This is a genomic window from Streptomyces axinellae, assembly GCF_039532135.1.
Taxonomy (GTDB): domain Bacteria; phylum Actinomycetota; class Actinomycetes; order Streptomycetales; family Streptomycetaceae; genus Streptomyces; species Streptomyces axinellae.
The window spans coordinates 170438-227631 of the sequence record NZ_BAAARJ010000008.1; the positions used below are offsets into that span (position 1 = coordinate 170438).

Below are 57194 nucleotides of genomic sequence, written 5' to 3' on the forward strand. Positions count from 1 at the left end.
TTCGCGGACGCGCTCACGGGCGGTCCCCTTCGCCCGAGAACCGCGGCAGGACGTGCTCGGAGAACAGCTCCAGGCTCCGCATGGCGTGCTTGTGCGGCAATCCCGGGTGGGTGGTCCACAGCATCAGGTGCTCCAGGCCCACCTCGTCCCGCAACTCCTCGATCTTGCCCGCCACATGGTCGGGCGTGCCGACCAGCAGATTGCGGTCGTCGAGGAAGTCGAAGCTCAGCTCGTGCCGGGGGCCCAGCTCCTCGCCGTCCTCCATCAGATTGGCCAGCCCCCGCCAGTGCGTCACCCACTGGTAGGTCTGGAGCAGCGCGTGCTCGAACTCGGCGCGGGCCTGCTCCATGGTGTCGGCCACGTACACATCCCGTACCAATGCGAGTCCCTCGCCGGGGGCGAACGGGCGGCCGGCGGCTTCGGAGGCGGTGCGGCGGTACAGATCGAAGCGCTTCTTCAGCGCGGAGACGGGCGGCAGCCAGAAGATTCCCTGCATGCCCTGCCGGGCCGAGGACTCGATGGAGCGCGGCGAGTCGACGACCTGCCACAGCGGCGGGTGCGGGCGCTGGTACGGCGTCGGTACGACGGCCAGCTTGTCGATGACGCCGTCGCGGGTGAACTCCTCGGTCGCGGGGGAGAGCGGGTGATCCCACCGCACATCCGGCGCCGGGAAGTCGTGGAAGCGGCCGTGGTGGGAGAAGAACTCCCCGGACCACGCCTTGCGCATCACCTCCATCGTCTCCTCGAACAGGGCCCGGTTCTGCTCCTGGTCGCGGGGGTCGGCCAGCGGGTTGAGGTTCATCGCCTCGCGCCCGTACAGCCCGCGCCCGACGCCGACCTCCACGCGGCCACCGGAGAGCTGGTCCAGCAGCGCCAGGTCCTCCGCCAGGCGCAGCGGATGCCAGAACGTCACGATGTTCGCGGCCTGCCCGATGCGCAGCCGCTCCGTGCGGGCGGCGATGTCGGTGCCCATCAGCACCGGGTTCGGGGTGAGTTCCTGCCCCTCGTGGCCGAAGTGGTGCTCGGTGTACCAGGCCGACCAGAAACCCGCCTGCTCCGCCGCCACGGCGTACTCGCGGGCCTCTCGCATCAGCCGGTGGTAGTCGCCGAGCCGCCCCGGTGCCCCGAGCGCGTGGAAGATCGAGAAACGCATGAACCTGCCCCTCATCCCTCAACGAGTTACGTCTCTTGCATGCAAGAGGGAACATAGGGAGGGCGTTGTCAACGCGTCAAGAGGTGCGACGAAGGGGGCGGGAAATTTCCCGTATCCGCAGGTAGGGGCAGATGAGAACGAGATCCCTCGCGGTGAATCCGGTCTGTTGGTGCGCGAACTCTTGACATGCAAGCTCGGCGTTCATAGCTTCCTGCCACACAACAGACTCTCCGTTGCCCCGGGAGGGAAGAGGATGAGCACCGACCTCAAGAGCCGCATCGGGACGGCATGGGCGGCAGCCTGGAACCACGGCGACACGGAAGCGCTGGACCAGCTGCTCGCCCCCGGCTACGTCCGCCACGGCCGTACCGCACAGACCCGCGAGGACCTCAAAGCCGGAATCGCCGCCTGCCGCGCGGCACTGCCCGACCTGCGCACCGTCGTCGACGACTGCCTCGTCGCCGACGACAGGGCGGCCACCCGATGGCACAGCTCGGGGACCCACACCGGTCCGCTCCTGGAAGTGCCGGCGACCGGCCGCCAGGTCACCGTCTCCGGCGCGACCTTCTCCCGCGTGGAGAACGGGCTGATCACCGAGGAGTGGGTCACCTGGGACCCGCGTCAGATGCTCCAGGCGCTCGGGATCATCACCCTGGACAGCGGCTTCGAGGACGGCTCCCGGCTGGAGGCGACCACGGCATGAGCACCCACACCGCAACCCCCGCGGAAGAGACCCACACCGGCGCGGCTCCCGCGGCTCCCGAGGTCCCGGAGGACCAGGTCAAGGGGCTGCACCGCAAGTTCGTCACCGGCGTCACCATCGTCACCACCATGGACGGTGACCGGCCCCGGGGGCTGGCCGTCAACGCGTTCTCCAGCATCTCGCTGTCCCCGCCACTGGTGATGGTGTGCGTCCAGCGCACCTCCTCCACCTACGAACCCCTCTTCCGCTCCCGCCACATGGGCATCAGCATTCTCGCCTCCGACCAGCTGCCCGTGGCCTCGGTCTTCGCGACCAAGAGCAGCGACAAGTTCGCCGAGCTGCGCTGGACACCGGCCGCGCACGGCTCACCCCTGATCGACCACAGCGCCGCCACCCTGGAGGCCCGCATCGAGGAGCGGTTGCAGACCACGACCCACACCATCTTCGTGGGACGCGTCGTCCAGGCGGCCCACTCGGACCGGCCGCCGCTCATCTACAGCGCCGGCGGCTTCTACGACGGAGGCCGCCTCGATCAGGCGGCTTCCTGACCGGGCGGCCTCCTGACCAGGCGATTTCCTGGCTGGGTCCTCCTGACGGGGGCCTGACCGGCGGAAGGGGGCCGGCACCTCACGGGGCAGCCGGCCCCCGCGGCCGGTTCCGCAGCCGCCCGCTGCGGCTCCCGAGAGTGCGCTCCGGCTCAGCCCGCCGTGGTGCCGAGCCTGAGCAGCACCTTTCCGCAGCCGCTCGCCGGGTCCGCCGCGACCGCCAGGGCGCGGGCGCCCTCCGTCAGATCGAAGCGGTGGCTGATGAGGGGCGAGACATCGAGACCGTCGCGCAGGGCGCACAGCGCGTCGTCGATCTCCTCCGCGAAGCGGTACGAGCCGCTCCAGGTGATCTCCCGTGTCACCAGGTCGCCGAGTGCCGCGGGGGCCGGTGTGCCCGGCAGATTGCCCACCTGGACCAGGTGGCCGCCGCGGGCGGTGGCGGCCAGTACCGGGCCGAGGGCCCCGGGTGCGCCGGATGCCTCGAAGACCACTTCGACGTCCTCGGGCAGCACCTGGCCGCCCGACAGGTCCCGGGTCTGCGTGGCCCCCATGGCGCGGGCCGTCTCCAGCGCGGCGGGGGCCACATCGGCGGCGATCACCTCGGCGGCGCCGACATGCCGGAGCGCGGCGACCAGCAGTGAGCCGATCGGGCCCGCGCCGTTGACCAGAACGGTGCGGCCCCGGACACCGGGAGCGCGGCCGACGGCGTGCAGGGCGACGGCCAACGGCTCGGCGAGCGCACCGTGTTCGGTGGTGACCCCCGCCGGCAGCGGACGCAGCTGTGCGACGGGCACGGTGCGGTACTCGCAGAAGCCGCCGTCGGTGTGCGGGTCGAAGGCGGCCGAACCGAAGTAGCGCACGCGCGGCAGCAGGTTCGTCCGCCCGGCCAGCCGTTCGGGCAAGGCGGTGTCGCCCACGGGCTGCGCGGGGTGCACGGTGGCCGGGGTGCCCGCCGCGATCCCGGTGACGCCCCGGCCGAGCGCCGCTACCCGCCCGGCGACCTCGTGGCCGAGTACCAGCGGGTGGGCCAGAGTGGCCGTCCCGGAGGCGCCGTGCTTCCAGTAGGAGATGTCGGAGCCGCAGATCCCGCCCCATTCCAGCGCGAGCAGCACCTCCCCCGGTCCGGGCTCGGGCTCGGGCCGCTCGTCGATGCGGACGTCACGGGGCCCGTGGACCACCAGGGCTTTCATACGGCGTCCTCCAGGCGGACCAGGTCGCGTCCGCGCGTCTCGGGGGCCAGCAGGGCGGAGATCAGGGTGATGAGCGAGTAGACGACGAGCATCGCGGCTACCGGCCACCAACTGCCCGTCGCGGCGGTCAGCCCGGCGGCCAGCACCGGGCCGATCGCGGTGGCCAGAACGCCGCCGATCTCCTTGGCCACGGCCAGCTGGGTGAAGCGGGTACGGGAGCCGAAGAGTTCGGCCATGGTGACGCTCTCCAGTGAGAACAGCCCCAGCACACCGATGTTCAGCGCCAATATCATTCCGAGCGTCAGCGCGAGAGTGCTGCCGTGGGCGATCATCAGCATCAGCGGGAACGCCAGCACGATCATCAAGCTCGTCAGCACGAGATAGACGGGCCTGCGGCCCCACCGGTCACCGGCCATCCCGACCAGCGGGACGGTGGCGAAGCCGACGAGGGAGCCGTAGAGGATGGCGTCGGTGGGCACCGAGCGCTCGATCGCCAGGGTCCCGGCCACGTAGCCGACCAGGAAGGTCTGTACGAGCCCTGAGTTGCCGGCCTGGCCGAAACGCAGACCGAGCGTCAGGAAGAAGGCCCGCCCCTTGCGCTGCCGCAGCCCCGCCTCCAGGGTGGCGGCGGGCTTCTCGGCGCTGCCCGGCCGCCCGTCGTCGCCCGGCCGCTCCCCTCCGCCCGGCTGCTGACCGGCATCCGAACGTGCGGCCACCGGCTGCCCGTTGGCGGCGGCGCGCAGCTCGTCGCCGCTGAGCGCCACGCCGTCCACGACGTCCGGGCGTTCCTCGAAGACCGGGCTCTCCTTGAGGCTGCGGCGCAGCCAGATCGCGAACAGCAGGGGCAGGAAGCTCAGCAGGAACGGCAGGCGCCAGCCCCAGGACAGGAGCTGATCCTCACTCAGGACGCCGAGCAGGAGGGCCCACAGCCCGGAGGCGGCCAGGGTGCCGGAGTTGGTGCCGAGCGAGGCCAGCGAGGCGACCAGCCCCCGGCGGCGCACCGGGGCGTACTCGGCGAGCATGACGGTGGCGCCCGCGATCTCGGCGCCGGCGCCGAACCCCTGCACCAGGCGCAGCGCCACCAGCAGCGTGGGGGCCAGCATGCCGATCTGCGCGTAGGTGGGCAGGACGCCGATCAGCGTCGTGGAGGCACCCATCATGAGGATGGTGATGACCAGCACCTTTTTGCGGCCCATGCGGTCGCCCATGCGGCCGAAGTAGACGGCGCCCACCAGGCGGGCGACATAGCCGACGCCGTAGGTGGCCATGGCGGCGAGGAGGCCGAGGGCGGGGCTCGCGCCGGGGAAGAAGAGCTTGTTGAAAACGATGGCCGCGGCCAGGGAGTAGAGCTGGAAGTCCATGAACTCCAAGGCGGTGCCCAGCCATCCGGAGACGGCGGCTCTGGTCAGGTCGCGGGTCGTGCGCTGCGCGGTACCGGAGCCGGACGGCTCGGTGGCGGCGCTGTGCGTCGTCATCGTGAACTCCGTTGTTCATACGGGGGACTCGGGGGCCCGGGGACAGGTGGGGCGGGTGCGGATGTACAGGCGTGCGGGAGGGACGGGCGTGCGGCGGGGTCCTCGCCGGACCGGGACTCGGCTCGGTGGACCCGGACGGGCGGGGCCGGGTGGGTCGGGGCCGGGTGTCAGACCTCGATCCGGCCGGCTCGCAGTGCGGGCAGCCGCGCGGCCACCGCGCCGGTCAGCGCGGTGTCCTCGGCGAGGTCGGAGGCGCCCAGGGCGGTGAGCAGGGCGCGAACGGTGCCTTCGGGCTCGGTGTGGGAGCGCCAGCAGGCGGCGAGGGTCTCGGCCGCGGGGTCGGCGGCCTGCCGGTCCGGGTGGGTGGTGTGGATCCAGCCGGCGAGCGCGAGTTCGAGCAGTGGGGTGGCGGCGCCGGCCGCGCGCAGGGAGCGCAGGGCGGGCAGCCAGCGTTCGGGGAGCTTCAACGAGCCGTCGGCGGCGATCTGCCGCAGCCGGTGGCCCATCGCCGGGTTCCGGAAACGGGCCTCGAGTTCGGCCGCGTAGGCCGTCGGATCGGGCCCGCCCGGCGGCAGGGTGGGGGCGATCTCGGCGCACAGGTCCCGTACCAGCGGCGCGCCCCAGTCCGTGGCCAGGGCGTCCGCGACGGTGCCGCACCCGGCCGCCAGGCCGAGGTGGGCGAGGGCCGAGTGGGAGCCGTTGAGCAGCCGCAGCTTGGTGAGCTGATAGGGCGTCACATCGGGGACGAACAGCGCGCCGTCCAGCTCCCAGGGCGGCCGGGGCGCGGCGAAGGCGTCCTCCAGGACCCACTGGCGGTACGGCTCGCCGGTCACGGCCGCGCCGTCCCGCACGCCGAGCGCCGCCGCCGCGCGGTCGAGGTCGTGGCCGGTGGTGGCGGGCACGATGCGGTCCACGACCGTGGCGGGGAAGGCGACCGCGCCGGCCATCCGGTCGAGCACGGTCTGCCGGTCGGGCAGGCCGCTCGCGGCGATGAACTCGCGGACGACCGCGCCCAGTACGGCTCCGTTGTCCGCCATGTTGTCGCAGGAGACGACGGTGAGGGGCGCGGCGTCGGTCCGCATCCGCGTGGCCAGCCCGGCGGCCAGCCGTCCGATGACGGTCGTCGGCCGCGTGCCGCCGCCCCCGGCCCGGGTGCGCTCCAGGTCCTGGGCGACGGCGGGCGCGGCCCGGTCCAGGACGGGGCCCTCCCGTGCGTACCCCGGGGCGCGGTGGTAGCCCTTCTCGGTGACGGTGAGGGTGACGACCGTGACCTCGGGATCGGCGAGCAGCGCGTCCAGGCGCGCGGCGTCCTCGGACAGCACCAGCGCCCCGGTCAGCGCGGCGATGACGCGGGTGGCGGCGCCGCCTGGGCGGCGCTCGGTGAGCGAGTAGAGGTGGTCCTGCTCGCGCAGCGCCCGTGCGGTGCCGGGCGAGCGGGGCGCGACCGCGGTGATGCCCCAGGGCTCACCGGAGCGGGCGGCTGCCTGCTCGGTCCAGACGGCCTGGTGGGCCCGGTGGAAGGCGCCGAGCCCGAAGTGGACGACGCGGGTGCGCAGCGCCTCCGGGTCGAGCGCGGGCCGGCACTCGGGCGGGAGGCCGGGCAGCGCCGCGCGGCCGAGGCGGCCGAGGCGGCGGGGGCCGCCGGGGTCACCGGCGCCGACGGGAGGGATGTGGCCGGCGGCGCTCACCAGTCGTGGACCGATCCGTCGAGGCGCCGTGCCACGGGCAGGTAGCGCGGCTCGTACGGGAAGCGGGCGGCGGCCCGCTCGTCGTACTCCACCCCGAGGCCCGGTTCCTCGGCCGGATGCAGCATGCCGTCGGTGAAGGTGACCCCGCCCCGGAAGACCTCGGCGGCCTCTTCGGGGTGGCCCATGTACTCCTGGATGCCGAAGTTGGGGACGGCCAGGTCCAGGTGGACGTTCGCGCTGAGGCTGACCGGCGAGAGGTCGGTCGCGCCGTGTGAGCCGGTGCGCACCTGGTAGAGCGCCGCCAGGTCGAAGATGCGGCGCAGGTGGGTGATGCCGCCGGCGTGGGCGACGGTGGTGCGGACGTAGTCGATGAGCTGCTCGGTGATCAGGTGCTGTACATCCCAGATGGAGGTGAGCACCTCGCCGACCGCGACGGGCGTGGTGGTGTGCTGCCGGATGAGGCGGAAGCCCTCCTGGTTCTCGGCCGGGGTCGGGTCCTCCATCCACAGCAGCCCGACGTCCTCGACGCGCTTGCCGAAGCGGGCGGCTTCCATGGGCGTGAGCCGGTGGTGGACATCGTGCAGGAGATGGAAGCCGAAGCCGAAGCGTTCACGCACCGCTTCCAGGTAGGTGGGCGCGAAGCGGAGGTACGCCTCGGTGTCCCAGGGCTGCTCGTCCGGGAGGGCGGAGGCCGCCGGCTCGTACAGCTTGCCCTTGCGCACGCCGTAGGTGCCGCCGACGTCGGGGACGGCGGCCTGGGCGCGGACGGCCTTGTAGCCGAGGCCGAGGAAGCGCTCGACGTCGTCGAGGAGGGCGGCGGTGTCGCTGCCGCTGGCGTGCGAGTAGACGAGGACGCCATTGCGGGAGCGGCCTCCGAGCAGCTGGTAGACGGGCAGCCCGGCGGTCTTGCCCTTGATGTCCCACAGTGCGGTGTCCACCGCGGAGACGGCTGTCATGGTGACCGGGCCGCGCCGCCAGTAGGCGCCCTTGTACAGGTACTGCCAGATGTCCTCGATCCGGGCCGGGTCCTTGCCGATCAGCAGCGGGGCCACGTGGTCGCGCAGATAGGCGGCGACCGCCAGCTCCCGTCCGTTGAGGGTGGCATCGCCGAGGCCCGTGACCCCGTCGCTGGTGGTGATGCGGAGGGTCACGAATGTGCGTCCTGGGGAAGCGACGAACACCTCGGCGCTCTCGATCCGGCTCACGGTGCCCCTTCTCCATCGATGTGTCGGGCAGGACTTGTATGGAAGCACTTGTCGCGTAGGCGGGCAAGGGGTACGGGCAGCTCACCTGTGGATTCTCCGCAACAGCGCGGACCTGGGCAGCCGCCCGCCCCGATACGATGGGCCGCATGGCTGACTCGAACCGGCGGGCGACCAGTCGGCGCGCCATCTACGAACGGCTGCGCCAGAAGGTCCTGACCCTCGACCTCGCCCCGGGCGCCGCCATCTCCGAGAACGAGCTGGCGGCCTCGCTCGGCGTGAGCCGCACCCCGGTCCGGGAAAGCCTGATCATGCTGGCGCAGGACGGGCTGGTGCAGATCTTCCCCAAGATCGGCTCCTTCGTCTCCCGGGTGGACCCGGCCCAGGTAGCGGACGCCCAGTTCCTGCGCGAGGCGGTCGAACTGGCCGCGCTGGAGGACCTGCCCGCCGAACTCGATGCCCAACTGGTCGAGGAACTGCGCGAGAACCTGACGCGGCAGCGCGCCCCCGGACTGGAGCTGGAGGACTTCTTCGCCCTGGACGAGGCCTTCCACCAGGGGCTGCTGCGCCTCAGCGGGCACTTCAACGCCTGGACCACCGTCGCCGCCGCGAAGGGGCACCTGGACCGGGCCCGTCGGCTGGGGCTCTACGAACACGCCTCCTCGGCCGCGTTCGCCGCCCAGCACGCGGAGATCTTCGAGGCGGCCGTCAGCGGTGACACGGACCGCGCACGCACCGCCATGCGCACCCATCTGCGTGCGGTCTTCAGCGACATCGAACGCATCCGGGCCCACTCTCCCCACCTGTTCGCCGCCGATTCCGGCAGCGTCCCGGTGCGCCGCAGCGTCGCGGTCTGGGAGTAGCCCACCCCGGCCCGTGGGTACGCGAGGCCGTGAGCTTGTGAGCCGACCGTCCCGGGGAATGCGGCGCCCCCCGAGGCCGGGCGGCAACCGGGCGGCGGGGGGCGGGAAGTGACGACCAGCCAGGCGGGCAGTCCGGCTATCCGGCGTGCACCTTCTGGTAGAGGTCGCCCATGTAGTAGTCGGCCGGGTCGGGGTTGTTGTCCAACTGCTTGTTGCGGACGAAGAAATCCCCGAGCTTCTTCAGCCAGCGGCCCGCCTCGCCGCTCTTGGTCCTCGCCGCCAGATCGTCGGTGGAGAGCGTCTCGACATGCGAGGCGTCGGCCTTCGCCTGGGCCTTGGTGACGTGCAGCATCTTGGCCGAGAGGGCGATCGACTCCTCGGGGTGCTTCTGGCGCCAGTCGTTGGCCTGCTGAAGCACCTTGACCACCTTCTTGTTCTTCTCCTCGGGCACCTTGTTGCCGGCGACGAAGGCCGTGGGGAAGGAGTCCTTGGTGTCCTTGGTGCTGGCCACCTCCTCCGTCTTCGGGACCTTCTTCTTGATGGTGTCGATGGCGGGGTAGAAGATGCCGGCGCCGTCGATCTTCCCAGAGGTGAAGGAGGAGACCACGGTGGAGGGGTCCATGGCGATCTTCTGGATGTCCTTCGTCGTCATCCCGGCCTTCGCCAGCGCCATGTTGAGGATCATGTCCCCCGACGTCCCCTCCGGCACGCCGACCCGCTTGCCCTTGAGGTCCTTCATCGTCTTGATGCCGGGCCGGCCGATCACCCGGTCGGCATAGGTCAGCGTGTTGAGCGAGACGATCTTCGCCTTGCCGGAGGCGGGCAGCCACATGGCGCCGGGGCCGATGTAGCCGTAGTCCAGGTCACCGGAGCCGAGTGCCTGGATCTGCACGGGGCCGTTGTTGAACACCTTGGTCTTCGCGGTGAGGCCCTGCTTCTTCCACAGCCCCTGGTGCCGGGCGATGGCCAGCAGACTGGCGCCGTTGTAGTCGCCTATGTAGCCGAAGTTGACCGTGTTGTCGTCACCGGAGGCGCCGGTGGAGCACGCGTTGGTGGCGAAGGTGAGAGCGGCGACGGAGAAGAGCGCGGTCACAGTGCGGCGGAGGGTGCGTCCGGGCATGGCTCAGGTGTCCTATCAGGGGAGAGGGGGGCGCCCCGAAGGGGCGCGGGACTGTGTCATATGCGGCTTCGCCGCATGGGCGCGACCAGCCACGCTGGAGCCGCACCAGCAGACGCTCCCGCATCAGCGAAGCGCATCCGTATCAGCGAAGCGCACTCGCGGCGGGCTCCTGGTGGTAGACGGAGGTCCACACCGTGTTGCGGATCTGCCGGAACTCGGCCGAGAGGCGGATCTCCTCGGTACGGGGGTAGGGCAGGTCCACATCGATGACCCGGTGGATACGGCCGGGCCTGGCGGCCATGACCACCACCCTGCTGGCCAGATACACGGCCTCGTCCACATCGTGGGTGATGAACAGCACGGTGCGCATCTCCCGGCTCCAGGTCGCCAGCAGCTGATCTTGCAGCTGCACCCGGGTGAGTGCGTCGAGAGCGCCGAACGGCTCGTCCATGAGCAGGACTTGCGGGTCCACCGCGTAGGCGCGGGCGATGGCGCAGCGCTGCTTCATACCGCCCGAGAGCGTCTTGGGCAGGGCGTCCGCGAAGTCCTCCAGCCCGACCAGGTCGATGGCCGCTTCCGCGCGGCGGCGGCGCTCCCCGGCGGGGACGGCGGCGAGCTTGAGACCGAACTCCACGTTCTGCCGCACCGTCAGCCAGGGGAAGAGGGCGTACTGCTGGAATATCACCCCCCGGTCCGGCCCCGGCCCCGTCACCGGCTCCCCGTCCACCAGTACCCGGCCCGAGCTGGGTTCCTGGAGGCCGGCGGCCATGCTCATCAAGGTGGACTTGCCGCAGCCCGAGGGGCCCACGACGGTGACGAACTCCTGGTCGGCGATCTCCAGGGACACCCCGTCCAAGGCGGTGAACTCCGTGCCCTTGAGCGGGAAGGTCTTCCCCACGCCCCGAAAGCTGATCTTGCTGTTCATCGTCGCTCCTGCCAGCTGGTGAGCCGTCGTTCGGCGAGCAGCAGCAGCCGGTCCATGAGCAGCCCGAGCACGCCGATGGTGATCAGGGACACGAAGATCGTGTCCATCTCGAACCAGGTGGACGCCTTCTGCATCCGGTAGCCCAAACCCTCCTGGGCGCCGATGAGTTCGGCCGCGACGACGGTGGCCCACGAGGCGCCCAGCCCGATGCGCATACCGACGAGGATGAACGGCGTGGAGGCCGGGACGACCACCTTGGCGAAGATGACCCGGTCAGAGGCGCCCAGGACCCGGGCCGCGTTGATGAGGGTGCGGTCCACATCGACCACGCCCTGGAAGGAGGCCACCACACAGGCCATGAAGGAGGCCAGGCAGATCACCGCGATCTTCGGGACCTCGCCGATCCCCAGCAGCACGACCGTGAGCGGAATCAGCGCGAGCGGCGGGATCGTACGGAAGAACTGGATGTAGGGCTCGACCACGGCCCGCACCGTCGGATACCAGCCCATGAGGAATCCCACGGGCACGGCCAGGACCACCCCCAGCGCGTAGCCGAGGAAGACCCGGCGCAAGCTGGCGAGCGTATCGGTCATCAGCGTGCCGTCGGCGATCATGTCGCCGGCCTTGTGGGCCACCGCCGCCGGGGTCGGCAGGTTCTCCACGAGGCCCAGCGCGGCCACGAACTCCCAGGCGGCCAGACCGGCCACCAGCGCGGCGATGTTGAGGGCGAGCGGCCGTCGCCGGGAGCGGCGCGCGCCGCGCCGTGGGGCCTGCGCCGCGGCGGTCTTCTCGGGCGGGACGATCACGGCCATGAGTGCCTCACTGGGTTCACGCGTGCTCCTCGGTGACGGTCTGGGGGTAGCGGGAGAGCAGGGGGGTTTCGTGGAGGACGAGGGCGATGCCGCCCAGCGCGCTCCCGGCCTCGCCGAGAGTGGCGCGCCGCACGCGCACCCGGTCCCGGGCCATCGGCATCACATGGGTGTGCAGGGCCCGCTCCACGGGTTCGGTCAACGCGGCCCCGGCCTCGACGAGTTCGCCGCCGATGACGATGACGCCGGGGCCGACCGCGTTGCAGACGGCGGCCAGCACGGTGCCGATGTCGGTACCGGCCCGCTCCAGCACCGCGTGTGCCCTCCGGTCGCCGGAGGCGGCGGCCGAGAGGAACGCCGAGATGTCCTCGGCCCGGCCACCGGCCGAGCGGTAGCGGTGCACCACGGCGTCGAGCGAGGCGACGGTCTCCAGACAACCGGTGCCGCCGCACTCGCACCGTGCGCCATAGGGATCGACGGTGATGTGCCCGAACTCGCCCGACATGCCGTACATGCCGCGGTGCAGCGAGCCGCCGACGACCAGACCGCCGCCCACCCCGTGGGACAGCCGCAGGTACAGCACGTCCCCCGCGTCGGCGGCGGCACCCCACACGGCCTCGGCCAGCGCGGCGAGCCGGGTGTTGTTGTCGAGCAGCACCGGGACCCCGAACCGTTCGCGCAGCAGTCCGGGCAGCACGTGCGCGCCGAGCGCGGGGGGCTCCTCGCTGCCGGTGCCGCTGGTGCTGCCGATGTCGGCGATCGGACCGACCACCCCGACCCCGATCGCGCTGAGCGAGCCGAGCCGCAGCCGGCCGCGCCGCGCCGCGCGGCCGTCGGGGGCGGGGGCGTGCCCGTGTGTGCCGGACGGGCCTGATGTGCCGGGTCCGCCCGGCGGGTGACCGCCGCCGAGTGAGCCCAGCAGGCGCTCGGCGATGTCGGCCCGCTCGGGCCAGGACAGGTCCGGAGGGTGGGCCTCGCTCGCCGAACCGAGCATCTCGTGGGCGACGTTGACGGCGGAGACGTGCACGGCGCGGCGTGCGAAGTCGATGCCGATCGCCTCACCGGCATCCGGGTTGAGGCTGAGCTTCTCGACCGGCCGGCCGCGGCGGCGCACCTCGGCGGGCGGGGTGGAGGCGACCACGGTGTCGCTTTCCACGAGGCCCGCCACGATGTCGTAGAGCGTGGTGCGCGACAGCCCGCTGTGCGTGCCCAGTTCCGCACGGCTGAGCGGACCGTGCCTGCGGAGCAGTTCCAGGACGGACTGCTCGTGGCTCTTGCGCAGCCGCGTCAGCGGACCGTCGGGCGCCTGGGTGGGGCCGTCGTGTGCCTGCATGCCGGACAGCATGGAGAGCGCCGGTGTTTTTCGTCAATGAGTCGGAACAAAAAGATTTCCGGGCTGAGGCGGGGCGGTCCCAGGGCTGTCGCCGCGCCGTTCCGGGGCCGCCGGGCCCGCGGCTGACGGGGGAGCGACGGTCACCGGCAGATTTATGTTCGCACTATTGACATAAATCTGGAAGGGATCGGACCATGCCACGCATGGCACTGCCCGGTCGCTCCCGCTGACCCCATGCCGCCCGAACCGAAAGGGTCACCGTGCGCCCCAACATGCTCTTCCTCATGACCGACCAGCACCGCGTGGACACCCTCGGTGCCTACGGCAACCCCCACGTCCGCACCCCCCACCTCGACCGGCTCGCAGCAGAGGGCACCCGCTTCGACAGCTTCTACACCCCCACCGCCATCTGCACCCCGGCCCGCGCCAGCCTGCTCACCGGCGCCGCCCCGTTCCGCCACAAGCTGCTGGCCAACTACGAGCGCAACGTGGGCTATCTGGAGGACCTCGCCGACGACCAGTTCACCTTCGCCGGGCAACTGGGCGCCGAGGGCTACCGGCTGGGGCTCATGGGCAAATGGCACGGGGGCGTGCGGCGCACCGCGGCCGACTACGGCTTCGAGGGCCCCGACCTGGCCGGCTGGCACAACCCGGTGGACCACCCCGACTACCTCGCCTACCTGGAGGAGCACGGCCTCCCGCCATACCGCATCTCCGACCCCGTACGCGGCACCACCCCCAACGGCAGCCCCGGCAACCTCCTCGCCGCCCGCCTGCACCAGCCCGTCGAGGCCACCTTCGAGCACTACCTGGCCACCCGCACCATCGAAATGATGCGCCGCTGGGCGCGGGAGGGAGTGGGCGGGGCCGCCGCCGGGCCGGGGGCCGCGGACGGGGCCGGGACGCATGCCGGGACGCGGGCGGAGGAGGCGGAGGAGGCGGAGGAGGGGGAGGACAGGCCGTTCTTCCTGGCCACCCACTTCTTCGGGCCGCACCTGCCCTACATCCTCCCGGACGCCTACTACGACATGTACGACCCGGCGCTGGTCGAACTGCCCGCCTCGGTGAGCGAGACCTTCGCCGCCAAACCCCCGGTGCAGAGCAACTACAGCAAGCTGTGGGCCTTCGACACGATGCCGCTGGAGGAGAGCCGGAAGCTGATCGCCGTCTACTGGGGCTATGTGACCCTCATCGACCAGCAGATCGGCCGCATCCTCGACGCGATGCGCGAACTGGGCCTTGAGGAGCACACCGCGGTCTTCTTCACCGCCGACCACGGCGAGTTCACCGGAGCCCACCGTCTGCACGACAAGGGCCCGGCGATGTACGAGGACATCTACCGCATCCCCGGCCTGCTGAAGGTGCCCGGGGCGCCGCGCGGCCAGGTGCGGGACGAGTTCGTCTCGCTCACCGACTGCGCCGCCACCATCCTCGACCTCGCGGGCAGCGACACCAAACCGGCCCTCGACAGCCGCAGCCTGCTGCCGCTGGCCGCCGGCGAGCGGCCGGCATGGGAGGAGCACCACCTCGCGGAATTCCACGGCCACCACTTCCCGTATCCCCAGCGCATGCTGCGCACCCGCCGCTACAAGCTGGTGGTCAACCCCGAGTCCCGCAACGAGCTGTACGACCTGCGCACCGACCCCGACGAACTCCACAACCGCTACGACCACCCCGAACTGCGCGACGTACGAGCCGAGTTGACTCGCAAGCTCTACGACCTGCTGCGCGAGCGGGGTGACAACTTCTTCCACTGGATGACACCCATGTACGACGTGGAGACCGACTACGACACCACGCTCTCCGCGTTCGAGAGCGAGCCTGCCGCCGCCCCCGCGCGGGAGCCGGCGGCGCGGGAGCACTCATGAGCCCGGCCGACACCGGGGCCGGAGCCGGAGCGGGGCCAGGGGGCGGAGCGCGGGTCCGCTCCTGCTGCGCCCCCGCCCGCCGGCCGTCCGCGCCGGAAGCCGGACCGGCGCGCCCTCCGGCGGAAGTCCCCGCGCCGGCCCCGGCGGCGGTTCCGGCCCAGGCAGCCCCCGAGGCGGCGGCCGACGCGTACCGGACACGCGTCGAACTGCCCGGCGGCACCTTCCGGATGGGCAGCGAGGACGCCGACGTGAACCCCGGTGACGGCGAAGGACCCGTGCGGGAGGTCGCCGTCGCCCCGTTCGCCATGGACGCGCACGCCGTCACCAACGCGCGCTTCGCCGCCTTCACCGAGGCGACCGGCCACCGCACCGATGCCGAACGGTTCGGCTGGAGCTATGTCTTCGCCAAGTTCCTTCCCGGGCCGCTGCGCAAGGTCTCGCCGCGCCCGGACGCCACCCCGTGGTGGTGCGGAGTGGAGGGCGCCCGGTGGAACGCGCCGGAGGGCCCCGGCAGCGGCCTCGACGGCCGCTGGGACCACCCGGTCGTCCACATCAGCTGGGAGGACGCACGGGCCTTCTGCGCATGGGACGGCGGGCGCCTGCCGACCGAGCCGGAGTGGGAGTATGCGGCGCGCGGCGGCCTCGACCAGGCCCGCTACCCGTGGGGCGACGAACTCACTCCCGGCGGAGCGCACCGCTGCAACATCTGGCAGGGCGCCTTCCCGGCCAAGAACACCGCCGAGGACGGCTACACCGGCACAGCACCCGTGCACGCCTACCCGCCCAACGGCTTCGGCCTGCACAACGTCTCGGGCAACGTATGGGAGTGGACCGCCGACACCTGGCACCCCCAGGAGCCCGGACTGCGGGCGATGCGCGGCGGCTCGTACCTGTGCCACGACTCCTACTGCAACCGCTACCGCGTCGCCGCCCGCACCGCCAACACCCCCGACAGCAGCACCGGCAACCTCGGCTTCCGCGTGGTCCGCGACCCTGCCCCCGCCCCCGCCTCCGCCGCCTGAGCGTTTCGACGGCGACTCCCGGAATGCGGGCCGCACGGCCACATGAGCGGGGCGCCGGACGGTGACGGCGAAAGGATAGTGATTTTTCGTTGTGATCGGCGCGTCCCACTGTCCGCCTGAATAATTCTGCCAAAGTTTCCCTGGCTTGCTGAGAAGAGAGTCGGAGGACAGGCCATGGGGATGCCGATGGGTCGCGCCCGACGTGTCGCACTGTTCGTGCTCACGCCGATGGCAATTGTCGCGGTGCCGAACGGCGCCGCGGCAGCACCGGATTCTCCGAAGGTGCCCAGGATTCCGTTCGCCGAGCGATTTCAGGTGACCCAGCACGGCGGAATGGCGCGTGCCGCCAATTCCGCCGTCACCTGCCGGAAAGCCGTCGTGAAAGCCGCCGCACCGTGTACGCGGGCGCGTGCGGGCGCTGGCGTCAACGGCGCCTACGAGATGTTCTACACGGACATCGACAAGGACCCGAACACCTACAACTCGGGCCGGGCCCGGCTGCGGCTGCCCGTCGGCTCCCGGGTGAGCTACGCGCGCCTGTACTGGGGCGGCAACCTTCGCGTCGGCGAGCAGAAACCCCCCAAGGACAACCGCCGGGTGCTGTTCGCCGAACCGGGTGGGCAGTACAAGGAAGTGCTCGCCGACACCGCCATCGGTCACCGGACCAGCGCCCGCAGCGACGCCTTCCAGGCATCCGCCGACGTCACCCGGCTCGTCCGCGCCAGTGGCTCCGGCAGCTACACGGTCGCGCAGATCAACATCGCCGGCGGCCGGTCGGCGGCCGGTGCCTGGGGCGGCTGGAGTCTTGTCGTCGCCTACCAGAACAAGCGCGCACCGCTGCGCCACCTCGCCCTGTGGGACGGCTTCGAGGACATCGCGCCCGGCCGGAGCCGCTCGGTCACGGTGCGCGGCCCGCGGATCCCCGCCGGGGCGGGCGGGCGCCTCGGGCTGATCGCCTACGACGGCGACCGGGGTGCCGGAGGCGACGCGCTGAGCGTGGGAACGGACCGCCGCGCCCCCGCCCGCATCGCCGACGGCGCCAATCCGCGTAATGACGTCGCGAATTCCACCATCAGCACACTGGGGCGCAATGAAGGAAATCGGGAGCCCGCGTACGGGAACACGCTGGGATACGACTCGGACGTGTTCGACATCAAACACACGCTGCGATCCGGCGGAATCCGCGCCACTCTCCGTATGAGCACCACGAAAGACAGATTCCAGGCAGGCGCGCTTTTCCTCCAGACCGACGTACGCCGATAACCCGTCCAGGACGGCTGGAACGCTGGCACACTGGAATACGGAGAGGCAACAGACAGTGCGTTATCGAGAGGAAATGCGCATTGCGGATCCGCCGCATGCGACGAGGCCGCTGACGGTGCTTCATTTCTCCCAGCCCGTCGGAGGCGGTGTGGCGCAGGTCGTCACCGATCTGGCACGCGCCCAGAGCGCGGACGGCATCCGGGCAGTGGTCGCCTGCCCGCCCGGCGGCGAACTGGGCGAGGCCGCGAAAGCCGTGGGCGCCGAGGTGCTTCCCTGGCCCGCCGGACGCGCCCCCGGCCCCCGGCTCCCCGCCGAGGTGGCAGGGGCGGCCAGGATCATCGGCCGCCTCGGACCGGACATCGTGCACACGCACAGCGCCAAGGCCGGACTGGCCGGACGACTCGCGGTGCGCGGCCTGGTGCCGACCGTCCACCAGCCGCACGCCTGGTCGTTCGAGGCCGTGAGCGGGCCCGCCCATACGCTCGCGCTGCGCTGGGAGCGGTTCGCCACGCGGTGGACCGCCCGGATGGTGTGCGTCAGCGAGGACGAGCGGCGACGCGGCCAGGAGGCCGGGGTGCGGGCCCGCTGGGAAGTCGTCCACAACGGGATCGACCTGGAACGCTTCCCCGCCACCGGCACGCAGGCGACCGCCGCCGTCCGCGCACGGGCCCGAGCCGGACTGCCCGCTCTGGACCGGCTGCCGCCCGGCGCGCCCCTCGCGGTCTGCGTGGGCAGGCTGTGCGTCCAAAAGGGCCAGGATCTGCTGCTCCGCGTCTGGCCCGAGGTGGCGGCCCGGGTCCCCGGCGCGCGGCTCGCACTGGTCGGCGACGGCCCCGAGCGGCGGGCACTCGGCCGGGCCGCACCCGACGGCGTGCTGTTCGCCGGCGCGGTCGCCGACCCGGTGCCCTGGTACCAGGCCGCCGATCTGGTGGTGGCGCCCTCCCGTTGGGAGGGCATGGCGCTGGCCCCCCTGGAGGCGATGGCCTGCGGCCGGACCGTCGTGAGCACCGACATCAGCGGCGCCAGGGAAAGCCTGCCGCCCGACCCCCACCCGGCCACCCTGGTGCCCCCCGGCGACGGAGAATCCCTGGCCGCCGCGCTCACGGCGCTGCTGGCCGACCCCCGGCTGTGCGACGCCCTGGGCCGGAAGGCGGAGGAATCCGTGCGAACCACATACGACGTGCGGCGAACGGCGGCGGCAGTAGCGGCCGTGTACCGCGGCCTCCTCGGTCTGCCGCAGCCCGAGCACAGGGAGTGCGCCCGGCCATGACCACCGAGCACCTGGACGCGCCCGAGTCCGGCCGGGCCACGGAACCCCCGCCCGCGCAATCGGCCGAGCCCGCCACCGAAGCCCCGGTACGGCAGACCCCGGCCGGTGAACCCGCACCCACCGCGCTCTTCCCGCTGCCGCGCACCGGAGGCGACCCGCCGGAGCCGGGCCCGGTGCGCCGCCCGCGCGGCCGGCGCGCCTTCGCCGCGCTGCTGGCCGCCGACTGCCTCGCGGCCGGCGCCACCTGCGCGGCCCCCGGCGTCACGGCCGGCGGCCACCTGCTGACCGTGCTCGTCCCGGGGCTGCTGACACTGACGGTCCTCAACGCACGCGGCGGGCTCTACCGGCCGACGGCACTGACGGGCGCGCTCGACGAACTCCCCGCGCTGCTGGGCCACATCGCGGCGATCTGGTGCGTGCTGGCCACGGCGCTGGCCGCGACCTGGCCGGCCCACGCGCTGGGCTGGAGCACCCTGGCGGGCCTGGCCGCCACCCACTCCGCGTTGGCCTGTGCCGCACGCGCCGCCGTGCACGGCGTACGGCGGGCCGCCGCCCGCCACCGGCCCGCCCCGACGCTGGTCGTGGGCCGCGGCCCGGTGGCCCGCCGCCTCGTGGACGCGCTGCGCGAACATCCCGAGTACGGTATGCGCCCGGTCGGCGTCCTCCACCCGGCCGCCGACGGGCCGGATGATGCGAGATGGGACGCGGGGGAGGACCCGCTGCCCCTTCTGGTCTCAAGGGACAGCGTGCTGCGCGCGGTCGCGCAGGACTCCGTGCGCGACGCCGTCTTCACCGACCCGGGCACCGACGAGGCGCGCACCGCCGAACTGTTCCGGCTGCTGACCGGCCAGGGCTGCACGGTGTGGCTGCTGGACCTGCCCGCCTCCGACGCCCTGCCGCTGGGCCACCGGCCGCTGACCGGCCCGGTCCGCGCCCCGGCCGCCGCACATCTGTGGGGATTTCGCTGCCACCGCGTCGTCCCGCTGGGTCCACACGCCTCCGGACGGCTGCGCAAACGGGCCCTGGACCTCGTCGTGGCCGTGGTGGCGCTGCTGTTCGCGGCCCCGCTGCTGGTGGCCTGCGCGCTGGCGGTGCGCTGGGCCGACGGCCCCGGGGTGCTCTTCCGGCAAGAGCGCGTCGGGCAGGACGGGCGGCCGTTCGTGCTGCTGAAGTTCCGCACCCTGCGGCCCGCCGACACGCACGAGTCGGCCACCTTGTGGAGCATCGCGAACGACGAGCGGATGAGCGGCGTCGGGCGGACGCTTCGCCGGACCTCCCTGGATGAGCTGCCGCAGCTGTGGAACGTGGTGCGCGGCGACATGAGCCTGGTCGGACCCCGGCCCGAACGCCCGCATTTCGTGCAGAGGTTCAGCCTCAGCTACCCGCGCTACGCGGCCCGGCACCGGATGCCGGGCGGCGTCACCGGGCTCGCACAGGTACACGGCCTGCGCGGCGACACCTCGATCGAGGACCGGGCGCGCTTCGACAACCACTACATCGACACCTGGTCGCTGTGGCAGGACGTGCGGATCCTGCTGCGCACGGCGGCCTCGCTCTTCCGGCCCGCCGGGAGCTGACCGTGGCGGCGACATCCAGCCTGCCGACGGCTTTGCGCCGGCCGCCCGCCGGGGTGCGCGAACACCTGGTGCGCCTGGGCCCCGTGCTGCCCGGCGCCACCACCGTGCTGCTGCTGTGCGCCCCGGTGCGCGAGGACGCCTCGGCTACCGGGCAGGTGACGCCCGCTGACGTGGCATCAGCTCTGTTCGTCCTCGGGTGCGCGGTCTGGCTGCTGCGCACCCGCGTCCGCCCGCTGGACGGGACGGCCGCCTGCGTGCTGGCGGCACCCGCCGTGGCCTGCGCGGTGGCGACCGCCGCCGCCTACGATCCGGGCGCGGCCCTGCCGGGTTTCGTGCGCTACACGCAGATCTTCGTCCTCGTACCGGCCGCCGTGGTCCTGGCCCTGCGCGGCCCGCGCGACTTCCGGATGCTGGCCGGGGCCGTGGTGGCACTGGCCCTGGTCCAGGGCGCGGTCGGGGTGCGGCAGTACCTCACCGGCACCGGAGCCTCCTACGCGGGCCAGGACATCCGGGCCGTGGGCACCTTCGGGCCGCAGGATGTGATGGGCATGTCCGCCGTCGTCTCCTGCGGACTTGTGGCCGCCCTCGGACTGGGCCTGGCACCGCCGCCCGGCAGCCCCCGGTGGCTGCGTCCGGCCGCTCTCGGCGGGGCCGCGCTGCTGCTGGTGCCGCTCGCGGTCTCCTTCAGCCGCGGCGCGTGGATCGCCACCGCGGCGGCCTCGGCGGCCGTCCTGCTGCTGGCCGGAATCCGGCTCGCCCTGCGGACCCTCGCGGTACTGGCGGCGACGGCCGTGCTGCTGACCGGGGGCCTGGGCCTGGGCTCGCAACTCATCGGGGAGCGGCTGAGCAGCATCACCGACGTCACGGCGACCCCCGACCAGTCGGTCACCGACCGCTACACCATGTGGGCGGCGGCCACCAGCATCTGGCGCCAGGACCCGGCAACGGGAGTCGGCCCCAAAGGCTTCGCCGCCCACCGCGACGCGCACGCCTCGCTCGCCCTGTCCTCGGGCAGCGACACCGCCGGGGCCGGTCAGGAATTCCGCAAGGAGCCGCTGCTGTCCCCGCACAACACCTACTTGCTCGTGCTGAGCGAGCAGGGCCTGCTCGGACTGACGGCCCTCGCCGGGGGCTGGGCCGTCACCATGGCCCGCACGCCGATCCGGCTGCGGGCAGCCCGCGCCGCGCCCCCGCCCCGGGACCGCGCCACCGACTGCGGGCTGATCGCCGCCGGACTTCTGGTCTGGCACCTGGTGGACTTCGCGTACTCCGACATCGGCGGTCCCTCCACCGTGCTCACCGGGATCACGCTGGGACTGGCCGCCTGGTGGGCGCTGGGCCGGGGTGCGGTACCGGAGTCCGGGGCAGCCCTGAGCGCGGGAGCGGAGGCCCGGTGAGCGGCACGGCCACCGAGGATCAGCAGCCCCCGGAGACCCGGAGCCTCCCCGCCCGCCCCCGGACCCCGACCGCCGGAGCGCCGGCCCGGCCCGCCCCGCGAGGCGCCCCGCGCTCCTCGGCGCCCTCCCCGCTGGGACGGTTCCTCGCCCGCGCCGCCGCGCTCACCGCGGCCCTGACAGCGGCCGGTTCGCTGCTCGGACTCGTCCGGGACCAGGCCATCGCCCACCTGTTCGGCGCCGATGGCGACACCGACGCCTTCCTTGTGGCCTGGACGGTGCCCGAACTGGCCGCCACCTTGCTGATCGAGGACGCCATGGCGCTGGTCCTCGTACCGGCGTTCAGCCTCGCGCTCTCCCGGCGGACCGCGAGCGGCCGGGACCCGGCGGCCCCCGACCCCGTACGGGCACTGGTCACGGCCACCTTCCCCCGGCTGTTCGCCGGACTCGTCGCGGTCGCCGCGCTGTTGCTCGCCACGGCGCCCGTGCTCGTGCGGGCGCTCGCGCCGGGGCTCGCCGACCCGGGCCTCGCGGTCACCTGCACCCGGCTCACCGCGGTGGCCGTCGTCACCTTCGGGGCCGCCGGGTACCTCAGCGCGGCGCTGCGCGCCCACGACAGCTTCGCCCCGCCCGCCGCGATCTACGTCGCCTACAACCTCGGCATCTGCGCCACCATGTTCGCCCTGCACTCCCTGCTGGGGGTGCGCGCGGCAGCCGTCGGCGTCGCGCTGGGCGGCGCCATGATGGTGCTCGTCCAACTGCCGTTCTTCCTACGCCGCTTGAACCCGCGCAGCCCGGATCGCCGCCGGGCCGCTGCCCCTGACGCGGGCCGGGCCCCCGCCTCCGACGCGGGCCCGGCCCCCGACACCGACGTCGCCCTGGCCCCGGCCCCCGCCCCGCTTCCGGTGCCGTCGCCGGGCCCCGCTGCCGCCCGGATCGGACTGCTGAGTCTGGGCGGGATCGCGCCCGTGCTGCTGTTCGCCGTGGCCCGGCAGGCCCAGGTGCTGGTGGAGCGGCACTTCGGCTCCTCGCTGTCCGCCGGGGCCATCTCGCATCTGAACTACGCCCAGAAGGTCGCCCAGATGCCGATGGTGCTCTCCTTGATGATCTGCACCGTCACCTTCCCGGCGGTGGCCCGTGCCATGGCCGACGGGGACGCGGACCGGGCCCGCCGCAGGGTGGAGCGCGATCTGGCGCTGGCCGCCGTGGTGGTCCTGCTGGGCGCGGCCTACGTGGTGGGGTATGCCCCGCAGATCATCGAACTCCTCTTCCAGCGTGGCGAGTTCGACGCGTCCGACACCGCCGCCACGGCCTCGGTCATGCGGGTGTACTCACTCGGGCTGCTCGGCCACAGCCTGGTCGGCGCGCTGGTCCGGCCGTTCTTCGCGGCGGCCCGCCCCACCTGGTACCCGGCGGGCGCGATGGCCGCCGGGCTGCTGCTCACCGTCGCGGCGAGCGCGGCGATGGCCCCGCACTGGGGCATCCACGGCATCGCCGCGGCCAACGCAGCCGGGATCACCACCACCGCGCTGCTGCTGCTGCGCGGCCTGGGGACCCGGGTGATCGCCATCCGGGTCCGGCGGGTGGCCGGCGATCTGGGACGGCTCACGCTGCCGGCCGTCGCCGCCGCGGGGGCCGGCTGGACGCTCGCACCCGCCATCTCGCACACCGCGCTCACCGTCGCGGTCGGCGCGCTCACCGTCCCGGCCGTCTTCGTCGCCACCGCCTTCGTCGTACGGGCGCCCGAGGTGCCCCAGTTGACCGTCACCCTCACACGAAAGCTTCGCCATGCCCGCTGAGCCCGCTTCCGCCCCCCTGGCCTCCCCAGCGGCCACCCCCGTACCACCCCCGTCGCCCTCCACCGCCCCCGCGCCGCCCTCCGCCACCCCCGCGTCGTCCCCGTCCGCTCCGCCCCGCGCATCCGCCACCGAGCGTTCCCGGGCCCGGTGGCGGCGGCCCGCACCGCCGTGGGTGCTGATGTACCACTCGGTCGCGGACCCCGCCGAGGACCCGTACCGGATCACCGTCTCGCCCGCGCGGCTCGACCGGCAGTTGAACTGGCTGCGCGGGCGCGGCCTGCGCGGGGTGAGCGTGGGGGAGTTGCTGACCGCCCGCTCGGCCGGGCGCGGCGGCGGACTGGTGGGGCTCACCTTCGACGACGGCTACGCCGACTTCCTGGACAACGCCCTGCCGCTGCTGCGCCGGCACGAGTGCACCGCCACGCTCTTCGTGCTGCCGGGCCGGCTCGGCGGCGACAACGAGTGGGACCCGCTGGGCCCGCGCAAGCCGCTGCTGACCGCCGCCGGGATCCAGGCCGCCGCCCGCGCCGGCGTGGAGATCGGCTCGCACGGCATGCGGCACCTGAGCCTCCCCGACGCGGACGAGAACGCGCTGCGCACGGAGGTGAGCGACAGCCGTGCCGCCCTGGCCGGTATCACCGGACGGCATCCGGAGGGCTACTGCTACGCCTACGGCACCGTGGACCAGCGGGCGATCGAGGCGGTGCGCGGCGCGGGCTACCGCTACGCCTGCGCCATCGACCCCGGCCCGCTCACCGGGCGGTACGCGCTGCCCCGGGCCCACATCGGCGAGAACGACGCCGGCTGGCGACTGCACCTCAAACGGCGGCTGCATCCGCTGCGCCGCCGCCCGCTGCGGACCGAGCCGCCATCGTCGGCCGGTCCCGCGAGCACCCCGGCTGCCCGCGCCGCGCACACCTTCCCGTCCGCCGCGCCGGGCACCACAGGTGGGAGGCGCGGATGAGGGCGCTGCACATCATCACCGGCCTCGGCACCGGCGGGGCGGAGCAGCAACTACGGCTGCTACTGCGTCAGTTGCCGGTGGACAGCGAGGTCGTCACGCTCACCGACCCCGGCGCCGTCGCCACCGGTCTCCGGTCCGACGGCATCCCCGTCACCCACCTGGGCATGACCGGAAACCGGGACCTGACCGCGCTGCCACGGCTCACCGGGATCATCCGGCGGGGCCGCTACGACCTCGTCCACACCCACCTGTACCGCGCCTGCGTCTACGGGAGGATCGCCGCCCGGCTGGCCGGGGTGCGGGCCGTCGTGGCCACCGAACACTCGCTGGGGGAGGCCGAGATCGAGGGGCGCCCGCTCACCCGCCCCGTCCGGGCGCTGTATCTGGCCACCGAACGACTGGGCACGACCACGGTGGCCGTCTCCGGCACCGCCGCGCACCGGCTGCGGGCCTGGGGCGTGCCGGCCGCCCGCGTGGAGACGATCCCCAACGGCATCGAGGCCCACCGCTTCCGCTTCGCGGCGGTCGCGCGCGCCGGGACACGGGCGCGGCTCGGCCTGCCGCACGACGCCTTCGTGGTGGGCGGTGTCGGGCGGCTGGTGCCCGGCAAGCGCTTCGATGTCCTCCTCCGCGCCGTCGCCGCGCTGCCCGGCGCCTGGCTGCTGCTGGTGGGAGAAGGCCCGCAGCGGGCGGCGCTGACCCGCCTGGCCTGGCAACTCGGCGTGCAGAGCCGGGTGTTGATGCCCGGTGTGAGCGGCGACGAGGGCCCGGCGGCAGCGGGTCACGACGGCCAGGCGGCAGCGGGTCACAAGGGGCCGGTCCCCGGACTGCCGGGTCTGCTGGCCGCGATGGACGCGTTCGCCTCCCCGTCCGGCGAGGAGACGTTCGGCGTCTCGGTGCTGGAGGCCCTCGCCGCCGGACTGCCCGTCCGCCACGTCACCTGCCCGGCGATCGACGAACTGCCCGCCGCCGAGGCACCCGGGGCCCGCCGCGTAGACGCGGGCACCGCCCAACTGACCGCAGAACTGCGCGGGCTGCGCGCGGCGGGCGCACAGCGGCTGCCGGTCCCCGCCGCGGTCGGCCGCTACGACATCGGCCGCACCGCCGAACGGCTCATGGCCGTCTACACCCGCCTCACCGGCGCAGCCGCCCGGCCCGGCAGCCCTTCCGGCCACCTCGCCGCATCCGCCGAACGCCCCGCCCCTCCCCGTACCGGCCGACTCCCCGAAGTGAGCAGATGAGCACCGAACCGAGAGAGTCCGCTTCGCCGACCGAAGCCGCTTCGCCGACCGAGCCCGCTTCGCCGGACGACGACGCGCCCGGCTGCCCCGCCCGGCTGCCCGCCGCCCGCCTCCCCGTCTCCCGGACCGGGCGCACCCGCGCCAGGCGCCGCCCGCTGCCCGCGTGGTGGCCCGTCGCGCTGTGCCTTGTGCTGGGGGCGGGGGCCGGCGCGGGGTACGGGCTGCTGAAGGCGCCGCAGTACACCGCCACCAGCTATGTCGTCGTGGCCCCCACCGCGCACGCGGACCCGGCCACCGCACTCGGCTTCGCCCAGGCATACGGGCGGGTCGCGGCCGACGGCGCCGTCCTGCGCGAGGCACGGCCGGCCACCGGGCTGCCGCTGAGGAGCCTCCGGGGAGCCGTGCGCTCGGCCACCTCGCCGGACGCGCCGATGATCGAGGTCTCCGCCACCGCCGCCCGGCCCCGCCGCGCTGCCGCCATCGCCAACGCCGTCTCCGGCGCGCTGACCCGGCACGGCAACCGCGTCGCCGGACGCACCAGCGTGCGGCTGGTCTCCTTCGCGCGGGCCACACCCCCCGCCGTGCCCGCCTCGCCCTCGCTGCCGGTCGCGGTCGCGGCCGGCGGCTGTGCGGGCGGACTGCTGGGCGGCCTCGTCCTGCTGGTCCGCCCACGTACGGGGCCCCGCGCCGACGTACCCGGGGTGCCGGGCCCGGCGGCGGCACCGGACACCCCAACCCCGCCCCGCGACCGGCCAGGACCGGACCAGGACCATCCGGAATCAGTTCAGGGCGGCCCGGAATCAGTTCAGGACCACCCGGGACCGGCCCAGGACCACCGGGCCGCCGTGGCCGGCCCGGCCACATGACAGCCGTGCGCCCGGCAGTGCGGAACGCGACCGAGGAACGTGACCGAGGAAGAGGCGTCATGACAGCTCCACAACGCCAGGCGCCGCAGCGGCCGTTCGGCCGGCGCCCGGCACCGCGCACCCTGCCGGTGCCCGGCACCCGGACCGGGCCGGCCGGGCGTGCGCCCGTGGCCGGGAGTCCGGCGCCGGACCGGCCGCCCGGCCTCGAACCGTCCGGAGGCACGGCCGCCGACCTGGCCGTGACGGTGTGCCGGGACCCCGAGCGGTTCGCCGCGCTGGGCCCGGAATGGACGGCGCTGCACCGCCGCTGCCGCAGCGCCACCGCCTTTCAGAGCCACCCGTGGCTGCACTCGTGGTGGCTCTCCTACGGCACTCCGGGCCGGCTGCGCGTGGTGCTCGTCCACCGGGGCGCCGAGTTGGTGGCGGCGGCTGCGCTGACCCTGGTCCGCCGCCCGCTCCCGGCGCTGGTGCCGCTGGGCGGGGACATCTCCGACTTCTGCGACGTGCTGCTGGACGACAGCTGCGCCCCCCTGGCTGCTGCCGCGCTGGTGCGGGGCATGCGGAAGGCGGCCCGTGGCGCCGTCGTCGATCTGCGCGAGGTGCGGCCGGGAGCCGCGGCGGAGCAGGTGTACGCGTGCTGGCGGGGGCCCCGCCGCACGCTGCTCGACTCGGCGTGCCTGGAACTGCCGGGAGTGCCCGTCGAGGGCCTGGTGGACCGGCTCTCCGGGCGCCCCGCGCGCACCTTCCGCGCCAAGTTGCGCAAGCTGGACAAGCTGAACATCGAGGAGCGGACCGTGCCGCCCGACGGGGTGCCCGCGGCCGTGGCGGCCCTGCTCCGGCTGCACGGACTGCAATGGCGGGGCCGGGGGGTGACGCCGGAACATCTGCGGCCCCGGTTCGCCGAACATCTGACCAGAGCCGCGACCGGGATGGTGCGGGCCGGCGACGCCCGGCTGACGGAGTACCGGCTGGAGGGCAGGGCCATGGCCTTCGACCTGACGATGCTGTCCGCCGATCTCGCCGGCGGCTACCTGTGCGGCGCCCACCCCGAACTCCGGTCCCGGAAGGTGGACATCACCGCCATGCTGCTGCGCCACGACGCCCGGTACGTGGCGGAAACCGGGCGCGGTGCGCTGAGCATGCTGCGCGGCACCGAGCCGTACAAGCTGCATCTGCGTCCGGTCACCGTCACCAACCAGCGGCTGCTGCTGGCCCGGCCGGCCGGCTTGCCGGTGCTGCTGGCCCAGGCCGCGCACGCCGCCGCCCGCTCGGCCGCCGCCGAGTTGGTGCGCACCCGGCTGCCGGCGGTGCGCCGGTGGCGCTCACGGCTCAACAGCCGCCGCGCGAGCGCGGCCGGAACCCGCCGGGCGGGGACATGAGGCCGGTCGCCTCGGCCCCCCGCGGCCGAGCGCTACGTCCCGCGCTTCGCGAACTGTTCCGGCAACTCCCGCAGCAGACAGCCGAGGACGCCCGGCGGCCGGGGCGACGAGGACGTACCGGGGGCGGAGAAGGGCCGGGAGGAAGAGGGGCGGGGGGAGGACGGACCGGGGGAGGGGCGAACGGCCCGGGTGAGCTGCCCGGCCGTCTGCGGGCGGGCCGAAAGCCAGTGGCGGAAGACGGCCGAGGACTCGGGGTTCTTCCGGCACTGCCACACCCCGTGCGGGCAGTAGTCGGTGATGGTCTGGTAGACCGGCTTGTGACGGTCGATCCACCGCAGCATGCCCCGCATGTACGCGGGGTTGTCCCCGTTGCGGAACAGCCCCCACTCCGGGTAGGAGACGGGCTTGCGATGCGCGGCGGCGAAGTCGGTCTGCTGCCGCAGGCCGTACGGCTGATCGACCATGTCCGCGAAATCCTCACCCGGCGGCTGGTCGTAGGAGTCCATGCCGACGATGTCGACGACGTCATCGCCCGGGTAGCACTTCGTCCAGCCGATGGCGTCCTCGCCCCGGTTCGGGGCGAAGTCGAAGCGGAACTTCTGCCCGGGGACCGCGCGCATCGTCGTGACGATGTGCCGCCAGTAGCTCTTCCACGCCCGCGGGTCGGGTCCGCAACGGTGGGTGTAGGTGGTGCCGTTCATCTCCCAGCCCAGCACGATCACGGTGTCCGGCGCCCCCAGCCGGACCAGGCGCCGGGCCAGCGTACGGAAGTGGCGGTCGAACGTCCCGCGAGCGCCGGTGCGCAGCAAGGAGCGCACTTCCCCGTCGGGGAGGTCCTTCTCGTTCCGCTCCAGCATGGGCACATTCAGCACGAACATCCGTTCGCTGTCGGTGCGCCGCCATGTCGTCCACGGTCGCAGGAAGTCCGGCCGGCCCTCGATGTTCACCCACAGGTCGCCGGGCAGGTAGGTGTGCCCCACCTGGAGCCGCCGCCCGCCCAGCCAGCGCTGGAGGTCGGCCATGCGCCCCACCCCCTCGGCGGAGGCGCTGAGGAAGGCTCCCTCGGCCGGGCGGTATTCGGCCGGCCGGCCGGGGGTTCCGGTTCCGGCGGGCGTATCCGTCACAGGGCCGGTCGCGCCCTCGCGGGGCGCACCGTCACCGGCCGCGCCACCGCCGGCCGTGCTGCCCTCGGGCGTGCTGCTGCTGGGCGAGGCAGCCGGGTGGGCCGGTGCGGCGGATCGTCCCCGGCCGTCGTCGGTGCCGCCCGTGCCATCCGCCGACGAACCGGTGGAGGCGGTCACGAGCATCGCGGCTGCGGTCACTGCGACGCAGCTACCCACCAGCCAGCGGCCTCGGCAGCGCATGGTGACTCCCCTCGAAACGCTCCGCGAACCGGTGGGCTCGCCTCTCGACAGTAAGCAGGAGCCGTACCCGGCGTGCTGCCGAAGGCGCCCGACTAGCCCATTCGCGGCCCGCGTCCCCCCGCTCGGCCCCACGAAGCCGCCGTCCGTCCCGCAGCGAAGGCCCCGGCCAGTAGTGAAGGCCCGTCCCGTAGTGAAGGCCCCCGTAGTGAAGGCCCCGTAGTGAAGGCCCCGTAGTGAAGGAAAGGCCACCATGCCCGAGTTCGACACCGAGGTGCCCGTACTGCTGGTGCTGCTCGACCCCAATCCCTTCCACCACGGGACCCTCGGGGCCGTCAGATCGCTGGGCCGGGCGGGCATCGAGGTGCACGCCCTCCTCGAATCCCCGCACAGCCCGCCCGCACGCTCCCGGTACCTGCACCGTGCACACGCCCATCCGCCCGGGACGGCGGTATCGGACCCGGCACTGCTGCGGACGTTGTGCCAGGTGTCCGAACGGATCGCGCGACCCGCCGTCCTCATCCCGATGGACGACGCCGGGGCCATCGCCGTGGCCCGGCTCGCCCCCCGGCTGGCCGGTCGTTTCCTGCTGCCCGAACAGCCCGCCGGGCTCCCCGAGTCGGTGGCCGACAAGGCGGCGCTGGCCGAGCGCTGTCGTGCGGCCGGCCTCGCCTGCCCCGAAACCGTGCGGCCCCGCAGCGCACAGGAGGCGGCCGAGGCGGTGGCGGACCTCGGCCTCCCGCTGGTGGCCAAGTGGAGCCGTCCATGGCTGCTGCCGCCCGCCTCCGGGCTGCGCAGCACGACCGTCGTGCACAGTGGAGCCCAGGCGCGGTGGCTGTACGAACGCACCGGGCAGGCCGGCAGCGCGCTGCTGCTCCAGCGCCGCGTGCCCGGCGGCCGGGGCACGGACTGGTTCTTCCACGGCTGCTTCACCCGGGATGCCGTCTGCCTGCTGGGCGGCACGGGCCGCAAGGAGCGTGCCTGGCCGCCGCACGCCGGGCTCACCGCTGTCGGCCGCTGGCTGCCCAACCCGGAGGTGGAGGCGGCGGCCATTCAACTGGCCGGCCACCTCGGCTACCAGGGCATCCTCGACCTCGACTTCCGGCAGGACCCGGTCTCCGGCACCTACCAGCTGCTGGACTTCAACCCCCGGCCCGGGGCCCAGTTCCGGCTTTTCGCCGACCGCGCCGGACTCGATGTCGTCCGCGCCCTCCACCTCGACCTGACCGGCCGCCCCGTCCCCAAGACGGCCGTCGCGCCGGGCCGCGTCCTGCGGGTGGAGAACTACGCCCTGCTCTCCGCGCTGACCGCCCCCCGCAGCCGGCCCCGCCGGACGCGTCGCCAGCCCCCGCACCTCCGCGCACCGCGAGGGAGCGAGACCGCGTGGTACGCCGCCGACGACCCCGCGCCGTTCCTCGCCATGACACGCGCATCGCTGGCCCGGGGCCTGCGCAAGGGGCTTCGCCGTACGGTCGCGCCGCCGCGTGCCCTCCCCCGGCCGGCCACGCCGCCCCCCGTACCGGCTCCCGGCGCCGCGCCCGCCGCCGGACGCAGCCGCGCCGACACCCGGGCCACCACGGTGCGGTGACGCCGCACCAGGCCCCACCACCGGATGGCCGGACGGCCGGATGAGACCTCAGCGGCCGAGCACGTACGACTCGGACCGGCCCGGCAAGTCCGACGCGAGAGCGGTCCAGCAACCCGACGTGAGAAGGAGAACGACCATGTACGACCTGGTAGTGGTGGGGGCCGGCCCCTACGGACTGTCGATCGCGGCGCACGCCGCCGCGGCCGGGCTCGATCTGCGGGTCCTCGGCCGCCCCATGGCCTCGTGGCGCGACCACATGCCGGAGGGCATGTTCCTCAAGTCGGAGCCGTGGTCCTCCAACCTGTCCGACCCCGCGGGCGACCACACCCTGGCCGCCTACTGCGATGCGCACCAGGTGCACACCGCGCACGGCCGGCCGCTGCCGATCGGCACCTTCACCGACTACGGCCTGTGGTTCGGCCGTCAGGCGGTCCCCGGCATCGAGGAGCAGACGGTCACCGAGGCCGGCCCGCACCCGGGCGGGGGGTACCGGCTGCGAACCGCCGAGGGCGAGGTCCTCACCTCCCGGACCGTCGCGCTGGCCGTCGGCGTGATGCCGTTCGCCCACATCCCCGAACCCCTGCGCCGGCTGCCGCCCGAACTCCTCTCGCACAGCAGCGGCCGACGCGACCTGAGCACCCTGCGCGGGCAGGAGGTCGTGGTGATCGGATCCGGCCAGGCCGCGCTGGAGACGGCGGCACTGCTGGCCGAACTCGGCGCACACGCCCAAGTGGTGGCCCGCGCCGGGGGCCTGAGATGGAACACTCCGCCGCAGCCGCTCGACCGCGGCCTGCTGCGCTCGCTGCGGGACCCGCACTGCGGTCTGGGCACCGGCTGGCCCAGCTGGGTGTGGTCGGAGGCCCCCTGGGCGGTGCGCCGGCTGCCGGCCGCCGCCCGGCTGCACATCGCGGCCCACGCCCTCGGTCCGGCCGGTGCCTGGTGGCTGCGCGAGCGCTTCGAGGCCCGGGTGCCGGTGCTGCTGGGGCATCGGCTGAGGGGCGCGGCGGCGGTGTCCGGGCCGCGGGTACGGCTGGAGCTGACCGCCGCCTCGGGGGAGACCCGGAGCCTGGAGGCCGACCACATCGTGGCCGCCACCGGGTTCGGCCCGGGGCTGGACCGGCTCGATCTGCTGGACCCGGCCGTGCGGGAGGGGCTGTGCAAGGTCGGTACCGGCCAGGCTCCCGAACTCTCCTCCTGCTTCGAATCCTCCCGGCCGGGGCTGTTCTTCGCCGGATTGCTGGCCGCTCCCTCCTTCGGCCCCTCGATGCGCTTCGTCCACGGCGCGACCTTCACCGCGTCCCGCTTGGTGCACGGTGTACGCCGGCGACTGCGCCGCCGCACCCCCCGCATCCCGCAGCCGGCCCCGCCCGTCGTACGGCCCGCAGCCGCGCCCGCCGGAGCCGCCGCCCAGGGCGCCGCGGACCCCGTTGTGCCTTCCCTGACCGACAACTGACCCCTGACCGACAACTGACCCCGAACGGCAAGTGAGCCTGGGCGACAACTGCCCCGACCGACAGCCGACTTGACCGACAACCGACCCGGACGGCGGCCCTGCGGAGGCGCCGAGTCCCGGTGTGCGGGCAGGGGGCGGGCCAGCTTCCCGTCACCGGCGAGCCCCCCTGCGCCCGCCGGGCATTCACCGCGGAATCCGATGATGACCCCGGCCTTGCCCGGGCCCCGCGAGCGGGGAGGAATGCGGGGTGAGGTCACCGGAAGCTACGGAAGGCGGGGACGGGATGGACGCGGTGGAAGCGGACACGAGCGGGGTCGGAGCACGGGCCGGGCGGCGGGCCGGGAGAGGAACCGCCGCACGCGCGGGTGCGGCGGTGTGGGCGACGCTGCTGGCGTGCGCCCTGGTCCCGCAGACGGCCTCCGCCGCCGACAGCGGCGCGGCGGCAGGCGGGCCGGGCAGCGCGCGGCGGCTGCCCGCGGTGATCGGCGGCGGGGCCTGGGACGCCGGCCATGTCCAGGGCATGGCCCTGGACCGCGAGCGCGGCTTCATGTACTTCTCCTTCACCAACCTCCTGGTGAAGACCGATCTCCGGGGCCGCCCCGTCGGCTCCGTCACCGGGTTCACCGGCCACCTGGGCGATCTGGACTTCAACGAGCGGGACAGACGGGTCTACGGCTCCCTGGAGTACAAGGACGCCGAGTCCTTCTACATAGCCGTCTTCGATGCCGACCGCATCGACCGCATGGGCATCGACGCCCAGTCCAGCGATGTCGCGTCGACCGTCTATCTCAAGGAGGTCGTCGAGGACTACACCGCCGACATGGACGGCGACGGCGTCTTCGACGGCGACACCGCCGACACACCCGACCACCGCTACGGATGCAGCGGCATCGACGGCGTGGCATTCGGCCCCGGCCTCGGCGGACGCGGAGGCAAGGGGCACGGCGCCCAGTTGCTGACCGTCGCCTACGGCGTCTACTCCAACACCCAGCGCCGGGACAACGACCACCAGGTGCTGTTGCAGTACGACGTGCGCGGCTGGAAGAAGTACGAGCGGCCCCTCAGCGAGTCGGATCCGCACACCAGCGGCCCCTCGCGTACCGACGGCAAGTTCTTCGCGTACACCGGCAACACCACCTACGGCGTGCAGAACCTGGAGTACGACGCGGCCTCGCGGAACTGGCAGCTGGCCGTGTACGAGGGGAAGAAGCCCGGCTTCCCGAACTACTCCCTCTTCACTGTTGACGGATCGAAGCCGGCCGTACGGGGCCCGGTGCGGGGCCAGCCGGAGCCGGAGCGGGGCCAGTTGCTCAGCCTCGCGCGACAGGGCCTGTACGACGAGCGCACGGGGGTGCGGGGCTGGACCGGCCCGGGGGAGTACGGGCTGATCTCGGTGGGCGACGGGCGCTACTACGTGGCCGAGTCCGGCACCGTCGAGGAGGGCGGCGTCACCAAGCAGACCGGCCGCGCCGTCCTCCACCGCTGGACCGGCCGCACGCCGGATCCGCTCGCCCCTGTCGAGCGCACCGGCACTGTCGAGAACGCCGGCACGGTCGAGAACGCCGGCACGGTCGAGAACGCCGAGGGAGCCGACGGCACGCGCGGATGAGTCCCGCCCGGGAGCGGCCCGGGGCAGACGGGGCGAGATCCACGGGGCCTGAGATCCACGAGGACTGAAAGGGCGCGGGCGGGGGCGAAGAGCGCCCCCGCCGCTCAGGCCGCCCGCGCGCCGCTCAGTGACCGGCGCCGTAGTAGCCGCCGAGCTGGTCCCGGTAGTGCGGGTCCCCGAGGTGCTTGTCCTTGTCGAACTCGGGAGCGGCTTTGATCCGGTCCTTGGTCCAGGCGACCCGGATCGTCTTGTCCTCGTTGCTGATGCCGGTGACCGCACCGGCGGGCAGCAACACCTGCTTGCCGAAGATCCACGGCCCCGTATCGATGACGAGGTACGCGGAGCCGACCTCGTTGGAGTGCTCATCGACCTTGCCGATGTGCCCGTCCTCCGCCTCCACGCGATAACCCGACAGGTCGGCGTCCGGAGTGTGCCCGGCGGTGGGGGCGTAGTTCCACAGGTTCTCGGTCATGCAGTTCTCCCGGGCCGTCGGTCGTCGGTCTGCGAACAAGGGCGTGTGCTGAAGGCGGGCGAGTGCCCCGCACAGGATCCCTCACACGCACTCCGGCGCCCCGCCGGAACACGGGCCGGGGACGGAGCACGGGCGGGCCCGGGACAGCACACGGGCTCGCAGAGGGGACCCGGGCCTACGGACGGGAGCCGGGACGCAGCCGGGGGCGGGGGTCCGTGTGGCGGCCGGTGGCGTGGAGAGAGCCGAGCAGGTCGAGAGCCTCGGCGCTGGGGCTGCCGGGCTCGGCCTGGTAGATGATGAGCTGCTGGCCGGGAGCGTCCCGGACGTCGAACGCCTGGTAGGTGAGGGTGAGCGGGCCGACGTCCGGGTGCAGGAGCTGCTTGGCGTCCAGGGTCTTGCCGCGCACGGCGTGGGCCTCCCACAGCCGGGTGAACTCCGCGCTGTGCTCGGTGAGGGTGCGGACGAGTTCGCGCAGCCGCGGATCGTCCGGGTCGAATCCGGCTGCCTGGCGCAGATTGGCCACGGTGGCCTGGGCCGCGCGGTCCCAGTCCACGTAGAAGTGCCGGCCGGCGGGGTCGAGGAAGGTCATGCGGGCCAGGTTGTCCGCCGGATCGAACGGGGAGTACAGCGCGTCGGCCAGGGCGTTGGCGGCGAGGAGGTCCAGGGTCCGGTTGATGACGAACACCGGAGTGTTCGGATAGCCGTCCATCAGCTGCCGCAGCACGGGACCGACCCGTTCGGCAGTGTGGCGGGAGGGCCGTTCGCCGGAGGCGGCTCCGGCCACCCGGAACAGATGGGCGCGGGCCTCCTCGTCGAGGCGCAGCGCCCGGCTGAGGGCGTCGAGCACCTGGGGTGAGGGGTTGCGCTCGCGGCCCTGTTCCAGACGGGTGTAGTAATCGGCGTTCACCCCGGCCAGGACGGCGGCCTCCTCGCGGCGCAGCCCGGCGACCCTGCGGACCCCGTAACTCGCCATGCCGACGTCCTCCGGCCGCAGGGCGGCGCGGCGTGCCCGCAGGAAGCCCCCCAGGTGGTTGTCGTCCATGTCTCCAGGCTAGGCGGCGGTCCGGCACGCTGCCTGGGTGTGCCGCACCCAGGCAGCACGTGCCCTGGTTGATGGCCTCTGACCTGCGCAGACTCGGTGGAGCAGGGCCGCTCGACCGGGGCGGCCCCGGGCGGCGGTCGGCCACCGCGGCCCGGTTCGGAAACACCGAGGATCAAGGAATGTATCGATGACAGGACAGCAACGACTCGATGGCAAGGTCGCACTGATCACCGGCGCGACCGGCGGCATCGGCACGGCCGTCGCCGAACTCTTCGCCCGCGAAGGCGCCCGGCTGGTGGTGACCGACGTCGCCGAGGGCCCCCTTCGGAACCTGGCCGACCGGATCGAGGCAGGCGGCGCCGAGGTGGCCGCCGCCCGCCTCGATGTCTCCTCGGCGCGCGAGTGGGACGAGGTGACCGGCGTCGTACGTGACCGGTTCGGCACGCTGGACGTGCTCGTGAACCTCGCCGGCATCGTGGACTGGCCGGGTGTCGAGGACACCCGGGAGGAGGACTGGGACCGCGTCATCGACGTGAACCAGAAGGGCACCTGGCTCGGTATGAAGGCGGCGATGCCGCTGCTGCGGGCCGGCGGCAACGCATCGGTGATCAACACCTCGTCTGTGCTCGGGCTCGTGGGCAGCGGCGCGGCAGCCGCCTACCAGGCGTCCAAGGGCGCGGTGCGCCTGCTGAGCAAGACCGCGGCGGTCGAATACGCACGCCAGGGGGTGCGGGTCAACTCCGTGCACCCCGGCGTGATCGCCACACCGATGATCCAGGACCTGCTGGACGAGCAGGGCGACCAGCAGCCCGACATCCAGCGCACCCCGATGCGCCGGGCCGGCCGCGCGGAGGAGATCGCCTTCGCGATCCTCTTTCTCGCCGGCGACGAGTCCTCCTTCGTCACCGGCTCGGAGCTGGTGATCGACGGCGGACTCACCGCGCACTGAGCCGCAGCCGCATGCACCGAGTCGTACGCACCGGGCCACACGGGCTGAGTCGTACGCATTGCCGCATCCCCGGGGCGCCGCGCGCCGTCGCCCCGCTCATTTCCCGAGGAACGCACCATGACCTCCGCAACACCTGAGATGTCCGGGGTACCCGTGACGCCTGTCTCGTCCGCCGCACCCGCCGCCTCCGAGTCACCGCGACCGTCCCATGGAGGCACGGACTCCGCCGAGTTCCGTGGCAAGGCCGCCCTTGTCACGGGGGCCGCGCGCGGGGTCGGCAGGGCGACGGTGGCCCTTCTCGCCGCGCGCGGTGCGCGAGTTCTCGCCGTGGACATCCGGCCGGACGTCCAGGCTCTGCCGGAGGAGTTCCCCGGTGTGCTGGCGATGACCGGCGACATCGCCCAGGAGGAGACCGCTGTCCGAGCCGTCGGGTCGGCAGCCGATGCCTTCGGCGGGCTGGACATTCTGGTCAACAACGCGGGCCGCACTCTGAACAAGCCCGTCACCGAGACCACCGCCGAGGACTGGGACGCCGTGCTGGCGGTCAACGCGCGCGGCTCCTTCTTCTTCGCCCGCGAAGCCTTTCGGGCCATGAAGAGCCGGGGCGGCGGGGCCATTGTCAGCACCGGTTCTTACACGTGCACCGTGGCTCTGCCGGAAGGCGCGGCCTACAGCGCGTCCAAGGGCGCGCTGGCTCAGCTGACCAAGGTGCTCGCCGTCGAGGGCGGGCCCCTGGGCATCCGCGCCAACCTCGTCGCCGCCGGTGTCATCGAGACCGACTTCCTCGACACCTTCCGCTCCGACAGCCGCGCCTACCTCGCGTCCTTCGCCGACGCGCAGCCGCTGGGCCGGGTGGCACAGCCCGAGGAGATCGCCGAGGTCCTGTGCTTCCTCGCCTCTCCGCGCGCCGGCTTCGTCACCGGGGCGGTGGTCGCCGCCGATGGCGGATTCACCGCCGTCTAGACGGCCCGCGTACCCGGCCCGGCGCTGTTTCCCGCGGCCGGCCGACGGCCACAGGGCCGCGTGTCTCAGCGCTCCGGATGTGCCTCCTCGGCGGCGGAAATGACCTTCCGTGTCCCCTCGGAGGAGAACAGGCCCTCGCGGTGCCACTGGTCGGCCCGCGTGCGGACGGCGGACACAAAGGCGTGTTCCGTCGCGAACGGTGGGGAGCCGGGCAGCGCCGGAGAACGCTATCGTTCTGTATAGCGAACAGTTCGTGACGGGAAGGAGGGCCGGTGGGCGACAGTCCTGACAGATCGGTACGGGGAATGCTTGCGCTCAACCTGAAACGGGCCAGGGCGCAGCGGGGGCTTTCGCTCTCCGAGCTGTCCAGGCGGTCCAAGATCGGGAAGGCGACGCTCTCGCAGCTGGAGTCCGGCACCGGCAACCCCACCATCGAGACGGTCTTCAGCCTCTCGCGGGTGCTGGAGATGCCGATCTCCGACCTGCTCGACACTCGCCCGCCCGCGGGGCTGCGGGTGGTGCGCGCAAAGGATGTCGAGGTCCTCAGCGGTGATGCCGTCGATCTGCGCCCGCTCCAGCGGATCGAGTCGGGCGACGCCGTGTTCGAGATCTACGACCAGCAGGTCCGGGCGGGCTGCCGCCGGGACTCGCTCGGGCATGTCGGCACCGAGCACACCATCGTCCAGGCCGGCCGGCTGGGCGTGAGTGTGGACGGGCACGAGGTGGAGCTGGAGCCCGGCGACTATGTGGGGTTCGACGCCGCGCTGCCGCACAGCTACTCGGCCCAGGAGGAGACGGTGCGCTCGGTGCTGCTGCTCCAGTACCGGCCGGACCAGCGGCTGCGTCCGCACGCTTCGGGCCCGCCGGACGGGGAGCGCGTCGGCTGCGGCGACTGAGGGGCGCGGCAGCGGCGGGAGGGGCGGCCCGGTGGTGCGCGGCGGGGTGCTGCCCGGGTGGTGAACAGGCCGCGCCCACGGGCAACTGCTCAGCAGTCGGCCCTGACTGATGGCTCGTCAGCCGGCCCGGCCGCACAACCGTTGACACGCTCCGGGTGCTGCCATAGCGTCCCTGGCGTTCGTTTTGACGAACGGGAGGGTTCGTTGGGTTCGGTGGGCGGAACGCGAGTGGTGGTCCTCGGCGCCGGAATCGTCGGCTCCGCCTGTGCTCGCGAACTCGCCCTGGCGGGCTGCACGGTCACCGTCGTCGATCGTGGCGGCCCCGCTGCCGCGACCACCTCGCACAGTGAGGGCAACGTGCTGGTCTCGGACAAGAGTCCCGGGCCCGAACTGCGCCTCGCCCAGCTCTCCCGCCGACTGTGGCCCGAGATCCTCGCCGACGTCGTCACCGCGGGTGCGGCCCAGGCACTGGCGAAGGGCGAGCGCGTGGCCGTGGGCGACCGGATGGTGGTTGCCGGGAGCGGCCCGTTCCTGCTGCCGGTGGCCGCGTCCCTGCTGGAGGCGGGCTCCCGTGTGCTGGAGGTGCTGGAGGCGAACACCTCCGGCACCGTGGCGCGGGGCTGGTCCCGGCGCCCCTCGCAGCCGGCGGGCCTGCTCGGCAGGGCGGGCGAACTGGCCGGATACACCTGGACGCTGGGCCGCGAACGAGTCCCGTACCGGTTCGGCCGGACGGTCATCGAAGCGCGCGGGGAGGGCCGCGTCGAAGAGGTCGTCACCGCGCGGCTGCGGCCCGACTGGTCCGTGGTGCCGGGCAGCGAGCGCGTCCGGCCCGCGGACGCCCTCTGTGTCGGCCACGGCTTCAGCCCGCAGCTCGAACTCCCCCTGGCGGCGGGCTGCGCGCTGCGCGGCCCCGGGGCCGGTCCGAGCCCCGATCCCCCCTCCGGCGGCCAAGGCGCTTAAGAGGTCATTTCGTTTGGAGTCGTCGGTGACAGATGAGGGTTGAGGCTATGGCGGTGAAGGCGAGGAAGTGCTCGGGCTTGCGTTCGTAGCGGCGGTGGAGCCGGCGGCAGCCCGATAACCAGGAGCCATGGCGATCCACCCCGGCTGGTTCGACCGCTCGCCCTGCGGCACGGGCACCTCGGCCCGCATGGCGCAGTTGCACGCGCGCGGCGAGCTTGCGCTGCACACCGACTTCGTCAACGAGTCCTTCATCGGCACACGCTTTGTCGGACGGCTCCTCGACACGGCCGAGGTCGGCCCGCTGCCCGGCGTCGTACCGGAGTCCTCCGGGCGCGCCTGGATCACCGGCACCGCCAACTACCTGCTGGATCCCGGCGATCCGTTCCCCCACGGTTTCGTCCTCTAGCGCCGGCTGACCCGGTCCAGGATGTTGTCGGCGAGGGAGCGCCGCACGGTACCGGCGCCAGGATCGATGCGGTCGAATCCGTGGGGGCAGCCGGGGTGCGGGTGCGGTTCGACGGAGACCCCGGCGCCAGTGAGACGGCGGGCGTAGTCCAGGCACCCGTCGCGGAGATGTCCAGCTCTCCCACCTCGAGGTATGCCGCGGGGACCAGCCGGTGTAGTTGTTGTCCCAGCTCCAGCCGGCGAAGGGCTCCAGAACGGGGATTGTGGCGGATCTTGCGGGCCATCGCCGCAATTCAGAGGGGCGCCCGCGCTGTTCTGCCAGCGGCGACCCCCGGCCCGAGCGGACTCGACGATCACTACGGTCCCGTCTCATGACGGCGGTTACGGAGCCGACCACGTGTCGGCTTGACCGGTGCCCTGGCATCGCCGCCACTTTTCGTCACCTCCTGAGATGGTGACGCCTTGGGCACCCTCCGGCCCGGCCGCACCGGCACCATTTCGGGGATCACGGCGGCCAGTTGACGAAGTGCTCGGGGCGGGGCGGGGCGTAGGTGCGCGCCTTTGAGGTGGGCAGGCCGAGGCGGACGAGGGACTCGGCGATCGTCACGGCGGCGGTCACCCCGTCCACGACGGGGACCCCGGTGCGGGCGGTGACGCGTTCGGCCAGGCCGGACATGCCCCCGCAGCCCAGGCAGATCACCTCCGCCCGGTCCTCCTCCACCGCGCGGGCCGCCTGGTCGGCGATGGCTTCCACGGCGGTCTCCGCGCCCACAGGGCCAGGAAGGTGATCCAGCCGAGTGTGGACTGGCCGAGCAGGGAGTTCCCGTCGATACGGCGCAGCCCGGGGAACATGGTCACCGCGAGCGCGCTGAGCACCGAAGAGGCCAGATAGGTCTGGATGCCGAACCAGGCGATGGCCACCACGCCGCGCACGGCGGCCGGCACCTGCGCGCCCTTCACCCCGAACGCGATGCGGCTCATGACGGGGAAGGGCACGCCCGTCTTGTGGCCCCATGAACCCGGACAGGGTCAGCAGCAGGAAGAGCAGCGCCGAGGCGAGGGCGAAGGCCGCCAGGATGCCCCAGACGTTCAGGCCGAGCGCGAACAGGCCGATGGCGAACGCGTAATTGCCGAGACTGTGCACATCGTTGGCCCAGAGCGTGAAGACGTTGTAGGCGCCCCAGCGACGCCCTTCCTTTTTCGTCGGGGCGAGGTCGTAGGTGTACAGACCAGAACTGGCGGCGCCGCTTGTCTCCACAGGTGTCCGGTCATCCACGGCAGTCATACGGGGCTCCGGGAAGGGGGAGGGGAACACTCGGAGGTTTCCGCGCTCGAAGTTCCACAGAATGGAAATGTGTTTCCGATCACCAGAACGTAGTTTTCGCCGCCCGGCAGCGTCAAGAGCTGGGCGGGAAAGACCCGATCAAGCGGCAGGGCGCCGTGGACACGTGAACGCCCTGTGGGCGCGTGAAGCCACCGGAGCGGCGCTACGGGCCCCCGCCGGACGTCGGAGCGTGCCGAAGCGGACGAGGACCTCCTCGGCGGCGGCGATCTCCTCGGTGAGCGGGGTGGTCCGCCTACAAGTTCTCGGCCTCGATGGTCGCGCTGACCGCACTTCTGGTGGCGGAGCGATCGGGTCCGCCGCTGCATGGGCGCCGGAGACGAAGGGGCTGGCACTGCACTGACACCACATCTGCCGACCTGCCGACCTGCCGGCGTGTCGGCCTGCCTGCCGGTGGTGGGCGGCACGGATTGGTCCGCCGGACCGGGCCGTCCTACAGTTCCCCGCATGACGAGGCGACGGGGGCCGGCGGGAGCGGTGCGAGGCGTGGTGCGGGGAGCGGTGCCGGGGACGGTACGGGTCAAGGCGGTACGGGGGCGGCGGCGCCGGGCGACCCGGCGCGAACTGCTCGTCGGCGTACCGCTGGGGACCTTCGCGCTGGTCGTGATGTTCGCGGTGCCGACCGTGGCGCTCACCTACGCCGCCGTCGGCACGGACGCGCCCTTCCTGGTCAACGCCGCCGGTCCGGCCAAGGGCCCCGCGCCCACCAGCGACCGGGTCGCCGGAGCAGTGATCGGAGGACTGTGGGCCGCCGCGCTCGTCGCACTGTTCGGCTTCGCCGTCCCGCGCAGGCTCGGACCGCCCGGCCTCACCGTCGATGAGCGGGGCGCCTGGCTGGGCCGGGGCCGGCACCGTCAACAGCTGCTGGCCTGGCGGGACATCGCGGCCGTCGCCGTCGTGCCGGCCGACCGTGCCGGGCAGGATCCCCTCGTGCGGGCCGGCCTCGCGCGCGCTCCCTACCTCGACCTGTATCCGGCGGCCAAAGCCGACGGCGATCCCGGCACCCCGCTCGGCAGCCGCCTGGTCACCGCGGATCCCGCGGCGGCGGGCCTGCGCGGCAGGCGCTATGTGATCGAACTCGACGCGGCGGCCCAGAACCTGGACGCGCTCTCCCGCGCCGTCGATCACTTCGCCCCCGGCAAGCGCCTCACCGGACCGGCCCCGGACTGAGCGCCCGCCCGGTCCCAAGCTCGCGGCCCGGCTCCGGCCCCGCTCCCGGCCGCCGGAACGGAAGGTCGGAGGACTTCTGTCCTCTCCGTTGACAGCCCTCGGTCCTCCCTTACTGTTCCGCGCCGAATCGCTTCGACACACCCCGTCGAAACGATTCGACAATCCCGCGAACACGGCTTCGAGGAGGGGACGTTGGTCAAGATCACGGACGTGGCCCGCCGTGCCGGGGTCTCACCCAGCACCGTCTCCTACGTGCTCAGCGGCAAGCGCTCCATCTCGGCGGCGACCCAGCGCCGCGTGGAGGCCAGCATCCGCGAGCTCGGCTACCGCCCGCACGCCGGAGCCCGCGCGCTGGCCAGCAGCCGCTCCAACGTGCTGGCCCTGGTGATGCCGCTGCGCAGCGGCATCCACGTGCCCGTACAGATGCAGTTCGCCGGCGCCGTGGCCACCGCCGCGCGCGGCCACGACCACGATGTGCTGCTGCTCACCCAGGAGGAGGGCGAGGACGGGCTGCGGCGGATGGCGGACAGCGCCCTGGTGGACGGGCTGATCGTGATGGACGTCCAACTGAGCGACGCACGCACCCCACTGCTCCGCACGCTGCCGCTGCCCTCGGTCCTCATCGGATTCCCCGCCGAAGCGGGCGGGCTGACCTGCATCGATCTGGACTTCACCGCGACCGGGGAAAGCTGTGTCGGCCACCTCGCCCATCTCGGGCACCGGTGCGTGGCGCTGCTGGGCTCCCCGCCGGAGGTGTATGTGCGCGGCACCGGCTTCGCGCGGCGCACGGCGGCCGGCTTCACCGGGGTCGCCCGCCGCTACGGCATGACCTCGACGGTCCTCCCGTGCGAGCCCTCCAGGGCCGCCGCACGGCAGACCGCCGACCGGCTGCTGCGCGACCACCCCGGGCTGACCGGGATCGTCGTGCACAACGAGCCCGCCCTGCCGCTGCTCATGGAGGCGTTCCAGCGGGCGGGCATGCGCATTCCGCAGGACCTGTCGGTGGTCGCCGTGTGCCCGGACGAGCTGGCGGAGAACGCGGCGGTGCCCGTCACCTCCGTGGCCATCCCCGCCGACGAGGTGGGGGAGCGGGCCGTGGAACTGCTGATGACCAAGCTGAACGGCGTGGCCGTACCCGAGACCACGCTGCTGTCGCCCCGTCTGACGCCGCGCGCCAGTACCACGGTGTGCGGCCCCGCGTCCTGACCTTCCTGACCGTCCTTCGTACAGCGCCGCCGCCCCTTCTCCGGCCCCGTCCGGCGTGCGCGCGTGCCCGTGGCCGGGCGCGCAGTTCCCCCCGCCCCTCGGGACGCTCCTGCCGGGGGCGTACCCCGGCGACGCTCGTCATGGAATGGAGAGCCGTCCTCATGCCGTACCGTCCCGCATTCTCCGCGCTCATGGCGGGGGCGGTGGCCGTATCCGGGCTCGCCGGGTGCGCTGCCGCACCCGAGCCCGGGACCGTCACCGTGCTCAACTCGGCCACCGACACGGCCGAACACGCCAAGAACCAGAGGTTCTTCGATCGCTGCGGAGCGGAATCCGGGCTGCGAGTGGAGCAGAACAGCGTGCCCGCCGACCAGGTTTCCTCCAAAGCGCTGCGGATGGCGTCCTCGCACTCGCTGCCCGACATTCTCGAACTCGACGGGTCCGAGCTGCCGCAGTTCGCGCAGACCAGCGGGCTGCGCAAGCTGCGGGACCTCGGCGTGCGCACCTCCGGGCTCTCCCGCAGCGGGGTCTCCCTCGGCTCCTTCGAGGGAACCCGCTACGGCATCGCCCGCTCGGTCAACTCCCTGGCGCTCTACTACAGCCCGGAGCAGCTGAGGCAAGCGGGCGTGAAGGTGCCCCGGACCTGGGCTCAGCTGCGGGCCGCGGCGAAGAAGCTGACCGGCCACGGCCGCTACGGGCTCGCCTTCAGCGCCACCCCGGACGCGGACGGGGTCTACCAGTTCCTGCCCTTCTTCTGGTCCGCGGGCGGTGACGAGGCACGGCTGGACGGTGGCAAGGGGGAGGCGGCGCTGCGCCTGTGGAAGGACCTGGTGGCGGACGAATCCGTCTCCAGAGCCGTCGTCACCTGGAACCAGCAGGACGTCAACGACCAGTTCGTCGCGGGCCGCACCGCCATGATGATCAACGGCCCGTGGCAGGTGCCGGTGCTGGAGGCGCAGCACAAGGTGGACTGGGCCGTCGCCGAGTTCCCCGTTCCCGAAGCGGGCGGCAAGGCCGTAGCCCCGGTCGGCGGCACCGTGATGACCGTCCCCAAGAGCGACGACAGGGAGCGCGAGCGCAACGCCGCCAAGATCCTCGACTGCCTCAACACCCCGGCCGACCAGCTGGCTTGGGGCGAGGCGGCCAACAACGTGCCCACCCGCGCCGCCGCCGCACGCACCTACGCGCGGCAGCACCCCAAGCTCGCCCCGTTCGCCGAACTGGTGACCACGGCGCGCTCGCGCACCGCGAAGGCCGGCACCCGCTGGCCGGCCGTGAGCGACGCGCTCGCCGGAGCCTTCCAGTCCGTGCTCACCGGCGACAGCAGCCCCGGGGCGGCCCTGCGCCGTGCTCAGCGGCAGGCGACGGCGGGGGAGTGAGGAGCGGCATGAGTACCGTCACCGACTCGCCCCCCGCCGCGCCGCCTTCCGGCGCCCCCCGAGCCGTCGGCGCGAGACGGGCCGGAAGCCGCCGCACCGCGCTGCTGCGCTGGCTGTTCATCGCGCCCGCGCTGCTCTACATGGCCGCCTTCTTCGGCTATCCGCTGGTGCGCAACGTGCTGATGAGCTTTCAGCACTACACGCCCACCACCTACTTCACCGGCGAGGCACCCTTCAACGGCCTCGACAACTGGCGCGAGGTCTTCACCGATCCGCTGTTCACCGACGCGCTGTGGCACACCGCACTGTTCACGGTCGGCTCGCTGCTGGGCCAGTTCACCCTGGGGCTGGCGCTGGCCGTCTTCTTCTCCCGCGGCTTCCGCCTCTCCCGCCCCATCCGCGCGGTCCTGCTGCTGCCGTGGCTGGTACCGATGGTGGTGGCGGCCGTGGTGTGGCGGCGCATCCTCGACCAGGAACACGGCGTCCTCAACTCGGCCCTGCGCGCCGTGGGCCTGACCGAGGGCGGCGTGCCGTGGCTGAGCAGCCCCGGGGTGGCGCTGCTGGCCGCGGTGCTGGTCAACATCTGGATCGGCATCCCGTTCAACATGGTCATCCTCTACGGCGGCCTCCAGGAGATCCCCCGCGACCTGTACGAGGCCGCCTCGCTGGACGGAGCCGGGCCGTGGCGGGTCTTCCGCTCGGTCACGCTGCCGCTGCTGCGGCCTGTGATCACGGTCGTCCTCGTGCTGGGCTTCATGTCAACGGTGAAGATCCTGGATCTGATCCTCGCCCTCACCTCGGGCGGCCCCGCCGACGCCACCCAGACCCTGGGCACCGTCACCTACCAGCTGTCGTTCCTGTGCCTCGACTTCGGCCAGGGCGCCGTCGCCGGCAATGTCCTCATCTTGATCAGCGCGGTCTTCGCGGTGCTCTATCTGCGGGCCGACCGCGCCGACTTCGGCAACGGGAAGTGAGCACCATGCCTGTGACTCCCCTCCGTACGGCCCTCCGTGCGGCGCCGGCCACGATGCGCGGCACGGACCCGGGCACGCCGCGCGCCGCCGGGCCGGGGGCCGCGCACCGGGTGCGCGGCGCCTGGAACACCGTCGCCGCGCTGCTGATCCTCGCCGTGCTGCTGTTCCCCGTCTACTGGATGCTGGCCACCGCGCTGCAGCCCTCCTCGGGCATCGATGTGAACCTCTTCCCCACCTCGCCGGGGCTCGACAGCTTCCGCGCGGCGCTGGACAGTCAGGGCGGCTCCCTGCTCACCAGCCTCGCCGTGGCACTGGGCGCCGTCGTGGTCTGCCTCGTGCTGGCCGCACCCGCCGCCTACGGGCTGGCTCGGTTCTCCCTGCGCGGCGGCCGGGTTGCGCGGCTTCGTGCGCGGCATGGCCGAACGCGACATTCCACTGGGCGTCTTCCACTTCGACTGCTTCTGGATGCGCGCCTACCAGTGGTGCGACTTCACCTGGGACCCCGAGGTCTTCCCCGACCCGGAGGGCGTGCTGCGACGGCTGAAGGAAGGCGGGGACTTGCGGGTCTGCGTGTGGATCAACCCCTACATCGCGCAGAAGTCACCGCTGTTCGAGGAGGCGGCCCGGCTCGGCCACCTCGTCCGGCGCCCCGACGGCAGCGTCTGGCAGTGGGACCTGTGGCAGGCGGGCATGGGCCTGGTGGACTTCACCCACCCCGGGGCGCGCGCGTGGTACGCGGACAAGCTGCGTGCCCTGCTCGGGCAGGGCGTGGACTGCTTCAAGACCGACTTCGGCGAGCGGGTGCCCACCGACGTCGTCTGGCACGACGGCTCCGACCCGGAGCGGATGCACAACTACTACACGCAGCTGTACAACCGCACCGTCTTCGAGACCCTCACCGAGGAACGCGGCACCGGCGAGGCCGTACTCTTCGCGCGCTCCGCGACCACGGGCGGCCAGCAATACCCCGTCCACTGGGGCGGCGACTGCGAGTCCACCTTCGGCGCCATGGCCGAGTCGCTGCGCGGCGGTCTCTCCCTCGGCCTGACCGGCTTCGGCTTCTGGAGCCACGACATCGGCGGCTTCGAGGGCACGCCCAGTCCGGAACTGTTCAAACGCTGGGTTCAGTTCGGGCTGCTCTCCTCGCACAGCAGGCTGCACGGCAGCACGTCCTACCGGGTGCCATGGGCCTACGACGAGGAAGCCGTCACCGTCACCCGCGACTTCACCCGGCTCAAACACCGGCTGATGCCCTACCTGTACGGCGCGGCGCGCCAGGCCGCCGAGCACGGCACCCCGGTGATGCGGGCCATGTTGCTGGAGTTCCCCGGCGACCCGGCCTGCCACTGGCTGGACCGGCAGTACATGCTCGGCGACGACCTGCTGGTGGCCCCGGTCTTCACCGCCGACGGCAGCGTCGGATTCTACGTACCGGAGGGCGAGTGGACCCATCTGCTGAGCGGCGAGCGGTTCACCGGCCCCGGCTGGCGGCACGAGCGGTACAGCTTCGCAAGCCTGCCGCTGCTGGTACGCCCCGGCGCGGTGCTCCCGTACGGAGCGGGGGAGGAGCGCGCCGACTACGACTGGGCGAGCGGCCTCACCCTGCGCGCCTACGCCCTCGCCGACGGAGTCACCGTCACCACCCGGATCCCGGGCCGGGGCGGCACCTGGCGGGCGGAGCCCGGGGGGCCGGGGGGAGGGGCCCCGGAGGCCGGAGCAGCCGCACCCGACACCGTCTTCCGCACATCCCGGAGCGGACGGCGGATCACCGTCGGGGCGACGGGGGCCCCCGGGCCGTGGCACCTTCTGCTGACCGGTGAGCGCGCCGCCGTCCCGGAGGCGGCGGCGGGGGAGACCGGGGCGGTGACGGTGGAACACACCGCCGAGGGCACCTTGTTGACGGCTCCCGCCGGTACGACGGAGCTGACGGCGCTGCTGTGCGAACCGTAACGGCAAGTGCCGATCAGGGCATTGGGCGCCGCACGGTCCAAGTCCTGACGGGAGGGCGCGCGGTGGGGCGGGGCGCGCCGTTCCCTCTTGAACACAATCAGGTCTGGACCAAAGTCTTGACGGGCCGATCCGACGCGCTTACAACAAGTCGTGAAGAAAGTCCCGGGTCTGCCGCGCCGAGTGCGCGCACGCCCGCCGACAATTTGTCATGCGCACGCCCAACGTCCACTCCCCCCACGAAAGGACGGCGACGTGAGGCTCCCCAGACGAAGCCGCACCGTGATGTGCGGTGTGTCCCTGCTGTGCTGCGTCAGCGCCGCACTGCTGCCCGCCACAGCATCGGCCGACGACGCCAAAGACGCCAAAAGCTCCGGCGGCGGCACCCGAGCGGTCCTCTTCTCCGACGACTTCGACGGCCCGGCCGGCGCCGCCGTTGACGGCGCCAAGTGGCAGACCGAGACCGGCGACAACGTCAACAACCACGAGCGGCAGTACTACACCCCCGGCACCGACAACGCCGCACTCGACGGGAACGGCAACCTCGTCATCACCGCCCGCAAGGACAACCCCGGCAACTACCAGTGCTGGTACGGCAAGTGCGAGTACACCTCGGCCCGGCTGAACACGGCGGGCAAGTTCACCCAGACCCACGGCCACGTCGAGGCGCGCATCAAGGTGCCGCGCGGGCAGGGCATGTGGCCGGCCTTCTGGATGCTCGGCGACGACATCGGCAGCGCCGGCTGGCCCGCCTGCGGCGAGATCGACGTGATGGAGAACGTCGGGTTCGAGCCCAGCACGGTGCACGGCACGCTGCACGGCCCCGGCTACTCCGGCTCGGGCGGCATCGGCGCCGGCTACACCCTGCCCGGCGGCGCCGCGTTCGCCGACGACTTCCACACCTTCGCCATCGACTGGTCCCCGGGCTCCATCAGCTGGTCGGTGGACGGGCGCGTCTACCAGACGCGCACACCCGCCGACGTCGGCGGTAACCAGTGGGTCTTCGACAAACCCTTCTTCCTGATCCTCAACCTCGCCGTGGGCGGCTACTGGCCGGGCGACCCGGACGGCTCCACCGCCTTCCCGCAGCAGATGACCATCGACTACGTACGGGTCACCAACTGACCCACCGGACCACCACGTGTGCCCGCCGAGGTGCGGGCACACATGGTTCTCCGCCCGGGTCCGGCCCGGGCTCAGTCCTCGACCCGCTCCAGCACATCGCCGAGATCGACGAACTTGAAGCCGGTGCCCTCGCGTTCGCCGTCCGCGGGTGTGTCGTGGCCGTCCTGGACGACGAGCAGGCCGTTCGGGTACGTCCGGCCGAGCGGTGCGCCCAGCACGGCGGCGCCGTCGCACTCCTCGGAGCCGTCGAGGGCTCCGCCCGCCGCACCGACGCGGAAGCCACCCTCGTACTCGTCGCCGTTGCCTTTGTTCTGTTCCTTTCCCTCGCCGTCGCCGGGCCCGCGGTCGTACACGGCGAAGGTGTTGTCGCCCTGGCTGGACGCGAAGAGGCGGCCGTTCCCGTCGGCCCCGGTCAGCAGCGTCAGGCCCTCCACGTCGGCCGCGAGGTGCGAGCCGCCGTAGCCGGGATCGGCGCCGGGGCGAGGCACTCCTCGCTCTCCTCGTCGTACGTGCCCGGGACGCCGTACTCGCGGACCGTGTCGAGGAGTTCGGGCCTCCCGGTCAGGCCCGCGGGCATCCGCCGGATCCCGACGTCCTCTTGGCCTGCGTAGAGAGTGCCGTTCTCCGGATCCACCACCATGCCCTCGACCTGCGGCAGTTCACCCGGCTCACCGCACGGGCGCCACGACGAGCCGTCGGGCAGCCGGAAGGAGGAGGGCAGATAGATCCAGGGTGCGTATCTTGCGGTATCCGACGGCGCCCCCGGCCCCCGGCGTCAGCTCCAGCAGCGCGATGCTGGTCCGCCCGCGGCGGCTGACCAGCGCGTACGAACGGCCGCTCGCCTCATGGGTCCAGGCGGCCAGCCCGTACGCGGTGTGCTGCTCGTTGACCTGTTCCTGGCCGGTGGAGAACACCGTGGGTGCCGCGGGGTCGGTGACATCGGTGAGCGGGCTGCGCGCCCCCGGTCGATGCGGTAGACCCGCAGCCGGTCGTGGCCCGGTCGGTGGTCACGGCGTAGTCGGCACGCCCGGAGGAGGCGCGCGCACCGTGCACCGGATCGACGTTGTTGAACCGGCCGGGCGCGTCATCCGGACCCGGTGCGGGCGGCGCGGAAACCGACCGCACCAGCCGCGCGTCGAGGTCATAGACCCGCAGCCCGCCCTCCTTGGCGGTGGTGACCACCGAGTTGCGCTCCGGGTCGGCGGGATCGCGCCAGATCGCGGGGTCGTCGGCGTCGGCGTTGCCGCCCGCCTCGTCGTCATACAGCGTGGCGGTCTCCGCCCGCGCGGTGACGGTGGGCAACGAGCCAGGACCGGCGGGGGTTCCGGGGCCGGAAGGGGAGCGGTGCGGCCGTGCGGTGGCCGACGGAGCGGCGAGGGCAAGGCGGACGAGTGCCGTGGCCGGCACGAGCGCGGCGGGCCTGGCGGGACGAGGTGTCTTCACGAATCACTCCTCGGTAAGCGGACGTGATGACCGACCGGCCATGCCTGGAAGTCCGGCGTGGCGACCCGGTGTCCGGCGCACGACAACGGCGTGTGCACGCGATGAACCCGTGGAGGCGGAGAAGGAACGCCCGCGTTCCCCGAAGTCCTTGCCGGCCAAGGCGCCTGCGCCGTGTCCGGCGGAACATGCGTGCCCGGCACCGGGGCGCCCCGAAGGGGCCCGGCTGTGTCATACGCGGCCCCGCCGCGATGGGGGGGCTTCCGCGAGGGGTCCCCTGTGCGAGCAAAGCCGGGGACTTGGGAGAGCGGCCGGCGCGGGCGAACCCGCACCCCGCACAGCACGGCCAGGGGCAACCCCTTCCAGCACCGGGAAGGAGGGCGACAAGAAGTTCGCCGGACAGCGCTCAGCGCGCTTCGCGCGGCAAACGCAGCCCCGCGATGAGGAGTCCGACCAGGCGGCGGGCGTCGTAGTCGGGGTTGCTCTCCGCGCCGATGCAGAGGTTTCCGACGCCGCGCATGAGTTCGAAGGCGCGCAGGTCGGAGTGGATCTCACCGGCGGCGGCTGCCGCTTCGAGCAGTCGGGTGCACACGGGTACGAGGCGGTCGAGGAAGTAGGCGTGCAGCGATTCGAAGCCGGTCTCGTCCGACTGGAGCGCCGCGGCGAGGCCGTGCTTGGTGACGAGGAAATCGACGAAGAGGTCGATCCACCGCCCCAGCGCCGCGTGCGCGGAAGCGCTGCTCGCCAGCAACTCCGTCCCGGCTTCGGCGCACGCCTCGACCTGGTGCTGGTAGACGGCGATGATGAGGTCCGCCCGGGTCGGGAAGTGGCGGTAGATCGTGCCCATCCCGACACCGGCCTTGGCCGCGATGTCGCGTACCGGCGCTTCCACGCCCGATGTGACGAACACCGCGGCAGCCGCGTCGAGCAGGGTCTTCTCGTTACGCCGGGCATCCGCCCGCTTGGGCCGGGCCGCCTGCCTCGCGCCCCCGTCGCCGTCGTCCACCACGCCGCTCCCTCTGCTGCCGTCCTTGCCCGCGGAATACCGCTCCTGTAGCGGAGCCAGGTTCCGCTTGCTCATGATGTCAGACCCGTGTCCCCGCAACCAGGCCACGCACGGTGACCATACGAGGTCACCGGTCAGGCCCGAGGCGCGGGCCGGCCCCTGCCGGTCCGGCGTACGCTCCGCGAAGGCGGGCGTCACGCGGGAGCGCGGCGTACCGCAGCACGGGTGGTCTTCTGAGCGGTATGCCTTCCGGGCCGGTCAGAGGCGGTATGCGTGGATTCATGACGGATCCCGAGCATTACGCCTTGGTCAGGATGAACAGCTCCAGCCCGTACGGGCCGATCGCGCCGGAGGCACCGGCCGGGCGGGAAGCGGAGCACCGGCCGACGAGGGCGCGGTCCGCCGCCGGCCCCGACGACGGTGATGCGGCGGCCCCGCTCCCCGGCGGCTCGCGCGCCCGCCGCTGACCTCGGGCCGGGGGCGGGCGGGGACGGGGCGGGGACAGTGGGGCCCCTCGGCCCGGAGTCCGCCGGCTTACCGGCCGACTCACGCGGACAAACCGGGCCTGCCTCCGGGGACTTCCTTCCGGACGGGCGCGGCACACGCCGTCGCGATGGCCGCGAACAACGGCTTCCGCGGCGGTCTTGCCCGGCGACGGACAGGGGCATGACCTTCGCCCCCGACCGCCCTGTGCTCCTCAGCCCTCATACTCTTCCACGGCGCGTGGCGCCGCTTTCCGGACGAATTCGGATCCGGCCCGTAACCGCCTTCACCCCGGCCCCTCCGTCAGCTGGACCAGCCATGACATGCGACGCTCCGGCGCGCACCGGAGGCCCGCCCGCCCGCATGGCCGACGGACCGCATCAGCAGGCGCACACGCCACGCCAGCCCAGAGGAACGCCGCACGTACAGTCCGAAAAACGCCCCTGGTGGACGCACCGGAAGCCTCATGAGGGGTATGCCTGCTGCGAATCACACGTACGGGCACGGTGACTCAGCGGATCCGGTCACCGGGGCGGGGCACCGGAACAGGCCATCCAGGCATGAGCAGTTGCCCTCGCCCGAGCCCGGCCACGGGCGGCGCGTGCCCCGGCCCATGTGACTCGGCGGAGGAGCCCGGGGGTCCGCGTGACCGGGCGGGTTGAGCCAGGAGACGCCCATGGGTCAGCGGAGTCCCAACGATCAACTCGCGGCACTGCTCGCGGAATCGGGCTGGAGCGGGGGTGAACTGGCCCGCGCGGTCAACGCGTTGGGCACCAAGTACGGCCTGCGGCTGCGCTACGACCGTACGGCCGTCGCCCACTGGCTGGAAGGCTCCCGCCCGCGGCCTCCCGTACCCGGACTGGTGGCCCAGTCGCTGGGACGGCGCCTCGGGCGCGCCATCCACGTCGGCGAGACGGGGCTGGGCGGCATGGCGGGCGGCGGGGCCTCGACCGACACGGTGCTGAAGGCAGGCGACCCGGTGGAACGCCTGATCGCGTTGTGCGGTGCCGACGCCGACACCAACCGGCGGCTGGCCCTCAACCGGAGGATGCTCACCGACGTGGACATCCAGCCGCCCGCCTGGCCGCCCGCGGCCGGGCCGCAGGACGGCCCGCCCGACGGCGCGGTCCCGAACCAGGCTCCGCACGGCGACGCACGCCTCTCGGACATGGTCACGGTGTTCGCCGAGCTGACGTACAAATACGGTGGTGCGCACGCGCGTTCCGCGCTGGGGGCCTACATAACCGACGACGTCACCCCGCGCCTGGTGCCCTCACCGGACGGCGAGGCGGCCGACCCCCTGGTGCTGGCCGGCAGCGCTTGCCTGAGCCATCTGCTGGGCACGATGGCCGCCGACGCCGGGCTGCCGAACCTCGGATACCACTGCTACCGCTCCGCATTGGACCTCGCGTACCAGGCGGGCAACCGCAACGTCTACGCGATCACCTTGCGCACCATGGCCCAGCTGGCGCTTCGGCTGGACGACATGACGCGCGCACGGCAATGGTCAGAGCGCGCCCTGGAGGTGGCGGACCCCACCGCGACCACCCACGTGCTGTCCTACCTCTACGCGGGGCGCGCGGTGGTGCTGGCCGTCGAGGGGGAGCGGGAGAACGCGCTGGCGGATCTGCTCGCCGCCGAGAACTCGCTCGACACGGAGGCCGATCCCGCGCCTCTGCGGCCCTTCACGGTCTATCCGCCGGCCGCGTTCCTCTACCAGCGGGGGGAAGTGCTGCTGTCACTGGGCGATCGCGGACAAGCCGTCACCGCCTTCCAGCAGTCGCTGGCCGCCCGCTCGCCGGCCCACCACATCGCGCTCGTCCTCACCCACGCGCACATCGCCGAAACCCTGCTGTCCCTCGGCGAAGTCGAGGCCGCGCTGGAGCAGTGCAGGGAGATCTTCGTGCACTACCCGTTCACCGCCTCCCGCCGCACCACCATGGCCCTCACCGCCATGCGCCGCTGCCTCGCGCCCTACCGCAGGCACCCGCAAGCACGCGAGGTCCGCGACCAGCTCATTCATCTGACCCGCCGGAAGGCCGGCGTCGCCGCGCCGTGAGCGGGCGACCAACCCCTCGGCGCCGGAGCCTCCCGCCTGGCACGAGGTGGCGGGAGAGCCCCGCGCGGGCCCGGGATACCTCAGCGCGCCCGCGCCCGGTAGGAGCGGAAGAACGCGCGCAGCTCCTTCGCGTACGGTCCCTCCTCCTGCGGTGCGTCCGCCCGGCGCGTGCGCGGTCGGTCGGCTCAGCGCGTCAGTGCGCGCGGGAGAGCCGCTTGCGCAGGCGGGAGTCGTGCTCCAGAGATGCCGGGAGCAGCGTCGTGCTGTCCAGTCTGGCCCGGAGGAGCTGGCCGACGCTCACCCTGGCGGGCTGCTCAGGGGCTCCGGTGTCCGTGCCGGAGCCGTCCTTTCCGTCCTCGCCCGCTGGGTCGGTGCCCGCGCGCAGCCGGGCGCCGCGCAGATCCGCGCCCTCCAGATCGGCGCCGGTCAATTCGGCACCGCGCAGGTCCGCCTTGTGCAGGTCGGCCTGACGAAGGTCGGCGCCGTCCAGCCGGGTGCCGACGAGGTACGTCCCCGAAAGCCGCGCGTGGCGAAGGTGCGCGCCGGACAGGACGGCGCCGGACAAGTTGGCGTTCGCCAGCCTCGGCCCGGCCCCGTCCGGCCCGCCCCGCCCCTCCGCCCGGGTGAGGCCGGGCCGTGACCCGATGTAGCGCAGATAGGTGTCCCGCAGATCGACCCGGGCCGACTGGTCCTGGTGCGGATCCCGTTGGGACAGCGTCTCGAACGTCGCCCGCACATCGGGTGCCGGACGCCCGCCGCTGTCCCGCTCAGCCTTCCCTCCGCCCGCCGCGGGCGTGTGCGTGCGCACATAGGCCGAGAGAATGTCCACGATGGCCGGCTGGTCGCGCGGCGAGTCCTCCATGATCCGCCGCAGCGCGAAGATCCCGCCCAGCCGCACCTCGTCGGCCTGGTCGCCGAGGTTGCTCACCGCCTCGTTGAAGCGATCGGTGATCTGCCCCTGGCGCGTCACATCCACCTCGCTGCGCCCTTGCCGGGCCTGCACCTGGAGCGTGACCACGGCCGCCAGGGCGGAGAACAGCGTCGCCAGCCCCGCCAGCACCGCCACTGCGATCTCGGCCCGCCGCGACCAGTCGGCGCGGGGCGCGTTCGCGCCTGCCGCGGACGTCCGTACGGCGGGCGCGTCTTCCGTGCGCGCGGGGCCTGTGGCCGCCGCGCCGGTACGTGCGCCTCCCGCCGGCTCGGCGGCTCCGGCGTCCGGAGCGCTCGGCGGACCGGACGCCTCAGAGGACGCCCCGGCGGCCTCCCCCGGGGGCCGGACGGCAGGCTGAGGCCCCTCCGTCTGACGGGGCGAATCGGCCCCAGCTGTGTGCTCGGTCATGCACGTGCTCCCCTCACCTGTGCGACAGCTTCCGGCTCGGCCGAGGTGTAAGCCAACCAGTCTGATGCAGCGCGTAGTTGGAAGCCACCTGCCCGGAGGGCTCCGGCGGTTCGGGGGAGAGGAGAGTGCGCCGGTACGGAGCCGTCCTGGCCGTCTACGCGGCACGCTCCTCCCGGTTCGCCCTCATGCGGTACGTCATGCGGTACACGCCGCCACGTTCTCGGACAGAGCCTCGAACGGATTCGCCGGAGCGGCCTCCAGACCCTGGCGGGACCCGGTAGGCGACGAACAGGAGGAGGAGAACGCGCTCAGTGGGCCTTGCGGCCGGCCAGTTCGTGGTGGATCGCGCGGGACGCGGACTCGGCCGTATCGACGCCGTAGGCCATCGTCTTGTTGTCCTGGGAGAGCACCGCGATCCCGTAGTCGTGGCCCCGGCCGGTGAACGCGCCGATGCTGTTGATGCGCCAGCCGTGTGTGTCCCGCGAGAGCCAGCCGTTCTTCACGTGCACGGTGGCGTCGCCCGGGGCACCGGCGGGCGTGCCCCAGCGTTGACTGGGGGTGACCTTGTGCATCAGGTCCAGTGCGTAGCCGCGGGACCCGGCATCCAGCACATGGCTGCCGGAGGTGAGCAGCTTGAGCAGTTTCACCTGATCCTGGGCTGTGACCTGGGTGAGGCCCCAGTGGCCCTGCCGGCCCGGCTCGGTGTCCTTCATGCCGGCCAGGTCGAGGAAGTGCTGTACGCCCTTGAGCCCGACCTCGTGCCACAGCGCGGTGGTGGCGTCGTTGTCCGAGGCGGTGATCATGGCTGTGGCGCGCTTCTTCTCCTCCGAAGTGAGCTTGCGGTGGCCCTCCTCGGCCTTCCGCAGCAGCGCCCCCAGCAAGGTGGCCTTCACCACGCTCGCCGAGTCGAACGCGGTATGGGCACGGTAGGTGCACGAGGTGTGGGACGAACGGTCGTAGAGCGCCACCGCTGCCGTGCTGTGGCGCTCGCGCAGCGCCCCGCCCACCTTCTGGGCCAGCCGGTGCGCGAGAGCGTTGTCGTCCGAGGTGCACTTCACCTGGGCGCCCGAGCCCGCGGCGGCGGTCCGGGAAGGGACGGTGGTGGCCGCGGCCGGTGCCGCGGTGGCCGCCCCACAGACCAGGGCGGCGGCCACCAAGGTGAGGGCGCGCCGCGTCCGGCGGGGCCGGGCACGCATGTCCGGCCGGGAGGGGGCCGGGGGCGTGGATATGGCCGTGGCGTGGAGCTTGCCGTCCCTCGGATCGCCGTGGGCGTGGGTGTCGGCGCTGGAGTTGGCCTCCTCGGTGGAGTTGCCGTCAGAACCTTCGTCCAGGCGGGCTTCCATCAGTCGCCTGCGCTTCCTCATGCGGGTCTCCCGTTCGGTGCCGGTTTCGCTGCCTGGCTCCGTTGCCTGGCTCGGTGCCTGGTTTCTGTGCCGGTTTTGGGCGCCTGGCTTCTGAGTCCGGTTCACCGGGCGTGACCGGACCTGCCCGTCCAGCGAGGCGGCGGGCGATATGGGGCGCGAAGCCGGGACGGGCGCGAGCTCCGGGGCGCGCCCTCGAACAGCCGGGACGCGCTCTCAGGGCCGACGCGCGCCCAGGGCTACAGTCCGTGACCAGCCCTTGCGGATGCGCGTTCGCCGAACCCCTGGCTGACGCGCGACCCTACGTGGCGCACGGCCCGCCCGGTAGGGGGGTGGGCGGCGCGGTCGCCAGGAGAGAGAAAGCTCACGGCGCCGAATGCCCGGTCAGTAACGGCACAGCACACGGCGCACACGCACCGCGCTCGGCGGATGCGGGACTCGCTGTTCCGTTCCGGCACGGTGAGTTGGCTGGACGCGGACTACGCGAAGCGTGACGGGCCGGCTCCGGACCTTTACGCCTCCGCTCCCGGAGGCTGTTCCTCTCCACAGGGCCGGCAGCCGTTCTCGCGGTCACCGCCATCGCCGTAGTGCCGCAGTCCGCGGGCGCGGGCGACACCTCTCCCCTCGGCTTCGGAGCCGGCACCTCGGGCGGCGGTAACGCGAACGCTGTCGCCGTCTCCTCGCTCGCCGAATGCGCGCGGCCGTCACAGGTGATGCGGCCCAGGCCGTCAGGGTGAACGGCCTGATCCCGCTCACCGGGCAGATCGACATCGGATCCAACACCACGGTTCTGGGCGTCGGTTCGTCCTCCGGATCCACCGGGGCGGACTGCGCCTCAAGGAGGTCACCAACGTCGTCGTCCGCGATCCGAACATCAGCAAGCCGCGCAAACCCTCGGACGGGATCACCGTCCAGGAGTCGGCGAAGGTGTGGATCGACCACAACTCCTTCTCGGCCGAGCGCGATCACGACAAGGAGCATGACGACGGTCTGCTCGACATCATCCACGGCTCGGA

General features: G+C 72.9%; 44 protein-coding genes and 7 pseudogenes (1 of these 51 cut by a window edge). 32 read left to right on the forward strand and 19 right to left on the reverse strand.

The annotated features are described in order from the left end of the window. Positions 1–13: 13 nt before the first annotated feature. Positions 14–1153 (reverse strand): LLM class flavin-dependent oxidoreductase, encoded by a 1140-nt coding sequence (locus ABD339_RS14280; protein ID WP_344565934.1) that lies wholly within the window; start codon positions 1151–1153, stop codon positions 14–16. Positions 1154–1406: 253 nt separating this feature from the next. Between ABD339_RS14280 and ABD339_RS14285 the strand changes: the two genes are divergently transcribed. Both ABD339_RS14285 and ABD339_RS14290 read left to right on the forward strand, forming a co-directional pair. After that, positions 1407–1856, forward strand: coding sequence for an ester cyclase (locus ABD339_RS14285; protein WP_344565936.1), 450 nt, complete (start codon positions 1407–1409; stop codon positions 1854–1856). Next, complete coding sequence (locus ABD339_RS14290; protein WP_344565938.1) at positions 1853–2404, forward strand: flavin reductase family protein; 552 nt, start codon at positions 1853–1855, stop codon at positions 2402–2404. The genes ABD339_RS14285 and ABD339_RS14290 overlap by 4 nt, the downstream gene beginning before the upstream one ends. Positions 2405–2553: 149 nt before the next feature. Here the strand turns inward: ABD339_RS14290 and ABD339_RS14295 are convergent, their stop codons facing one another. The 4 genes from ABD339_RS14295 to manD form a co-directional block, all read right to left on the reverse strand. Beyond that, on the reverse strand, positions 2554–3591 hold the full coding sequence (locus ABD339_RS14295; RefSeq protein ID WP_344565940.1) for an L-idonate 5-dehydrogenase: 1038 nt from the start codon (positions 3589–3591) through the stop codon (positions 2554–2556). Then, the gene (locus ABD339_RS14300) at positions 3588–5066 is read right to left on the reverse strand and encodes an MFS transporter (RefSeq protein WP_344565942.1); all 1479 of its coding nucleotides are present in this window, start codon (positions 5064–5066) and stop codon (positions 3588–3590) included. The genes ABD339_RS14295 and ABD339_RS14300 overlap by 4 nt, the downstream gene beginning before the upstream one ends. Positions 5067–5233: 167 nt before the next feature. After that, entirely contained in the window at positions 5234–6754 is a 1521-nt protein-coding gene (locus ABD339_RS14305; RefSeq protein ID WP_344565943.1) for a mannitol dehydrogenase family protein, read from the reverse strand. Continuing rightward, positions 6751–7959 carry a D-mannonate dehydratase ManD gene (manD, locus tag ABD339_RS14310; protein ID WP_344565947.1) on the reverse strand — a complete coding sequence of 403 codons (1209 nt, stop codon included), beginning with the start codon at positions 7957–7959 and terminating at the stop codon, positions 6751–6753. The genes ABD339_RS14305 and manD overlap by 4 nt, the downstream gene beginning before the upstream one ends. Positions 7960–8105: 146 nt before the next feature. Here manD and ABD339_RS14315 point away from each other — a divergent pair, with 146 nt between their 5' ends. Beyond that, on the forward strand, positions 8106–8819 hold the full coding sequence (locus tag ABD339_RS14315; RefSeq protein ID WP_344565949.1) for a GntR family transcriptional regulator: 714 nt from the start codon (positions 8106–8108) through the stop codon (positions 8817–8819). Between the two features lie 136 nt (positions 8820–8955). On the opposite strand, the gene ABD339_RS14320 is transcribed toward ABD339_RS14315, so the two are convergent. The 4 genes from ABD339_RS14320 to ABD339_RS14335 form a co-directional block, all read right to left on the reverse strand. Continuing rightward, the gene (locus ABD339_RS14320; RefSeq protein WP_344565951.1) at positions 8956–9939 is read right to left on the reverse strand and encodes an aliphatic sulfonate ABC transporter substrate-binding protein; all 984 of its coding nucleotides are present in this window, start codon (positions 9937–9939) and stop codon (positions 8956–8958) included. Between the two features lie 142 nt (positions 9940–10081). Further along, positions 10082–10864 carry an ABC transporter ATP-binding protein gene (locus ABD339_RS14325; protein WP_344565953.1) on the reverse strand — a complete coding sequence of 261 codons (783 nt, stop codon included), beginning with the start codon at positions 10862–10864 and terminating at the stop codon, positions 10082–10084. Further along, entirely contained in the window at positions 10861–11676 is an 816-nt protein-coding gene (locus ABD339_RS14330) for an ABC transporter permease (RefSeq protein WP_344565955.1), read from the reverse strand. The genes ABD339_RS14325 and ABD339_RS14330 overlap by 4 nt, the downstream gene beginning before the upstream one ends. Before the next feature lie 16 nt (positions 11677–11692). Beyond that, the gene (locus tag ABD339_RS14335) at positions 11693–13018 is read right to left on the reverse strand and encodes an ROK family transcriptional regulator (RefSeq protein ID WP_425575981.1); all 1326 of its coding nucleotides are present in this window, start codon (positions 13016–13018) and stop codon (positions 11693–11695) included. Between the two features lie 272 nt (positions 13019–13290). Here ABD339_RS14335 and ABD339_RS14340 point away from each other — a divergent pair, with 272 nt between their 5' ends. The 11 genes from ABD339_RS14340 to ABD339_RS14390 all read left to right on the forward strand — a co-directional run bounded on the left by ABD339_RS14340 (position 13291) and on the right by ABD339_RS14390 (position 27649). Next, entirely contained in the window at positions 13291–14874 is a 1584-nt protein-coding gene (locus ABD339_RS14340) for a sulfatase family protein (RefSeq protein ID WP_425575982.1), read from the forward strand. Next, positions 14871–15896, forward strand: coding sequence for a formylglycine-generating enzyme family protein (locus tag ABD339_RS14345; protein ID WP_344565959.1), 1026 nt, complete (start codon positions 14871–14873; stop codon positions 15894–15896). The genes ABD339_RS14340 and ABD339_RS14345 overlap by 4 nt, the downstream gene beginning before the upstream one ends. Positions 15897–16178: 282 nt before the next feature. Next, complete coding sequence (locus ABD339_RS14350; protein WP_344565961.1) at positions 16179–17159, forward strand: DUF3344 domain-containing protein; 981 nt, start codon at positions 16179–16181, stop codon at positions 17157–17159. A gap of 73 nt (positions 17160–17232) precedes the next feature. After that, complete coding sequence (locus ABD339_RS14355) at positions 17233–18429, forward strand: glycosyltransferase (protein WP_344565962.1); 1197 nt, start codon at positions 17233–17235, stop codon at positions 18427–18429. Beyond that, on the forward strand, positions 18426–20006 hold the full coding sequence (locus ABD339_RS14360; protein WP_344565964.1) for a sugar transferase: 1581 nt from the start codon (positions 18426–18428) through the stop codon (positions 20004–20006). Before ABD339_RS14355 ends, ABD339_RS14360 begins: the two co-directional genes overlap by 4 nt. 2 nt (positions 20007–20008) lie before the next feature. Beyond that, a complete protein-coding gene (locus ABD339_RS14365; protein WP_344565966.1) occupies positions 20009–21403 on the forward strand; it encodes an O-antigen ligase family protein in 1395 nt (464 codons plus the stop codon). Beyond that, on the forward strand, positions 21400–23199 hold the full coding sequence (locus ABD339_RS14370; RefSeq protein ID WP_425575983.1) for a lipid II flippase MurJ: 1800 nt from the start codon (positions 21400–21402) through the stop codon (positions 23197–23199). The genes ABD339_RS14365 and ABD339_RS14370 overlap by 4 nt, the downstream gene beginning before the upstream one ends. Continuing rightward, the gene (locus ABD339_RS14375) at positions 23189–24163 is read left to right on the forward strand and encodes a polysaccharide deacetylase family protein (protein ID WP_425575984.1); all 975 of its coding nucleotides are present in this window, start codon (positions 23189–23191) and stop codon (positions 24161–24163) included. The genes ABD339_RS14370 and ABD339_RS14375 overlap by 11 nt, the downstream gene beginning before the upstream one ends. Beyond that, positions 24160–25404, forward strand: a complete 1245-nt coding sequence (locus ABD339_RS14380) for a glycosyltransferase (RefSeq protein WP_344565968.1) — start codon at positions 24160–24162, stop codon at positions 25402–25404. Before ABD339_RS14375 ends, ABD339_RS14380 begins: the two co-directional genes overlap by 4 nt. Then, positions 25401–26270 (forward strand): YveK family protein, encoded by an 870-nt coding sequence (locus ABD339_RS14385; RefSeq protein WP_344565969.1) that lies wholly within the window; start codon positions 25401–25403, stop codon positions 26268–26270. The genes ABD339_RS14380 and ABD339_RS14385 overlap by 4 nt, the downstream gene beginning before the upstream one ends. A gap of 59 nt (positions 26271–26329) precedes the next feature. Continuing rightward, entirely contained in the window at positions 26330–27649 is a 1320-nt protein-coding gene (locus tag ABD339_RS14390; RefSeq protein ID WP_344565970.1) for a GNAT family N-acetyltransferase, read from the forward strand. A gap of 32 nt (positions 27650–27681) precedes the next feature. On the opposite strand, the gene ABD339_RS14395 is transcribed toward ABD339_RS14390, so the two are convergent. Next, positions 27682–28971 carry a glycoside hydrolase family 26 protein gene (locus ABD339_RS14395; protein ID WP_425575985.1) on the reverse strand — a complete coding sequence of 430 codons (1290 nt, stop codon included), beginning with the start codon at positions 28969–28971 and terminating at the stop codon, positions 27682–27684. A 292-nt stretch (positions 28972–29263) separates the two neighbouring features. Here ABD339_RS14395 and ABD339_RS14400 point away from each other — a divergent pair, with 292 nt between their 5' ends. The 3 genes from ABD339_RS14400 to ABD339_RS14410 all read left to right on the forward strand — a co-directional run bounded on the left by ABD339_RS14400 (position 29264) and on the right by ABD339_RS14410 (position 33660). Beyond that, positions 29264–30598 carry a carboxylate--amine ligase gene (locus ABD339_RS14400; protein ID WP_344565974.1) on the forward strand — a complete coding sequence of 445 codons (1335 nt, stop codon included), beginning with the start codon at positions 29264–29266 and terminating at the stop codon, positions 30596–30598. 136 nt (positions 30599–30734) lie between these two features. Beyond that, positions 30735–32051 carry an NAD(P)-binding domain-containing protein gene (locus ABD339_RS14405; RefSeq protein WP_344565977.1) on the forward strand — a complete coding sequence of 439 codons (1317 nt, stop codon included), beginning with the start codon at positions 30735–30737 and terminating at the stop codon, positions 32049–32051. A gap of 283 nt (positions 32052–32334) precedes the next feature. Beyond that, positions 32335–33660, forward strand: a complete 1326-nt coding sequence (locus tag ABD339_RS14410; RefSeq protein WP_344565978.1) for a hypothetical protein — start codon at positions 32335–32337, stop codon at positions 33658–33660. Positions 33661–33784: 124 nt separating this feature from the next. Here the strand turns inward: ABD339_RS14410 and ABD339_RS14415 are convergent, their stop codons facing one another. Then, positions 33785–34132, reverse strand: coding sequence for a PRC-barrel domain-containing protein (locus tag ABD339_RS14415; RefSeq protein WP_344565980.1), 348 nt, complete (start codon positions 34130–34132; stop codon positions 33785–33787). Between the two features lie 175 nt (positions 34133–34307). Further along, a complete protein-coding gene (locus tag ABD339_RS14420; protein WP_344565983.1) occupies positions 34308–35174 on the reverse strand; it encodes a helix-turn-helix transcriptional regulator in 867 nt (288 codons plus the stop codon). A 187-nt stretch (positions 35175–35361) separates the two neighbouring features. Here ABD339_RS14420 and ABD339_RS14425 point away from each other — a divergent pair, with 187 nt between their 5' ends. The 4 genes from ABD339_RS14425 to ABD339_RS14440 all read left to right on the forward strand — a co-directional run bounded on the left by ABD339_RS14425 (position 35362) and on the right by ABD339_RS14440 (position 38942). Further along, on the forward strand, positions 35362–36123 hold the full coding sequence (locus ABD339_RS14425; protein WP_344565985.1) for an SDR family NAD(P)-dependent oxidoreductase: 762 nt from the start codon (positions 35362–35364) through the stop codon (positions 36121–36123). Positions 36124–36240: 117 nt separating this feature from the next. Continuing rightward, complete coding sequence (locus tag ABD339_RS14430; protein WP_344565987.1) at positions 36241–37086, forward strand: SDR family NAD(P)-dependent oxidoreductase; 846 nt, start codon at positions 36241–36243, stop codon at positions 37084–37086. A gap of 272 nt (positions 37087–37358) precedes the next feature. Next, positions 37359–37982, forward strand: coding sequence for a helix-turn-helix domain-containing protein (locus ABD339_RS14435; protein ID WP_344565988.1), 624 nt, complete (start codon positions 37359–37361; stop codon positions 37980–37982). Positions 37983–38195: 213 nt separating this feature from the next. Then, the gene (locus tag ABD339_RS14440; protein ID WP_344565990.1) at positions 38196–38942 is read left to right on the forward strand and encodes an FAD-dependent oxidoreductase; all 747 of its coding nucleotides are present in this window, start codon (positions 38196–38198) and stop codon (positions 38940–38942) included. Positions 38943–38946: 4 nt separating this feature from the next. On the opposite strand, the pseudogene ABD339_RS33785 reads toward ABD339_RS14440, so the two are convergent. Further along, a pseudogene (locus ABD339_RS33785) lies at positions 38947–39081 on the reverse strand (IS5/IS1182 family transposase); the annotation flags it as partial. On the opposite strand from ABD339_RS33785, the pseudogene ABD339_RS14450 reads away from it, so the two are divergent. Beyond that, positions 39067–39348, forward strand: a pseudogene (locus ABD339_RS14450) (proline racemase family protein); the annotation flags it as partial. The pseudogenes ABD339_RS33785 and ABD339_RS14450 sit on opposite strands and share 15 nt — an antisense overlap. Positions 39349–39852: 504 nt before the next feature. On the opposite strand, the pseudogene ABD339_RS14455 reads toward ABD339_RS14450, so the two are convergent. After that, a pseudogene (locus ABD339_RS14455) lies at positions 39853–40110 on the reverse strand (aspartate/glutamate racemase family protein); the annotation flags it as partial. 2 nt (positions 40111–40112) lie between these two features. Next, a pseudogene (locus ABD339_RS14460) lies at positions 40113–40632 on the reverse strand (cytosine permease); the annotation flags it as partial. A 504-nt stretch (positions 40633–41136) separates the two neighbouring features. Between ABD339_RS14460 and ABD339_RS14465 the strand changes: the two are divergent. The 7 genes and pseudogenes from ABD339_RS14465 (at position 41137) to ABD339_RS14495 (ending at position 48490) form a co-directional block, all read left to right on the forward strand. Next, positions 41137–41859, forward strand: a complete 723-nt coding sequence (locus ABD339_RS14465; RefSeq protein WP_344565992.1) for a hypothetical protein — start codon at positions 41137–41139, stop codon at positions 41857–41859. A 192-nt stretch (positions 41860–42051) separates the two neighbouring features. After that, positions 42052–43065 carry a LacI family DNA-binding transcriptional regulator gene (locus ABD339_RS14470; RefSeq protein WP_344565994.1) on the forward strand — a complete coding sequence of 338 codons (1014 nt, stop codon included), beginning with the start codon at positions 42052–42054 and terminating at the stop codon, positions 43063–43065. 161 nt (positions 43066–43226) lie between these two features. Then, positions 43227–44444, forward strand: a complete 1218-nt coding sequence (locus ABD339_RS14475) for a sugar ABC transporter substrate-binding protein (RefSeq protein ID WP_344565995.1) — start codon at positions 43227–43229, stop codon at positions 44442–44444. Positions 44445–44452: 8 nt separating this feature from the next. After that, complete coding sequence (locus tag ABD339_RS14480) at positions 44453–45418, forward strand: carbohydrate ABC transporter permease (RefSeq protein ID WP_344565997.1); 966 nt, start codon at positions 44453–44455, stop codon at positions 45416–45418. A 53-nt stretch (positions 45419–45471) separates the two neighbouring features. After that, positions 45472–45810: pseudogene (locus tag ABD339_RS33790) on the forward strand (carbohydrate ABC transporter permease); the annotation flags it as partial. A 22-nt stretch (positions 45811–45832) separates the two neighbouring features. Beyond that, a complete protein-coding gene (gene yicI, locus ABD339_RS14490) occupies positions 45833–47368 on the forward strand; it encodes an alpha-xylosidase (protein WP_425575986.1) in 1536 nt (511 codons plus the stop codon). Positions 47369–47650: 282 nt separating this feature from the next. Further along, the gene (locus tag ABD339_RS14495) at positions 47651–48490 is read left to right on the forward strand and encodes a glycoside hydrolase family 16 protein (RefSeq protein WP_344566143.1); all 840 of its coding nucleotides are present in this window, start codon (positions 47651–47653) and stop codon (positions 48488–48490) included. 71 nt (positions 48491–48561) lie between these two features. Here the strand turns inward: ABD339_RS14495 and ABD339_RS14500 are convergent. Beyond that, positions 48562–49933 (reverse strand): annotated as a pseudogene (locus ABD339_RS14500) (phytase). A gap of 403 nt (positions 49934–50336) precedes the next feature. Further along, on the reverse strand, positions 50337–50936 hold the full coding sequence (locus ABD339_RS14505) for a TetR/AcrR family transcriptional regulator (RefSeq protein WP_344566145.1): 600 nt from the start codon (positions 50934–50936) through the stop codon (positions 50337–50339). 281 nt (positions 50937–51217) lie between these two features. Between ABD339_RS14505 and ABD339_RS14510 the strand changes: the two genes are divergently transcribed. Together ABD339_RS14510 and ABD339_RS14515 are read left to right on the forward strand one after the other, a co-directional pair. Further along, positions 51218–51403 carry a hypothetical protein gene (locus ABD339_RS14510; RefSeq protein WP_344565999.1) on the forward strand — a complete coding sequence of 62 codons (186 nt, stop codon included), beginning with the start codon at positions 51218–51220 and terminating at the stop codon, positions 51401–51403. Between the two features lie 692 nt (positions 51404–52095). Further along, positions 52096–53478: an NsdA family TPR-like regulatory protein gene (locus tag ABD339_RS14515; protein ID WP_344566001.1), complete on the forward strand. Its 1383-nt coding sequence runs from the start codon at positions 52096–52098 to the stop codon at positions 53476–53478. Between the two features lie 193 nt (positions 53479–53671). Here the strand turns inward: ABD339_RS14515 and ABD339_RS14520 are convergent, their stop codons facing one another. Beyond that, positions 53672–54817: a pentapeptide repeat-containing protein gene (locus tag ABD339_RS14520; protein ID WP_344566003.1), complete on the reverse strand. Its 1146-nt coding sequence runs from the start codon at positions 54815–54817 to the stop codon at positions 53672–53674. A 308-nt stretch (positions 54818–55125) separates the two neighbouring features. After that, on the reverse strand, positions 55126–56181 hold the full coding sequence (locus ABD339_RS14525; RefSeq protein ID WP_344566005.1) for a serine hydrolase: 1056 nt from the start codon (positions 56179–56181) through the stop codon (positions 55126–55128). Between the two features lie 530 nt (positions 56182–56711). Here ABD339_RS14525 and ABD339_RS14530 point away from each other — a divergent pair. Continuing rightward, positions 56712–57194, forward strand: a pseudogene (locus ABD339_RS14530) (pectate lyase family protein) (it continues 460 nt past the right edge of the window).

What these genes read in the sequence shown, in the direction of transcription:
- ABD339_RS14280 (WP_344565934.1), bottom strand. Translation starts at nt 1,153, where the DNA reads ATGCGTTTCTCGATCTTCCACGCGCTCGGGGCACCGGGGCGGCTCGGC.
- ABD339_RS14285 (WP_344565936.1), top strand. Translation starts at nt 1,407, where the DNA reads ATGAGCACCGACCTCAAGAGCCGCATCGGGACGGCATGGGCGGCAGCC.
- ABD339_RS14290 (WP_344565938.1), top strand. Translation starts at nt 1,853, where the DNA reads ATGAGCACCCACACCGCAACCCCCGCGGAAGAGACCCACACCGGCGCG.
- ABD339_RS14295 (WP_344565940.1), bottom strand. Translation starts at nt 3,591, where the DNA reads ATGAAAGCCCTGGTGGTCCACGGGCCCCGTGACGTCCGCATCGACGAG.
- ABD339_RS14300 (WP_344565942.1), bottom strand. Translation starts at nt 5,066, where the DNA reads ATGACGACGCACAGCGCCGCCACCGAGCCGTCCGGCTCCGGTACCGCG.
- ABD339_RS14315 (WP_344565949.1), top strand. Translation starts at nt 8,106, where the DNA reads ATGGCTGACTCGAACCGGCGGGCGACCAGTCGGCGCGCCATCTACGAA.
- ABD339_RS14320 (WP_344565951.1), bottom strand. Translation starts at nt 9,939, where the DNA reads ATGCCCGGACGCACCCTCCGCCGCACTGTGACCGCGCTCTTCTCCGTC.
- ABD339_RS14325 (WP_344565953.1), bottom strand. Translation starts at nt 10,864, where the DNA reads ATGAACAGCAAGATCAGCTTTCGGGGCGTGGGGAAGACCTTCCCGCTC.
- ABD339_RS14330 (WP_344565955.1), bottom strand. Translation starts at nt 11,676, where the DNA reads ATGGCCGTGATCGTCCCGCCCGAGAAGACCGCCGCGGCGCAGGCCCCA.
- ABD339_RS14335 (WP_425575981.1), bottom strand. Translation starts at nt 13,018, where the DNA reads ATGCTGTCCGGCATGCAGGCACACGACGGCCCCACCCAGGCGCCCGAC.
- ABD339_RS14340 (WP_425575982.1), top strand. Translation starts at nt 13,291, where the DNA reads ATGACCGACCAGCACCGCGTGGACACCCTCGGTGCCTACGGCAACCCC.
- ABD339_RS14345 (WP_344565959.1), top strand. Translation starts at nt 14,871, where the DNA reads ATGAGCCCGGCCGACACCGGGGCCGGAGCCGGAGCGGGGCCAGGGGGC.
- ABD339_RS14355 (WP_344565962.1), top strand. Translation starts at nt 17,233, where the DNA reads ATGCGCATTGCGGATCCGCCGCATGCGACGAGGCCGCTGACGGTGCTT.
- ABD339_RS14360 (WP_344565964.1), top strand. Translation starts at nt 18,426, where the DNA reads ATGACCACCGAGCACCTGGACGCGCCCGAGTCCGGCCGGGCCACGGAA.
- ABD339_RS14375 (WP_425575984.1), top strand. Translation starts at nt 23,189, where the DNA reads ATGCCCGCTGAGCCCGCTTCCGCCCCCCTGGCCTCCCCAGCGGCCACC.
- ABD339_RS14380 (WP_344565968.1), top strand. Translation starts at nt 24,160, where the DNA reads ATGAGGGCGCTGCACATCATCACCGGCCTCGGCACCGGCGGGGCGGAG.
- ABD339_RS14385 (WP_344565969.1), top strand. Translation starts at nt 25,401, where the DNA reads ATGAGCACCGAACCGAGAGAGTCCGCTTCGCCGACCGAAGCCGCTTCG.
- ABD339_RS14390 (WP_344565970.1), top strand. Translation starts at nt 26,330, where the DNA reads ATGACAGCTCCACAACGCCAGGCGCCGCAGCGGCCGTTCGGCCGGCGC.
- ABD339_RS14400 (WP_344565974.1), top strand. Translation starts at nt 29,264, where the DNA reads ATGCCCGAGTTCGACACCGAGGTGCCCGTACTGCTGGTGCTGCTCGAC.
- ABD339_RS14405 (WP_344565977.1), top strand. Translation starts at nt 30,735, where the DNA reads ATGTACGACCTGGTAGTGGTGGGGGCCGGCCCCTACGGACTGTCGATC.
- ABD339_RS14410 (WP_344565978.1), top strand. Translation starts at nt 32,335, where the DNA reads ATGGACGCGGTGGAAGCGGACACGAGCGGGGTCGGAGCACGGGCCGGG.
- ABD339_RS14415 (WP_344565980.1), bottom strand. Translation starts at nt 34,132, where the DNA reads ATGACCGAGAACCTGTGGAACTACGCCCCCACCGCCGGGCACACTCCG.
- ABD339_RS14420 (WP_344565983.1), bottom strand. Translation starts at nt 35,174, where the DNA reads ATGGACGACAACCACCTGGGGGGCTTCCTGCGGGCACGCCGCGCCGCC.
- ABD339_RS14425 (WP_344565985.1), top strand. Translation starts at nt 35,362, where the DNA reads ATGACAGGACAGCAACGACTCGATGGCAAGGTCGCACTGATCACCGGC.
- ABD339_RS14430 (WP_344565987.1), top strand. Translation starts at nt 36,241, where the DNA reads ATGACCTCCGCAACACCTGAGATGTCCGGGGTACCCGTGACGCCTGTC.
- ABD339_RS14465 (WP_344565992.1), top strand. Translation starts at nt 41,137, where the DNA reads ATGACGAGGCGACGGGGGCCGGCGGGAGCGGTGCGAGGCGTGGTGCGG.
- ABD339_RS14475 (WP_344565995.1), top strand. Translation starts at nt 43,227, where the DNA reads ATGCCGTACCGTCCCGCATTCTCCGCGCTCATGGCGGGGGCGGTGGCC.
- ABD339_RS14480 (WP_344565997.1), top strand. Translation starts at nt 44,453, where the DNA reads ATGAGTACCGTCACCGACTCGCCCCCCGCCGCGCCGCCTTCCGGCGCC.
- yicI (WP_425575986.1), top strand. Translation starts at nt 45,833, where the DNA reads ATGGCCGAACGCGACATTCCACTGGGCGTCTTCCACTTCGACTGCTTC.
- ABD339_RS14495 (WP_344566143.1), top strand. Translation starts at nt 47,651, where the DNA reads ATGTGCGGTGTGTCCCTGCTGTGCTGCGTCAGCGCCGCACTGCTGCCC.
- ABD339_RS14510 (WP_344565999.1), top strand. Translation starts at nt 51,218, where the DNA reads ATGACGGATCCCGAGCATTACGCCTTGGTCAGGATGAACAGCTCCAGC.
- ABD339_RS14515 (WP_344566001.1), top strand. Translation starts at nt 52,096, where the DNA reads ATGGGTCAGCGGAGTCCCAACGATCAACTCGCGGCACTGCTCGCGGAA.
- ABD339_RS14520 (WP_344566003.1), bottom strand. Translation starts at nt 54,817, where the DNA reads ATGACCGAGCACACAGCTGGGGCCGATTCGCCCCGTCAGACGGAGGGG.
- ABD339_RS14525 (WP_344566005.1), bottom strand. Translation starts at nt 56,181, where the DNA reads ATGAGGAAGCGCAGGCGACTGATGGAAGCCCGCCTGGACGAAGGTTCT.